Genomic DNA, 57,671 nt, shown 5'->3' on the forward strand with positions numbered 1-57,671 from the left:
CGCCCACGGCACCAGACCCGGGACGATCTGATCATGGCTCGGCGGCGGATAGGTGATGGTGCCCGTCATGGATGTCGTCCGGACGGTGATGCTGCCGTTCTCGCCCAGGTCCCGGTGCAGAAAGTAGAACTTGTCACTGACGACTGAGCCGTCCGGCCAGGTCGGATCGGTCGGGCACGGGCCGTCGCAGGACGCGTGGTTGCCTGTCGCGTGGAGCAGGCCGAGGGCGAGGATGACCAGGGCCGCGGCCGCCATCGCGATCAGCCGGCCCGGACGTCGGAATCCGGTCCACTCCTGGTAGAGTATTTCGTTGGTCGTGAACATGGTCCGGTTCTACGGAGTCGCCCATAACGCGGTCCGAACTGCCGCTGTCATGCCGCTGTTAGGTGCGGCCGGGCATCCTGAGTCCGGCAGACCCGGGGCATCCTGAGTCCGGCAGATCTGGACAGGGGGAGGAAGCATGGGCACGTTGCGGAGAGGGACCGTCGGACGGCGATTCACGATCTTGTATGCCGCGGGTTTCCTGGTGTCCGGAATCGCGCTGCTCGCCCTGACCTACCTGCTGTCCGGTGGCCAGGTGACCGGCGTCGCTCCCGAACAGCCCCGGCCCGGCCGGCCCGGCCGGTCCGGCCTCACGTCCGCCGGGCAGCACATCCTCGATCTGCAGAAGCAACTCTCGGACGTGCACGCGCAGCAGTCCCGCCAACTGCTGGTCGGCTCGCTGATCGCGCTGGTGGTGATGGCGGCCGTCTCGCTCCTGCTCGGCCGGGCCCTCGCGGGCCGCGTCCTGCGCCCGCTGCGGCTGATCACCGCCGCGACGCGACGGTTCTCCGCGGAGAACCTGCATCAGCGGCTTGCCGTGGCCGGTCCCGCCGACGAGGTCAAGGAGCTCGCCGACACGATCGACGGCCTCCTGGCACGTCTTGAGGCCTCGTTCACCGCGCAGCGCCGGTTCGTCGCCAACGCCTCGCACGAACTGCGTACGCCGCTCGCGACGATACGAGCGTCGCTGGACGTGGCCGTCGCCAAACCGGAGCCCGCGGCGCAGACCGTCGCACTCGCGGACCGGTTGCGGACTGAACTCGACCGGGTGGACCACCTGTTGGACGGCTTCCTCGTCCTTGCCCGTGCGCAGCACGGTGTCCCCGTCGACCGGGTGCCCGTGTCGCTCGGCGAACTGGCGGGGCGGGCACTGACCGCCCGAGCCGCCGGCATCGCCGCGAGAACCCTCACCGTCGACGACGCCGTGAGGCCGAACGCCTGGACACGGGGCAGCCCGGCGCTGCTGTCCCGGATGGTGGAGAACGTGGTCGACAACGCGATCGTGCACAACCAGGAGGGCGGCTGGATCCGGATCTCCACCGATCACGTCGACGCCGAAGCACGGCTCGCGATCGAGACCGGCGGGCGCGTCCTCGACCAGGACCAGGTGGACCGGCTCACACGGCCGTTCGAGCGGCTCGGCGCCGACCGGACCGGGTCGGAGGAGAGCTCCGGCCTCGGGCTGTCGATCGTCGCCGCGATCGTCGCCGCGCACGGTGGCCGCCTCGACCTCCGAGCCCGGCCGGAGGGCGGCCTGCGGGTCGTGGCGTCGCTGCCGTCGTCGGCCGGTCCGGACGGGGTGACACGGTGAGGGTTCTGGTCGTCGAGGACGCGCGGTCGCTCGCCGAGGTCGTCGCCGAGGGATTGCGGGATCAGGGGATGGCCGTCGACATCGCGCACGACGGTCTGGCCGCCGCCGCCAAGCTCGACCGCAATACGTACGACGTGGTGGTCCTCGACCGCGACCTGCCCGGCATCCACGGTGACACGCTCTGCCAGATGATCACCGGGCGGGACGATCGCGCGATGGTGCTGATTCTGACCGCGGCCGGGTCTCCCGGTGACCGGGTCAGCGGGCTCACACTCGGCGCCGACGACTACCTCGCGAAGCCGTTCCACTTCCCGGAGTTGATCCTGCGCATCCGTTTCCTGGCCCGCCGCAGGACGGCCGCCCATGCCCGTACGCTGCACGCCGCCGGCCTCGAACTCGACCCGGTACGCCGGACCGCCCTTCGCGACGGCCGTCCGCTGGAGCTGTCCGTCAAGGAATTCGCCGTCCTGGAGGCGCTCCTGCGTGCCAGTCCGGGCTTCCTGAGTGCCGAAGACCTCCTTGAACAGGTGTGGGACGAGAACGCCGACCCGTTCACCAACACGGTGACCGTCACCGTCGGGCGATTGCGCCGCAAGCTGGGCGGCCCGCCGGTCATCACGACGACGCCCGGGGTGGGTTACCGCATCGCGGAGGCACCGACCGGCTGACAGGGCTCCTGTGAAGACCGCCGATGCCACCTATCAGGCCACGTACCCCGAGGGAGCCGGCCTCGCGACCACTCCCACCGCCCCGGGCGGCAACGCTCAAGCTCGTTCCCCGCTGAACCGCGAACGTCCGCCCGACGTCGGCTCATTGGCAGAGCGGATTGACACTGCCCAGGTCAAGGACCTGGGGATGGGCGGCCTGTTGTCCTTGGGGAGCCTGTGTCGTATCTGGCAGCAGTGGCCACCGTGGCAGCACCGTCCGTGGCCGGTTTCGCCAGTTCACCCGGTTCTGCGATGTGGGTAGTGTCGTAGCCCAAGCGGTGCACCGACGGTTTCCGAGTCGGCCGGGCATTGGATCGGGTACCGCCTGACAAGGAGGATCGGCAATGTCATGGATCACCAGACGCCTTCGGGCGCTCAGCGGCGAGATGCGTGCACGTCGAAACCAGTACGGTGACAGGTACGGGCGCAAGGATTGATCCTCTCCCCGTACGGGACGGGGTGCGTAGCCGGATCGCCGCATCCCGTCCCCTGTCCGATGGGCATAAGAATTCGTGTTCCTGGATAGGCAGAGCCTATGGCGTCACCTACGGCGCTGGGAAAACCTGGCGGCCGATGCCGATGGCCCGTTCAGGCTCCGCTTTGGGACGCTGTTCGTCGCCGACGCGGATGCTGCCCGGGAAATTCTCGTCGACTCGGCTGACTCTTACGTACCGCAGTCCGGATTCTTCCGCATCGGACCCGAGCCTCTTCCTCGGGCGCTAAGGGCGGCAGCGTCGCGTGAACTGCTCAGAGCCTTGAGCCATCACGATCTCCATTCGTCATTTGACATTGACTCCGCCATCCATGAGTTGAGTGACAGTCGCAGCCGCCTGCCGCACCAACGGTGGGGAGTCGGACTGGTCCGCCGGTACTTCGCCCCGGTTATCGCGCACCAGCGTCATACCGAACTCAACTCCCTTGTCAACGCGTACATAAAATCGAGCGTCATCGCCGACGACATTGTCGGTCGTATGGCGAGGAGTTCGCATCGTTCAGTAAGCCGCATCCGGGACGGGGTCACCGAACAGCTGAGACGGCTTCCTGCGCGGGAAACCGAAACCGAAATCGACGCAGAGGACCTCGTCGATGTGGTATTGAGTCTGCGGGGCGAGTTGACCCCGGCGGATCGCGCGCAACTGCTACAGCGGCTCATACTCTCCATGATCGGCTTCACCGGAGTTACCCTCGAATGGGTAGTGCTACTCGGCATTCAGCACGGATACAACACGCCGGCAGTACGGCCGGACCAGGTCCGCTCTCTGGTCAGGGAGACATTGCGCCTCTACCCGACCGCATGGCGCCTGGCCAGGGAAGCGGCAATTGACCACGAAATTGGCGGCGTGCCGGTCAACAAGGGCGAACATGTCATGATCGGCACACACGCGATCCACCGGTCGGGAACCGTTTGGGACAAGCCGCTGGATTTCGATCCGTCACGCTGGGAAAAACTCGCCGACGACCAGCGGCGAGCCTACCTTCCCTTCGGGAAAGGTGAGGAGATGTGCCCGGCAAATGGGTTTGCCCTCAAAGCGCTTGAGTATCTCGGCCACCTCATCCTCCACAGCTACCAGGGCAACGTGCGGGTCCGGAAATGGAAGCCCCACGCCCGCACGCTCCTGGCACCGCCAGCCGGCTGGACCCGCCTCACCCGGAGCTCGTAACATGATCACGGTGCGCCGCCCTGTGACCGCCGGCCACGCGCCGCCGGTAGGCGCGTAGCGAGACACCCAGCTCCTGGTTGCGGCTCCTGCCCAGGAGCCGCAACCGCGGCCGATCAAGTGCCCCTCAGAGGTGCAAGCGTGGCTTCCACGGTGATGCGCACCCGGCGGCTGGTCCGTCGACAACTCCAGGATGGGCACGGGCGAGTGCCATGTCCGGGCACGCGACGTCTTCGCGGTCGCCGACGGTGAGGGCGGCCCGGCATGGCGGAGAATGTTTACTTCTGTTGTTCCTCTTGTTCTTCTTTGGTGATGGCCCTACCTTCCAGCTACGACCTCGGATGAATGGCCCGGACACCCCTCCAAAGGAACGACATGAGACCTACGCGACCGGGCTTCGCCCGTACTCGGTTCGGCAGGCACAATGCCATCCGCGCAGCTACTGCCCTCACCGTGGGGGTGTTGGTCGCTCTGATGGGAACGGCCACCGCGCAGCCCGCCTCGCGGCCGCAGGCTTCCACAGTCATCGGAGGTCTTCACGGTGCGGCCGTCGTGGACGACACCGGCCGCACGGTCATCGATGTCACGGACTTCGGTGCGGACCCCTCGGGCAAGGCCGACTCCGCGGCGGCCGTCACCGCCGCGATCGCCCACGCGAAGACCGTGGGCGGGCCCACCACGATCCACTTCCCGTCCGGCCGCTACCACATCTGGCCCGAACGGACGCCGAAGCGGGAGCTGTACGTCAGCAACACGGTCGGCAGCGACCAGGCGTTCAAGACGAAGGACATCGGCATCCTCGTCGAGGACATGCGGGACGTCGTCGTCGACGGCGGCGGATCGGTGATCGTCAACCATGGCTTCCAGACCGTCTTCGCGGCGATCCGCTCAAGCGATGTGCGCTTCACCAACTTCTCGCAGACGTGGGTCGCCCCCAAAACGGTCGACATCACGGTCGCCGACACCGGTGTCGCCCACGGGCAGGCGTACCGGATCATCGACATCCCCAAGACATACGACTACGCCGTGGAAGGCACCTCGGTGCGCTGGAACGGCGAGCGCAGCCCGGCCACCGGACAGCCGTACTGGACGGGCACGGACTCCTTCAACTACTCCCAGGTCCACGACCCCGCGACCAACAGGACATGGCGCGCGTCCAACCCGGTCTTCCAGAACGTCGCGAAGATCACCGAACTCGGCGGCGACAGGCTGCGGTTCACCTACAGCGACAGCACCGCCCCCACCGACCGCGGATACATCTATCAGATGCGCGAGGACACCAGGGACACGCCGGGCGCCCTGTTCTGGGAGTCGTCGCGTATCACGGCCGATCACCTCCGGCTCGGCTATCTGCACGGCTTCGGCATCGTGGGCCAGCTCAGCGAGGACATCAGCATCGACTCGGTCACCTTCAAGGCCGATCGCGGCAGCGGCCGCGTCACCTCGGGTTTCGCCGACCACATCCAGATGTCCGGCATCAAGGGCACGGTGCGCATCACCAACAGCCTTTTCGACAACCCGCAGGACGACCCGATCAACATCCACGGCACCTACCTCCAGGTGACCGCCGCCGAGCGGAAGACGGTGCAACTGCGCTACATGCACGACCAGACGTCCGGGTTTCCCCAGTTCCATCCGGGCGACACCATCGAACTCGTCGACAAGCGCACCATGCTCGCCGCCCCCGGCGCGACGGCGAAGGTGGTGTCGGTGACCGGACCGACCGGCAGCGGCGTCCCGGCCGGCGCGGACCCGGCCACCTACCTGCGCAACATGACCGTGGTCCTCGACCGGGCGCTTCCCGCCGCCGTACTCGCCGCCCCGGCCGAGTACGTGGCCGAGAACATCACCTACACACCCACCGTCGAGATCACCGGCAACACGTTCCAGGCCGTGCCCACGCGCGGAATCCTCGTGACGACGCGCAGGCCCGTACTGATCGAGAACAACCGTTTCGACGGCATGAGCATGGCCAGCATCTACATCTCGTCCGATGCCCGCGCCTGGTACGAGTCGGGCCCGGTGCAGAACGTCACCATCCGCGGCAATGTCTTCGACCGCCCCGCGAGCCCGGTCATTTTCTTCGACCCCACCAACCAGGACTTCGTCGCGGGGCAGCCGGTGCACCGCAATGTGCTCATCGAGGACAACGACTTCAACCTCACCGGCGGAACCATTCTCTCCGGCCGCGGCGTCGGCGATCTGACCTTCCGCGACAACCGCGTCGAGCGCTACGCCCACCTGCGGCTGACCGGACCCTCGGAAGCCCTGCGCGTGGGCGACACGACCACCGTGACCACGGACGCGCCGCCCGCGAGCCACACGTCCCCGCTGTTCACCTTCGACGGCGCGGATGACATCGCCCTCGCGAACAACACCTACGCAAGCGGCTTCAACAAGCGGGTCAACACGGCCAATATGGCCGCCTCCGAGGTCACGGTCACCGGCGACGGCCTGGCCCTCAACGCCGACAGCATCTCGTCCGCGCCGGTTGCCGTCAGTTACTCCAGCTCCCACTCGAAGGTTGCCACGGTCGACAGCGAGGGCGTGGTCAAGGCGGTGAGCGCCGGTACTGCGTCGATCACGGCCCGCGCCACCATCGGCGGCGTCCGGGTGACCTCCAACCCGGTGAAGGTCTTCGTCACCACGGCCGCGAAGCCGCCGACCGGCCGGACATGGGTCGGCGAGCAGGCGGCGGGCGACGGCAGACAGCTGTCGATCGGTGCCACGTCCTACACCGAGGGGCTCGGCGTCCACATCGCCTCCGATACGGCCGACGGGCTACGGCTCGGGGGATGAGCAGGGGTGACCATCGGCTCGGCCGGCATCGCCGCCCAAGCGGGCTCGACCGGTACCAGCCCTGCGACGCCGACTGCGCCGACCGCTCAGGCCGTGCGGGTCATGTCGCCGCGCCTGACTGCCGATTCACCGGACGGGGAGGCCGAGTACGGTGCCGCGGTGCTTCACGGCACGGGTCGAGGTCCGCAGGGCGGTGCCGACCGCTGGGGGCTCGCCGGTGCCGAGGTTGCGGTCGTACTCGGGGAACGAGCCACCGGAGATCTGGAGACGCAGTCGTTGGCCTGCTCCCAGCCGGGTGGCGCGGACGGCGTGGGTACCCGTCCCGAGCCGCCGCCGCGTTCTCCGACCCCGAGCCCGGCATCCGTCACTTGTTGCCACCCTGACCCGAACCCGCCGTGGGTGAGCCTTGACGCATCAGTAGCTTGGTCTACTCAAGTGCATAAAAAGGCCCAATATGGGTGGGAAGGAGACAAACGGCGATCAACGCGCGATGCTGCTGAGCCTGGCCCGGCCGGCCGAGTCAGGAGTCCCGTATGAGGAGCCCTCTGTGGCAGCGTCGCCATCAACCGCAAACCCGTCCCCTGACGCGTACCGCTTCGACGACCTGACCGCCCTCTACATCAACTGCACACTCAAACCGTCTCCGCAGCAGAGCAACACCCAGGGGCTGATCGACAAGAGCCGCGCGATCATGGACGCACACGGGGTTGCCACGCACGTGCTCCGGGCCGTGGACCATGACATCGCGACGGGCGTCTACCCGGACATGACCGAACACGGCTTCGCCACCGATGCCTGGCCGGCGCTGTACGAGCGGGTGAAGGCCGCCGACGTCCTGGTGCTGGCAGGGCCGATCTGGCTGGGCGACAACAGCTCGGTGACCAAGCGGGTGATCGAACGCCTCTACGCCTGCTCCAGTCTGCTCAACGACAAGGGCCAGTACGCCTATTACGGACGCGTCGGCGGCTGCTTGATCACCGGCAACGAGGACGGCGCCAAGCACTGCGCGATGAACGTCCTCTACAGCCTCCAGCACCTCGGCTACACCATCCCTCCGCAGGCCGACGCGGGCTGGGTCGGCGCGGCAGGACCGGGGCCGTCGTACCTGGACCAGGGCTCGGGCGGCCCGGAAAACGACTTCACCAACCGCAACACCGCCTTCATGACCTGGAACCTGATGCACGTGGCGGCCCTGCTCAAACGTGCCCATGGCATCCCCGCCCATGGCAACCAGCGCTCCGAATGGGACGCGGGCTGCCGGCTCGACTACCCCAACCCCGACTACCGCTGAGGTCGGTGAGGATCTCTGACAACAGTTCTGCCCGGCAAGACCTGGTGGACGTTACGGAGGGCCGAAGAACCAACCCGGTCTCTCGAAAATCGGTGCTTCACGAGGGCGTCCGGTCCTCTCGGCGGATCTCCTCGGCGAAGCGGGCGTCCTCCGCCTCGACCTTCGGCGCTTCGTCGATCACCCGCCGCAGACTTGCGAGGAGAACTTCGATCCACCGCCGTGGGATACGTCGGGGTACCCACCGGCTCCGCTAGATGGATTGCGTCCGGCGGGCATAGCGCCACGCACGCTCCTGTTCATCGGCCCATCGTCGGGGGTCCAACTCCAGGTTCGGCCTGTCCCATTGACCGCACTCCGCCGCGGCTTCGTACGTGCTCTGCAGAAAGGCGGCCAGAGTCCGGTCGGGGTCGTTGGAGCACCGCACAGCCTCGTACGGCAACAAGAACTCGTGAGCCTCGTTGCTGTAATAGGCTTCCCGAGGATTCACCGGGAAATTGGAATAGCCTGCCGGCTCCGGGTAGGCGTAGGAGTAAAACGCTCCTTCTTCACCGCCGCCGGGCCAGAATCCGCAACTGCTCAGCTCGCGAGAATACCCTTCGACCATCACCCAGTCTCCGCAGTTGGGGGCACCTCCGGGGTGACGCGGCGCCGTCCGACCTGAAAACCTCGTACAGGCGAGGTCCATCACGCCCCAGTAGAAGTGCACGGGACTGACTTTTCCACCGAAGTATGACCGGAATTCCGTGAATCCCCGATGGGCTTGCAGGAGCTGTTGCCAGAACAGGTTGACTGCGCTCGGATCGTATGTGCAGTGTTCGAAGTCGTCCGTGAAGTCAATGGCCACCTCGACTTCATTTGGATGGTTCTGAATGGCGTGGGTGAGACCGAGATCGTGGAGGTGACCCATGATCCGGTCGTGGAACTCCGCCACAGGCATGGACCGGAGTTTTACTTCCCGCCGCCCACCACCACTTTCTCGCAGCACCAGTTTATGGTCGACAAAATCGAACTCGATGTCGAGCATGCCGGTTCGGTGCGGAATTCCCGATGTGGAGAGACCGCGTGCCGTGGGATACAGGGTAACCGCCCACCAGTGATTAATGAGCGGCGTGTTGGCCAGTCTTATCTTTCCGACTATCTGCGTCCACATGTGGAGGGTGTCTCGCGATTCGGTCCAGTCGTTCACGCGAAGTCGCGGCCACTCCAGCCTTCCGGGGCCGGTCGGTGCCATCCTTTTATCCTTTCACGCGTCCCAACGAGCGGATCACGGCGAGCTGTTCCCATCGCCTGCGTCATCTTCGCGTCGAGTGCCGAATGGTCCATCGAAATGGACCGTTGCCCGGAGTTGAGGCGCGCCGCGTCGGCCACCGCGACTGCTTTCACGCTCGCTCGAACACCAATACCTCCATGGAACGCCGGGAAGCTGAGGGCTGCAACCTGCGTCGTCCATCGACGACGCATCGCGCGGTGAGGTCAGGACCAGCGAGTAAACCACGCAAACGAGAAAAACCCGCGTGGCCTATCTCCAGCCGCTCACCTGTCAGGGGCCTGGCGTGCCGCTGGGCGTGGTGCGCGCAGGGGCTGACGGCGCAGCCAGGTGCGCGAGCAGTTGAAGCCTTTCGTGGGACGGAGAGCCGGGCTCGGCATGGTAGGTGACCAGCATCTGGCCGGGTGCGCCGGGAAGCGCGAGTTTCTCGTAGCGCAGATCGAGAGCGCCGACCTGGGGGTGGAGCATGAGAGAGACGCCGCTGGTCTTGTGACGCACGTCTATGCCGGCCCACAGGGTGCGGAAGCGTTCGCTGTGGAGGCTGAGCTCGCCGATCAGCTCGACAAGCCGGGGATCGTTGAGGTCGCCTCCGATGACCGAACGCAGGTAGGCGACCACTTTCGCGGTCATCGCGTCCCAGTCGCGGTAGAACGTGCGCATCTCCGGTTCCAGGAAGGCCGCGCGAAGACTGTTGACACCCGACGCGAAGAACGGGGACAAGGCGACGGCCATCGGGTTGGCGGCCAGGGTGACCATGTACCGCCCCTGGACCAGCGCGGGCGTGGTGTTCCAGTTGTTGATCAGGCTCTGCACGCTCGCACTGACCCGCTCCGGCCGGGAGGGCCTTCGACGGGCGGTCCGCGCCGGGCGGGCCAACTCGTGCAGGTAGGTCGCGGCGTCGGCTTCGAGCCGCAGGGCGCCGGCGATGCTGTCGAGGACCTGGTCGGACGGGTGCTGGTCACGGCCCTGCTCCAGACGCAGGTAGTACTCCACACTGATGCCGGCGAGCAGTGCGACCTCCTCCCGGCGAAGACCGGGCACCCGTCGGCGGTCGCCGCCGGGCAGGCCGACGTCGTCGGGGCGCACCCGCTCGCGGCGGGCCCGCAAGTAGTCACCCAGGTTGCTTGCTGCTGCCATGGCTCCAACACTAGCCAGGACGCGTCGGCCGACCTCGGGGCTGTCCCGTAATCCCCGGTGGGTGCGGGATAAGCGGGACAGCCCTTAACCTGTCCCTGCTGGTACCGGTGTCAGCAGGGGCTTCCGGATGGTGAGAGGCCGCCGCATCGTCGAGACCATGACTGACACCTTGAAGACACCTTTCGGATTCACCTCGACCGCCGCCGAGGTTGTGGCCGGCGTCGACCTGTCCGGCAGCCGCGCCCTTGTCACCGGCGCATCCTCCGGTCTCGGCGTGGAGACTGCTCGCGCGCTGGCCGATGCCGGAGCCGCTGTGGTGCTCGGCGTGCGCGATGTCGCCGCGGGCAAGCAGGCCGCCGCCCGGATCTCGGAGTCGACGGGCAACCAGGACGTCACCGTCGCGCCGCTCGACCTTGCCGACCTCCGCTCGATCCGTGAGTTCGTCGAGGTCTGGAACGGACCGCTGCACATGCTCGTCAACAACGCCGGAATCATGGCCGTACCCGACCTGGAACTGACGCCGGAAGGGCGCGAGCTCCAGTTCGCCACCAACTTCCTCGGCCACTTCGCCCTGACCACGGGCCTGCACGCTTCCCTCGCGGCAGCCAACGGCGCGCGGATCGTGTCGCTTAGCTCCAACGCCCACCTGTTCTCGCCAGTGATCTTCGACGACCTGGACTTCCTGATCCGCCCCTACGACCGCTGGTCGGCCTATGGACAGTCCAAGACCGCCGACGTACTGCTCGCGGTGGAGGCGACCCGCCGATGGTCCCAGGACGGCATCTTCGCCAATGCCCTCAACCCCGGCGCGATCGCCACTGGCCTGCAGAAGCACACCGGTGGCCTGCGGACCCCCGCCGAGAAGCGGAAGACCCTCGCACAGGGCGCCGCGACCTCCGTACTGCTCGCGGCATCGCCGCTGGTGGAAGGCGTCGGCGGGCGCTATTTCGAGGACTGCGACGAGGCTCAGGTGCTGCGGGGGAAGCCGGTGATGTTCGGAGGCGGAGTCGCTCCATGGGCGCTGGACGCCGGCAACGCGGAGCGGCTGTGGGACACCGCCACCGAACTCCTCGGATGATCGCCGACCGGGCACTGAGCCCCTGACAAGACGCGGGTTCCGCCCGGACCGTCCCACCGGAACGTGCGTGTGTCCGGGGTGATGCGGGAGGTGGCGGCGTGGTCGACGCGGCGGTGCGCTCCGGGTTGTCCCGGAGACCCGCGGTCGGCGTGAGCGATCCCGACGGTTTGACTCCTACGTAGCGTCATGGTTTTCGATGGCGACACGCACCGCACCCGATCTTGAGGAGTGCCCCGCATGTCCACACCGCTGTCCGAGCGCTACGCCATCGCCGAGGGTCTGCTGCCCGATGTCTGGGGGGCGTTGGTCACAGGAGGCCGGGTGATCCCGAGGTGGATCGACGGCGGCCCCGATTTCTGGTGCTCCCTCGCCACGGACTCGGGCTCGCAGTACATCCGGGTCGACGGCCTGACCGGCGAGGTCTCCCCGGCCTTTGACCACGCCGTGGTCGCCGCCGGCATGTCCGAGGCCCTCGGCACCCCGCTGGAGGCCGGTGCGCTCCCGGTCTCCGGCCTGGCCTTCCGGGCGGGCGGCGTCCGGATCGCCGTCGGCCCGCTTGAGCTCAGCTACGACCGAGCGACCGCGACCTGCACCACGACCGGCGGTTCGGGACCGGCGATGGACGAGTCGCCCTCACCGGACGGGAAGCTCGTCGCGTTCGTGCGGGACCACAACCTGTGGCTGCGCGAGCGAGCCACTGGGGACGAACGCCCGCTCACCACCGACGGTGAGCCCGACCACTCCTACGCGACCCCGCCCGACGTCACCACGTTCCGGCATGTGCTCGGGCCGCTCGGCATCCACTCCCCGCCGCTGCTGATCTGGTCCGCGGACTCGACCCGGATCGCTACCCACCTGATCGACCAGCGCGAGGTCGAGCAGATGCATCTGATCCAGTCACGGCCCCCCGGCGGCGGCCGGCCCGTGCTGCACTCCTCCCGCTACGCCATGGTCGGCGACGCTCACGTCCCGACCGCCCGGATGCTGTCGGTCGACGTCGCCACCGGCGCCGTCACCTTGGCCGACTGCGGCCCGCTGGTGGCCAGTTACCTCTCCGAGTTCCAACTCGGCTACGCCTGGTGGGGACCGGGGGAGCGGGAGCTGTTCTGGATCGCCGCCGATCGCGGGAACCACACCCTCACCCTGCGGGCGATGGACCCGAGCACGGGCCGCACCCGCACCGTCCACCAAGAGGAGGGCGACCAGCCCGTCACGCCGCACCCCGTCTTCGGGGCGCCGCCCAACATCCGCGTGCTACCGAGCGGGGACGTCGTCTGGTGGTCCGACCGCACCGGGTGGGGCCACCTCTACCTCGTCGGCGCCGACGGCACGACCCGTGCGCTGACGTCGGGGGAGTGGCTCGTGGTCGACCTCGTCTCCGCCGATCCGGAGTACGCCTACTTCACCGCGACGGCCCGCGACGCCGACGCCGACCCGTACGCCCGCGCCTTCTGCCGCGTCGACCTCGCCACCACCCGCGTCGACACTCTCCTGGAGGATGGCCGCGACCACGAGATCACGGCCTCCCCCGACAGCCGGTGCTTCGTCGATGTCGTCTCCTGGATCGACGAGCCCGCCACCAGCCTGCTGCTGGACCGCGACGGCGGCCTCACCGCGATATTGAGCACGGCCGACGCCACCGGCCTGGTCGAGGCGGGATTCGAGCCGCCCGAACGGTTCGTGGTGAAGGCCGCGGACGGTGTGACCGATCTGTGGGGACTGCTCTACCGGCCCCACCACCTCGACCCGGATCGGAAGTACCCGGTCCTCGACGAGACCTACCCCGGACCGCAGGTGAGCGTGGTCAGCGTCCGCTACCCCCGCTCATCCGGCCCCGCACACGATCACGCCGTGTCCATGGCCGCCCTGGGATTCGCCGTGGTCGTTCTCGACGCCCGCGGCACCCCCCGTCGGAGCAAGGCGTTCCAGACAGCGACCCGCGGTCCGGGCGACACGGCCGGCCTCGACGACCACGTTGCCGCGATCACCCAGCTCGGGCGGAGCCACCCCTGGCTTGATCTGGACCGGGTCGGCATCTACGGGCACTCGGGCGGCGGATACGAGTCCACCAGGGCCCTGCTGCTGCACCCGGAGTTCTTCAAGGTGGCTGTTTCGAGCGCGGGAGGCCACGACGCCCGCGTGTACCACGCGGCATGGGGGGAGACCTACGTCGGCGACGCCGGCGACGAGATCTACGTCCCGCACGCCAACGAGACCCACGCCCGGAACCTCGTCGGCAAGTTGCTGCTCATCCACGGTGAGCTCGACGACAACGTCACCCCCTACGTCACGCTGCGCCTCGTCGACGCTCTCATCGACGCGGACAAGGACTTCGACCTGCTGATCGTCCCCAACGCGGACCACACGCTGCTGTCACGGCAGCGGTACTGGTGGCGACGCCGATGGGACTACTTCGTCCGGCACCTCATGGGCGAGACTCCACCGGACTACGCGATCACCCCGAAGGCCGCCGACGCCGCGACGCCGGCCGACATGGCGTAGCCGGGGTGGCGGCGATTCCTCCCGGGCAGATCGACTCCTCGTGGGGAGATGCTCCGTCGGCGCGGCGGCGGCCTGCGTCCGGGTCACACGTCGTAGGACCCGCCGTCGATGTGCAGGGTCGTGCCGTTGATGTAGCCGGCCGCAGGGCTGGCCAGGAAGACGACCAGGTTGGCGTACTCGTCGGGCCTGGCGATACGGCCGACGTCGTTGGGGGCGAGCGCGACCGCCTTCGGTTCGATCTCCGCCCAGGTCTCTCCCCAGCCCTGGGCCCTGCCCACCCCGACCACGAATTCCTGTGCGGCGGGGGTGAGGATGCCTCCCGCCGCGACAGCGTTGGAGGTGACACCGGAGTGCTTCAGCTCGCGGGCGAGCGAGGTGGCGAGGTTGTTTCGGGCGGCGTTGGCGGCGGCGTAGTGGGGCTGGCTCGCAGAGGGCCGGTGGCCGGTGACGCTGCTGATCTGGATCACCCGTCCCCAGCCGCGTGCGCGCATACCCGGCAGGAGGCGCTGGACCATACGCACGCTGGAGATGACGTTCGTGTTGTACATCTCGGCCCAGGCGTCGGGCGGGGTCTCGTCCCACCGCGCCGTCGGATCGTAGACGCCGACGTTGTTGACGAGGATGTCGACGGGCCCGTCCTCGACCGCCGCGGCCCGGACTTCCCCGGCGCCGGCGTCCGTGGCGAGGTCGCCGATGGCGATGCCGGCGATACCGCCGTCTTCACGGATGGACTTCGCCACCGCCGCGGTCCTTGTCCGGTCCCGTCCGTGCACCACGACAGCGGCACCTTCGGCAGCCAGGCGCCGGGCGATCACCTCACCGAGGCCACTGCTCGATCCGGTGACCAGAGCCCGCTTACCAACGAGTTGAAGATCCATTGTTCTGATTCCTTGTTCGCTTCGGAGTGCGGCGGACCGGGTCTTCCGCCGCACACCGGCGACCGTAGGACGATGAAAATGGACTAGCAAGTCCAGAAATTCGGCCGATGCCGGGCGCGGCAGAGATCCGAAAACCCCTGGCAGCTCTCCTGCCGGCCCCAGGGCCGCCCCGTCATCCACAACACCCACGTACTGAACTGGTCACACCGGCGCGGACACCACCGACCCGGCGACCCGCCGTGTTGTCCTGTCAAGTCCCTCGTTGTCTTCCGCAGCGTTCAGTCGCCCGTAACCGGAAGACGCCCGCGGCCACACCTCATCTGGCGAATCTTGCGGCAACACCGGGGGAATCCCCCACCTTCGCTGCCGTAAGGAACGATTCTCCATGCCCCGCCACCTTCGCTTCCCCGTGATCGCCGCGGCCGCCCTGCTGCCGTTCGTCCTCAGTGCCTGCGGTACCAGCGCCGCCGACAACGGTGCGTCCACCGCCTCGGGGCGGGACCCCGGCAACCTCGTCATCGCCGCCATCCCGTCGGAGAACTCCACGACGCTGGCCGAGCAGTACCAGCCCATCGTCAAGCTGCTGGAGGCCGAGACCGGCAAGAAGGTCCAGCCGCAGAAGGCCACCAGCTACGCCGCCGTGATCGAGGCCCAGCGTGCCCACAAGGCCGACATCGCCTTCTACGGCCCGCTCTCCTACGTCGTCGCCAAGGACAGCGGGGTGGGCCTGGACCTGGTCGGGACACAGGTCGCCACGAAGGGCGGCAGCGCGGCCTGCAAGTCGTACGGCATCTGCGAATCCTGTCCACCACCTGTTTGGAGGCCGCCCTGGTCGCCGAGGGCGCCATCGACGCCTTCGCCGACGCCTGCTCCGACACCCACCGGCTGGTCGACCTGGCGGCCGCGGCCGTCATGGTGCCGCGCGCCGGGGGGGTGGTGCTGGACGTGAGGGGCCGCCCCGTCGTCTTCGACACCGATCTGACCCGGCGCTGGTCCGGAGTGATCGCGGCCACCCCCGACCTCGGTGCGGAACTGGTCGAGGTCCTGGCCGGTGCGGCCGACGGTGCGGCCGGCGGTTCGCCGTTCAGGACGAACGGCTGAGGCGGTATGACTCCAGGTACGTGATCGGCTCAGAGCATGGATCGATGCGGCGGCTCTCGGGCCGCGCCGTAGAGCCGGGCCCTCCAGCGGCACGGTCCGGTCCTCGACGGGTGGAACGCGGAGGCCGGGACCGTCCCGGCCTCCGCACGACGGCGCTACGGACTCACTGCTCCAGCACGGCCATGGCCGCGTTGTGGCCGGGGATACCGCTCACACCGCCGCCGCGCACCGCGCCCGCGCCGCAGAGCAGTACGTTCCTGTGCGAGGTCTCGACTCCCCAGCGGCCGGTGCCCCTCTCCTCGTCGGCGAACGGGAACGCCAGCGACCGGTGGAAGATGTTTCCCCGTGGCAACCGCAGTTCCTCCTCCAGATCGAGGGGTGTCTTCGCCTCGACGCACGGCCTGCCGTCCTCGTCCAGTGCCAGACAGTCGGCGATCGGCTCGTCCAGTACCGCGTCGAGTTCGGCGAGAGCTCTCTTGAGCAGGGCCTCCCGCTTCGCGGCGTTGTCCTGGGCGAACAGCCGCGCCGGTGTGTGGACTCCGAACATCGTCAGCGTCTGGTAGCCGCGGGCGACCAGCTCCGGGGAGAGGATGGTGGGGTCGGTGAGCGAGTGGCAGTAGATCTCCGAGGGAGGTGACGACGGCAGCGCGCCTCCGGCGGCCTCCCGGTAGGACCTGGCCAGTTGTCCGTATCCCTCGGCGATGTGGAACGTACCGGAGAATGCCTCGCGCGGGTCGACGGAGGTGTCACGCAGCCGCGGCAGGCGGCGCAGCAGCATGTTGACCTTGAGCTGGGCGCCCTCGGCCCGCTCGGCCGGCGCCGCGCCGCCGACGAGGTGGGCGAGGGCCTCGGGGGAGGCGTTCACCAGGACTTTGCGAGCCGCGACGGTGGCCTCTCCCGCACGAGTGCGGTAGGTGACGACGGAATGGGGATCGTCCGGGTCGATGCGGAGCACTTCATGGCCGGTGACGATCTCGGTCCCGGCCTTGCGGGCGGCACGGGCCAGCGCGTCGGTGAAGGCGCCCATGCCGCCGACCGGAACGTCCCAGTCACCCGTGCCCCCGCCGATCACGTGGTACAGGAAGCAGATGTTCTGGGCCAGCGACGCGTCGTGCGCATCGCTGAAGGTGCCGATGATGCCGTCGGTGAGAACGATGCCGCGCACCAGGTCGTCCCTGAACCGCTCCTCGATCGCGACGCCCAGCGGCTGCTCGAAGAGCATGTGCCAGGCGTCGTCGTCGCCGATCCGTGCGCGGAGTGCCTCGCGGGTGGGCAGCGGTTCGGTGAGCGTCGGGAAGACGCTCCGGGCGACGCGCCCGGTCGTGGCGTAGAACTCCTGCCATGCCTCGTACTCGGCATCGGATCCCGTGAGAGCGCGGAAGGACGCGCGGGTGCGCTCCTCGCCGCCACCGACGAACAGTCCGGTGGCACGGCCGCCGCGCACCGTGGGCGTGTAGGAGGCCACCGTGCGCTTCTTCACGGCGAAGCTCAGGCCGAGGTCGTCGACGACCTTCGACGGCAGCAGAGAGACGAGGTACGAATAGCGGGACAGGCGCGCGTCCACGCCCGCGAAGGCCCGGGTCGAGACGGCGGCGCCGCCCGTGACGTCGAGACGTTCGAGGACGAGCACGGAGCGCCCTGCCCGAGCGAGATAGGCGGCGGCGACCAGCCCGTTGTGACCACCACCGACAATGACGACGTCGTAGACGTCCCTGGTGAGTTCCGCTTGTGCAGCCATGACTCTTGGTAACACGCCGCGCGCCGACCGGGCCGCCCGGCCCCGGCGCCCAGTTCATGACATCGGCCGCGGGGCCGACTCGCGACGGCGGCCCGCGACGGCGGCGGATCGGCGTCACGGTCGCTCGTCAGCGTCACGGTCCCTCAGCAACACGCCCTCAGGGGGTTACGGGCGGTCCTTCAGGGTGGCCATGACGCGGCCCATGAGCCCGGGAACGTCAGCTCCCTGATCCCCGTCCATCAGCCACCGGCCCAGCCGCACGGACGATTCGAGCGCCATGCGGACGCGGGGCCCGCGCCGCATCGCGAAGTCGCGGAACAGTTCGTCGTCCCAGTCCGCGCGTCGAGTCAGCAGTTCCGCGAGGACCGAGGCGTCCTCCAGGGCCATGGCAGCGCCCTGGGCGAGCGTGGGCGGGCAGCAGTGGGCGGCGTCGCCGATCAGCACACAACGTCCCCGGTGCCAGGGCCCGTCGAGCAGCAGCCGGTCGAAAGATGTGTAGGTGACGAGTCCTGAGCCGGAGAGCGACTCCCGGATCTCGTCCCACGCACCGCCGTAGCCGGTCGCCGCACGCCGCATCTCCTCCGCGTACGAGAGACGGTCGAGGCCGGACCGGTCACGCCTGGGCACGGTCAGATAGGCGTACATGGTGTCCTTGCCGGTCGGGCAGTAGCCCGCGACGTAGCACGGCCCTCCGTACTCGATCCTGTGGCGCTCAACACCCCGAGGGCGGGGTACGACAGCGCGCCAGCTTCCCATTCCGGTCGGCTCGGGCCGCTGCGGGACGCCGATCATCGCGCGGGTCGCGGAGCGCGGTCCGTCGGCGCCGACCACCAGGTCGTAGAGGCCGCTGCCGCCGTCCGTGAAGGACACGTCGACACCGTCGGGCCGCTGCCGCAGATCCGCCACCGTGCAGCCGAGCCGGACAGTGGCGCCGGAGCCGCGGACCGCGTCGACGAGAATCCGCTGAAGCTGTGCGCGCTCCATGGCGACTCCGGCGGCCAGGCCGTCGTCGCCTCCGGAAGATGCCACCTCCTGGACGTTCGGCAGGGTCGCGCCGGGGGTGATCACGTCGACCGCGTCGCAGACGAAGCCCCGCTCGCGCACGTGCCCGCCCACCCCCGCCTCGTGCAGCACGCGCAGCGCGTTGTACTGCAGGAAGATGCCTGATCCGTGGACGTTCCAGTCGTCCTTCACCTCGACCAGGTCGACGGCGATTCCTCCTGCGCGCAGCAGTACGGCGAGGCTGTTGCCCGCCGTACCGCCGCCGACGACCAGAACGGCGCGGCGATTTCCCATGCCCAGTAGCCCCTCAAGAGAGATTTTCGATTTTTAATCGATGGCTCGGTATTTTGTTTGATGGCGCACTACCACCTTGGGGTGATCAATTCCTCGGTGAAGATTGCGCCCCGCCGACCACCGCGCCACGCATAGTACGCTCGGGCCGTGACACGGCATAATTCCGTATATATCAGGCCATATATTGAATCCGATTTTTCCGGTGTTCACGCCGCCTTCAACAGCCTCGGGCACGATCCCAGCACCCTGGAATTGTGGCGTCGTTACTTCCCGGCGGGGTGGAGCGAAGAAGGTGTCAGGGACGAGTTGTCCGCGCTGTCCGTTTCCAGGGACCCCGTCAACCTGGTCGCCATCCACGAGGAAAGGGTCGTGGGCCTGATCGCCGGGCATGACCTGAAGACCCAGGCGCGGCTTCAGCTCCCGCACTTGGCCGCACTGTTCGAGCAGCGGCCGGGGACGGACGGTGCTTTCTACCAGCGAGACATTGTCCTGCGTCCCGATTTTCAGATCAGAAACACAGCGCTGGCTCTGAGCGACGCGCTTTTGCGGCACGCGAAAGAACGCGGCTACACCAGCATTGTGACGCGGACGCCACCCCTCAACAGCACGGGAATTCACTTCTTCCTGAAACAGGGGTACGAGGAGATTTTCCGGGACCGCAGACCCGATCGCGTCTATTTCCTCAAATCACTCACCGTGTGACCAGTTTCCGGAAAGGGAACGATGAACGACTTCTTCCCGCCCACCGCTGACGCCATCGCGGTGGTCGGTGCGGCATGCCGCCTTCCTGGTGGCACGCACGACCTGGACGCTTTCTGGCAGGTCCTGATCGAAGCCCGCGACGTCGTGACACCGGCACCCGCCGGGCGGTTCGACCAGAGCCGTTTCCTCGCGGACGTCACAGGACGACCGGGCAAGACCTACAGCTTCGCCGGCGGCTATCTCGATGACATCGCGGCCTGGGACGCGGACTACTTCGGTGTCTCGCCCCGTGAGGCGAGCCGGATGGACCCGCAGCAGCGCCTGCTGCTGGAGATGGCGGTGGAGGTGATCGATGACGCCGGTATGGATCCGGCGGACCTGGACGGGTCGGACACGGGCGTCTACATCGGCCTGTACTCCATCGGATACGGAATCCTCCAGATGCACGGCTCGGAGACCATCGACGTACACAACCAGACGGGCACCACAGGAACCGCCGTCGCCAACCGCCTCTCGTACTACTTCAATCTCCACGGCCCCAGCATGGCCGTGGACACGGCGTGCTCGTCCTCGCTGATCGCCTTGCACCAGGCATGCGAGACCCTCCGCTCGGGGCAGAGCAGGCTCGCCCTCGCGGGCGGTATCAACGCACTGATCAACCCGCAGGAATTCGTTGTGGCCGCCAAGGCGCGGACACTGTCGCGACGCGGTCGCTGCCAGGCGTTCTCCGCACAGGCCGACGGCTTCGCGCGTGCCGAGGGCGGCGGTCTGGTACTGCTCAAGCGCCTGTCGGACGCCCTGGTGGACGGCGACCGGGTGCACGGGGTCATCCTCGCCAGCGGCACCAACTGCGACGGACGTACGGCGGGACTGGCCCACCCCAATTCCGTGGCGCAGGAAGCACTGTTGCGGCAGCTGTACGAGCGCGCCGGTGTACGTCCGGAAGAGGTCGCGTACGTCGAGGCGCACGGAACCGGCACCCAGGCAGGTGACCTGGCCGAGTGCACGGCGATCGGCCGCGCCCTCGGCGTCCACCGGCCGAGCGGACGCGCACTGCCCATCGGGTCCGTGAAGACGAACGTCGGCCATCTGGAGTCCGCCGCCGGCATCACCGGGCTGCTGAAGGCCCTGCTCGTCCTGCGCCATGGGGTGGTCCCGCCCTCCCTGCACGCCGACACTCTCAATCCGGCGATCGACTTCGAGGGCCTGCGGATCGATCCGGTACGCCGGCCGCGGCCGGTCACTTCGGCCACGGCCACGGGCCGGACCGTCGTGGGCGTGAACTCGTTCGGCATCGGCGGGGCCAACGCGCACATCGTGCTCGCCGCCCCCGCCAGGCAGCCCGCACCGGCCCGCACGTATCCGGGCCCCGGCGCGCTGCTTCCCGTGGTGGTCTCCGGCCGCACTCCGGAGGCCGCCCGCCGAAGCGCGGAGCGGATGGCCGCCCGCCTCGAAGGGCTGACCGGGCAGGGCGACCACAACGCGGCCGGGGGAGAGCCGGACGCGTTCTACGACCTCGCCCACACCGCGTGCCGCCGGCGCGGGCACCGCGAGCACCGCGTCGCCACCTTCGCCCGCTCCGCGAGCGAAGCGGCCCGGCGGCTGCGGGCTGTCGCCGGTGGAGCCGCCGACGCGGTCGCCGCGTCCGCCGCCTCGGTCAGTGGCGGAAAAACCGCCTTCGTCTTCTCGGGCAATGGCTCCCAATGGGCGGGTATGGGCGCCGGACTCCTCGCGGACGACGCGGTGTTCCGCGCGGCCGTGGAGGAGATCGACGCCCTGCTGCTCCCGAAGCTGGGCTGGTCGGTGGCACAGGAGATGCGTGCTCCGTCCAGTGGCCGGGGCATGGAGCGCACCGAGGTCGCGCAGCCGCTCCTCTTCGCCGTCCAGGCCGGTCTGGTCAGGATGCTGGAGCGACGGGGGATCCGTCCCGCGGCCGTCATCGGCCACAGCGTCGGTGAGGTGGCCGCCGCCTGCACGGCGGGCGCGTACGACCTGCCGACGGCCGCGCACGTCGTCGCCGAGCGGAGTCTGCTTCAGGGCACCACCGCGGGGACCGGGCGGATGGCGGCCGTCGGGCTGTCTCCCGAGTCGGCGGAGAAGGAAGTGAACGCGTTCCGCGGGCTCTTGGAGATCGCCGGGGTGAACAGCGCGTCGGATGTGACGCTCTCCGGTGATCCGGCCGCGCTGGCGGAACTCGGCGAGCGGCTTCGCCCACGCGGCGTGTTCTTCCGGATGCTGGACCTCGATTACGGATTCCACAGCCGTGCGATGAATCCGATCGAGCACCCCCTGCTGGACGCCCTGGCCTCGGTGAAGTCCTTGCCGACCGCCGTCCCGATGGTGTCGACGGTCACCGGGCGCGCTGTGCGAGCGGGGGAGCTCGACGCCTCCTACTGGTGGCGCAATGTCCGTGAACCGGTCCTGTTCGCGCCGGCGGTCCGGCAGCTCGCGGCCGAGGGCTGTGAGGTCTTCGTCGAGATCGGCCCCCGCCCCGTGCTCGCGGGATATGTGCGCCGGCTGGTCGGCACGGGCAATACGCTGGCGGCGGTGGTCCCGACGCTGTCTCCCCCCGAGAAGTCACATACGGAGAGCGAACCGGCGGCCGTGGACGCGGCGGCGGCGCAGATCGTCGCGGCCGGCGCCGAGATCGACTGGCACACGCTCTTTCCCGTTCCCGGCAGGGTCGTGGATCTCCCGGCCTACGCGTGGCAGCGCGAACGGCACTGGAACGGCGAACCGGAGTGGTGGTCCCCGAAGCCGGGCAGCGGCCGGATCGAGCATCCCCTGCTCGGCGAACGCGTTCCGGTGCTCGAACCCACCTGGCACGCGCGGGTCGAGCCGGTGCGCCTGCCGTGGCTGCCGGACCACCGGGTGGACGGCGCCGTGGTGATGCCGGCCGCGGCGTACGTCGAGATGGCCCTGGCCGCGGGTCGGCTGGCTCTCGGCGCTCCGGTCGAGATGACCGCCCTGGACGGGTTGCGTGCCCTGGTGCTGCCGTGGGAAGACCCCCGGATGGCGGTGACCGTCCAGGTGTCCGTCTCCGAGGAGGACGGCCATGTGCGGGTCGCCGGACGCGCGGATGCCGGGAGCGAGTGGCAGGTCCACGCCCGGTGCCAGGTGCGCGAACTGCTGCGGGACGCTCCGGCGGACAGGGACCTGGCGGCCGTACGCGAGCGTCTGCGCGACGCGCGCGTCGGTGCCGAAGAACACTACGCGCGGCTCAGCGCGACCGGTGTGTACCACGGCCCGGACTTCCAGGCGGTGCGCGAGATCCACCTGGGCGAGGCGGAGGCACTGGCGCGGTACGCGGCGCCGGTGGCCATGGACGGGTTCGAGGTGCATCCGGTGCTCCTCGACGGCGCGTTGCAGGTGGGGTCCGCCGTGGTCCCGGCCGAGGACGGCGCCATGTATCTGCCCTCGGGCATCGACGCGGTCCGTGTCTGGCGACGGGCTCCCGCGAGCGGCCTGGTGCACGCGCGCCTGCGGTCCTCGACCCGCGACGAGGCCGTCTTCGACGTCGCGGTCATGGACGAGCGCGGAGCGGTGGCTCTGGAAGTCCACGGGTGCCGGGTGCGACGTGTCGCGACCGCCGTCGGTGAACCCGCCCGCTACACGACTGTCATGCGCGCGGCACCACGACCGTCGGCACACGTGGCAGCCAGTACGCTGCCCGATCCGGCCGAGCTGGTGGAGAGCGCGAGGCGGCACGCGCGGACTTCCCCCGCGGACGCGAGGGGCCCGGTGGCGGCGCCGCTCGACGCGTACGAGCGGCGGGCGAGGACGTTCACCGCGCACTGCACCGCCCGAGCCCTGAACGGCATCGTCGCGGACGGCGAACCGTTCGGCGTCGCGGATGTGATCGCCGCCGGAGTACTCCCCAGGTACCGGCGCCTCGTGACCCTGCTGGCTTCCACCGCCGAGGCCGAGGGCCTGCTGGAGCGGGCGGGCGGGACGGGGAGCGAGCCCCTGTGGCGTTTCGCCGCCGAGGCGGTACCCGAGGCCGTCTTCAGCACGCTCGGCGAGGAGTTCCCGCAGGAGGCGCCGACGCTGGCCCTCTTCGGGCGCTGCGGCCTCCACCTCGGCCCGGTCCTGTGCGGGCAGGCGGACGCCCTCGACCTGATCATGGCCGAGGCCGACCCCTACCTCGTCGAGAAGTACTACTCCACCGACTCGCGCTTGCGGGCGGCCAACCTGAAGCTCGCCGACACCCTCGCCGTCATCGTCCGGCAATGGCCGGCCGACCGGCCCTTGCGCGTACTGGAGCTGGGTGGCGGCACCGGTTCCGCCACGGCCGAACTGCTGCCCTGTCTGCCACCGGAGCGGACCCAGTACGTCTTCACCGATCTCTCTCCGACCCTCATGCACAGGGCACAGAAGCGCCTGGGCGCGTACGGCTTCGTCGAGTACCGTGCCCTCGACCTCGAACGCGATCCATGCGAACAGCGCTTCGCGACAGGCGAGTTCGACCTGGTCGTGGCGTCCAATGTGCTCCACGCCACCTCGGACCTGAGCCGCACGCTCGGCCACGTCGGCAGTCTTCTGGCCGAAGGAGGGCACCTGCTCGCCCTGGAGTCCAACGAGACCGACGAATTGATCCTGTGCTTCGGCCTCCTGGACGGGTTCTGGGCCTTCGAGGACACCGCGCTGCGCGACAACTCCCCCCTGCTCCCCGCCGAGAAGTGGCTGAGTCTCCTGCGGACGTGCGGTTTCGAGGAGCCGGCCGTTTTCGGTGACGGCAACGAGCCGGCGCGCACGTCGGTCCTGGTCGCTCGCCTGGCGGCGGGTGAGGCGACGCGGCGGACACCGGCTGCGCCGCCGGTCGCGGAGCACCGGGCGGAGCGCTGGCTGGTCGCCGCCGAAGAGGCCAGTACCGATCTGGCCCGCGACGTGTGCGCGGGTCTGACAGACGGAGGAGGCGTCGCGCACCTCACCGAGCTGAGCGACCACGCGGGCGACTGGGCGAGCCTGCTGAGCGACTCCCCGGAATCCGCCCACGTCGTACTGCTGCTCGACGACAGGGACCCGGGGCCCAAGGAGCCGGGGCAGAACGTCCTTCGGCGGAGCGTGGCCGCCACCGCCGTGCTGCGGGCGGTGGCCACCGCCGTCGAGGGCCTTGCCGGGGTGGCCGGGCCCGCCCTCTGGATCGTGACGCCTCCCAGCGGTGCCCTGCCGGCCCCGGAGACCCCCGGGGCGCCGGCCGGGGCGGTGCCCTGGGGCGTCGCCCGGGTCCTCGCCGAGGAGCACCCCCGTGTGCGGTTGCGGAAGGTCTCGCTGAGCCGGAGCGGGGACACCACGAGCGACGCCGCGCGGCTCGTCGCCGAACTGACCGGCGCCGGCGAGGAGGACGAGATCGCCCTGAGCGAGGGCGGGCGTTACGTTCCGCGAGTCGTCCCCCTGCGGCCGAGCCCGGAGCCTCCGGCCCCCGGCACACCGTACGGACTGAGGCTGCACCGTCAGGGTCCCGCCCACCGGCTGGCCTGGGCGGAGCGGCAACCGGCCGTCCCCGGACCCGATGAGGTCGTCGTGGCGGTACGGGCAGCCTGCCTGGATCCCCGGGACATGCTCCAGGCCGACGGTACGGTGCCGCCGTTCTCGCCCGGTGAACCGGACCACCCCACCGGCCTGGACTGCGCGGGTGTGGTCACCGCCGTCGGACCGGGAGTGACGTCCGTGGCACCGGGCGACCGGGTCTTCGCCCTCGCACCGGGCGCCTGCGCCTCGGAAGTCGTCGCCAAGGCCGCACTGGTGGCGCGTATGCCGGAGACGATGAGTTTCCCGGCCGCGGCCACCCTTCCCTCGGCCTTCCTCGGCGTTCACCACGCACTGTCCCAAGCGGCCTGTCCGGAGGCGGGCGACACCCTGCTCGTCCACGACGCCACGAGCGGTGTCGGTCTGGCGGCCGTCCAGTACGCCCGGCGCGCCGGTATCCGCACGATCCTCCTCGCACGGACCCCCGCCCAGCGGGACGTACTGCGCCTGATGGGTGCCGAACATGTGCTGAACACCGACGATCCCCTGCTCGTCGACCAGGTGAGGGAAGTGACCGGCGACCGAGGAGCGGATGTCGTCCTGTGCCCGCCCGGCGGTGGAGACCGTACCCGGTTCACCGCCGAACTCCTGGCCCCGGACGGCTGGTTGATCGACCTGGGCGCGCGTGAACCGCTCGCCGGGCACCGCCGGGTGCCCGCGCAGCGCTCCCACTCCTACGTCACGGCCGACCTTCTCCGGTTGATCGCCCGGCGTCCCGGAACCGCGGCCCGTCTGTTCACCGAGATCGCCGGTCACATCGCCGACGAGGCGTACCGGCCGTTGCTCCACGTCACCGAGCCCGCCACGGCCGCGCGGGAGGCCCACCGGGCCGTGACCGACGTACGTGGCCTGGGCAGGTCCGTGCTGACCTTCGACCGGACACCGCCGGTCGATCACCGCCCTCGGGCGATCTCCTTCGCGGCGGAGGGGACGTACCTGATCACCGGCGGACTCAGCGGCCTCGGGGCAGCGACCGCCCGCTGGATGGCACAGCGAGGTGCGCGGAATCTCGCCCTGGTGAGCCGGCGCGGCAGGAAGTCTCCCGAGGCTCCGGCCCTTCTCGACGACCTGCGCGACCAGGGCGCGCGAGCCTCCGTGTACGCGGCCGACGTCAGCGACCGTGCTGCCATGGCCGACATCATCACCACGCTCGACAGCGACGGGCGGCCGGTCCGTGGGATCGTCCACGCCGCGATGCACATCGACGACGCCCCACTCGTGGAACTGGCGGACGACCGCGTCCGCGCCGTCCTCGCCCCCAAAATGCTCGGCGCGCACATCCTGGACGAGCTGACCCAGGACCGGGAGCTGGATCTGTTCGTCGTCTACTCCTCACTGGCGGCCCTCGCCGCGAACCCCCAGCAGGCCGCCTACACCGGCGCGAACCTGTACCTCGAAGCTCTCGTCCGCCGGCGCCGGGCATCCGGCCGCCCGGGGCTCGCCGTGGGCTGGGGGCCGATCAGCGGTACCGGTTATGTGGCCCGTGAAGACCTGGGGGACTCCATGACACGCCGGGGGCTGCGCCATCTCGACGCCGAACAGGCCTGCGGCGTACTGGAAGACCTGTTGTCGCGCGGCACCGACGTCGCGGCCGTGGCCGACATCGACTGGAAGCGCCTCGCGGAACTCAGCACGGGCAATGACGAGCGGCCCCTCTTCCGCGACGTGATGCCCGACGCCCGGAACGCGGAACGGCACGACGCCGACTCCGCCGATCTCCAACTCCTCGCCACCGGTACGCGGGAAGAAGCCACGCGCGCGCTGGAGAACCTGCTCACCGGTACTGTCGCGCGCATTCTTCAGAGCGACCCGGAGGCACTCGACCGCACCCGCCGGCTCGACCACCTCGGAGTCGACTCACTGATGGCCACCGAACTCATGGTCGCGATCCGCCGTGACCTGTCCTGTGACGTGGCCCTCGTGGAAGTCACCTCCAGTCCCGGGGTGTCCGCCCTGGCGGCCCGGCTGCTGCCCCGTCTGCGTCCGGACGCCGAGGCGCCGCTGACCTGACGTCCGGTCAGCACCGACACCACCACGCAAAGCTGGGGACGACAACCGTGTGTTGTCGTCCCCACGCGTCTTCCCGGGCCGCTGAGCCTCTTCCATGAGGCCCGATCGAACATGAGGCCCGATCGAATTTAAGTTAATTAGTAATAATTATTGACAGGGTGTGGATGTGGCATCACAGTCTTCGTCGTGGCGCCGCTCCTCACGAGGGGAGTGCCGCGCTCGTCATCCCCAACTCTTGGGAGTATCAAGTGACTTCGCATCGTGCAGGGATAGTGCGTGCCCGTCGGGCCGTCGCCGTGCTCGGGGCCGCCGCGCTGATCCCGCTGGCCGTACCCGCGGCGCAGGCCGCCGAACGCGGGGCCGCGGAAGCCCCGCCGTTCTACGACAGTGGGCTCGCCCCGACGCCGTACATGGGCTGGAACACCTATTACGCCCTCGGCGCTCCGACGGAGGGTCAGGTCAAGGGGGTCGCCGACTATCTGGTCAGCAGCGGCCTCAGGGACAGTGGCTACGACATAGTGTGGCTCGACGGCGGCTGGCAGGCGGATGAACCGCGGGACAGCGCGGGCCGGCTGGCCGCGCATCCAGGCCGTTTCCCCTCCGGCATCCCCGCGCTGGTCACGTACCTGCACCAGCGGGGACTGAAGGCCGGGATCTACACGGACGCGGGTACCTACGACGGTGGCAAGACCTGTGGCCTCGGCAGCCGCGGCCACTACCAGGAGGATGCCGACCAGTTCGCCGGCTGGAAGGTCGATGCCATCAAGGTCGACTTCCTCTGCGGGATCACCGAGAAGATCGATCCTGGGCCGGCGTTCAAGGAGTTCAGCGACGCCGTCGCCAAGTCCGGCCGCCGTATGCTGCTCAATCTGTGCAACCCGCTCACCGACGACTGGGGGCTCCCGCACACCCCGGCGCAGGACGCGCACAACGCCTACGTGTACGGACCGACGACCGGTGACTCCTGGCGCACCGGTACCGACATCGCGTGGGGCAATCCGACGCCCGGCCAGTGGTCCAACGTCCTGCGCAACATGGACGCCAACGCCTGGCACCCCGAGGCGCAGGGGCCCGGCCGCTACAACGACCCCGACTACCTCATACCGATGCGCAAGCTGACGGACGGTTCGTACGAGCTGACCGAGGAGGAGTCCACCACCCAGTTCGTCATGTGGGCCGAGATGAGCTCCCCGCTGGTCATCGGCTCCGACCCGCGTACGCTGCCGCCGTCGATGATCGACACCCTGCGTAACCCGGAGATCCTCGCCGTCAATCAGGACCCCCTCGCCATCCAGGGGGTGCGCGTCGCCACGGACGACACCGGAGACGTCTACAGCAAGGTCCTCCGGGGCTCGGGCAAGCGCGCGGTCGTGCTCCTCAACCGCTCCGACCGGCCCGCCGAGCGCACCGTACGGTTCGCCGACGCCGGGCTCGCGGGCGAGGTCGCCGTGCGGGATCTGCGGGCCAGGGAGGACCGCGGTACGCACTCCGGTACCTACTCCGTGAACGTGCCCGCGCACGGCACGGCGTTCCTCTCGCTGAGCGGCACGGACGACGCGCCCGGTGCCTCGCTCGGGGTGCGGGCCGACGCCGCCCCCGCCCTCGTGCGCGACGGTGACCGGCTGACCGCGTTCACGCGGGGCGGTGACGGTTCGCTCCGGCAGCAGACCGGCCGGGACAGCCACTGGTCCTCGGCGACCACGCGTCTCGGCGGTCCCACGGACGGCCGGATCGTCGGACAGCCCGCCGCCTACTCCACCTCGCCCGGACGTATCGACGTCTTCGTACGCGGTACGGACGGCGCCGCGTACCGGCTGAGTCATCGCGACGGGCGTTGGGGCCGGTGGCAGAAGCTCGGCGGGCGGCTCGCCGACGCCCCGGGCATCGCCTACGAGGGCCCGGACGACTGGACACTCTTCGCGCGGGGCGAGGACGGACGGATCCACACGCGCGGTGCCGCGTCCGGCTGGACCTCCTTCGAGGGGCCGGAAGGGGTGGCCCTGTACGGGCGGCCCGCCGCTGTCACGGATTCCGCGGGACGCACGCATCTCGCCGTGCGAACCGCCGACGACTCGATCCGGACCCGGGTGCGCGATGGGGCGGGCACCTGGTCCGCCTGGTCCTCGCTGGGCGGGACCGTGAGCGGAAGCCCCACGCTCGTCGCCACCCGGGACGGCGTGCGGCTGTACGCGCGTGCCGGGGACTACACCCTCTGGCGGCGAACCTACGACGCGAGCGGCGCCGGTAGCTGGGGCGACTGGTCGAAGCGTGAGGCGTTCGCCAGCGGAGCTTTCGACGGCGAACTCGGCGCCCTCGCCGGGCCTGACGGCAGTGTGCTGACCGTGTTCCGCGGAGTGGGCGGCCTCGTCCGCCAGGGCCGCGACTGACGGACCGGGCGGCCTCAACCTGCGTGCCCACAGCCCGAGAAAAATAAATTAGTAATTAATCTTGACGCGGGCCTGGTGCCACGTCAGTCTGTAGCAGCCGAAGGAGAGCCCGGCCGTCAGGGGGCCGGGCCTCATTCCGTGGGCGCTTAGGGAGACCCATGAACACCACAGCACACAGCCGCCGTACCTTCCTCGCGGGCGCCGGCGCCGTCGGCGCCGCCGCACTGATGAGCGGCTGCGTCACCTCCTCGTCATCGAGCGGGAAGAACACATCGGGCGGCGGCGCTGTCACCCTGCAGTCCAACCTCTCCGCACCGCAGGCCAAGTCCGCGATGCAGGATGTCATCGACGCCTTCAACAAGCGCGGCGGCGCCAAGGGGTCACTCAACACCGTCGCCTCGGAGACGTTCCGTACGCAGCTGCCGACCTATCTCACCTCGGCCAACCCGCCGGACCTCTACACCTGGTACCCCGGATCGGTCGCCGAGTCGTACGCCGGGAAGAACCTGCTCCTCGATGTCAGCGACATCTGGCAGAAGCCCGAACTGGCCGGATACTCCGACGCGTTGCAGAAGCTGTGCACCGACTCCGCCGGCAAGAAGGTCTTCGTCCCCACCACCTACTACTGGTGGGCCGTCTTCTACCGGAAGTCGAACTTCGCCAAGTGGGGCGTCACGGAGCCCAAGACCTGGGACGAGTTCCTGGGCCTGTGCGACAAGCTCAAGAGCAAGGGCGTCGCACCGATAGGGCTCGGGGCCGGAGGCAACACCCCCTGGGTGGCCTCCTCCTGGTTCGACTACCTCAACATCCGGATCAACGGGGCCGCCTACCACCGTGAACTGCTCGCCGGCAAGCACCGCTTCGACGACCCCGAGGTCCGCAAGGTCTTCGACCGCTGGGGCGAGGCCCTGCCGTACTTCGACCCGAACGGGACCGCGCTGCCCTTCCAGGACGCCACCACGGCGCTCCTCCAGGGCCGCACCGGCATGATGCTGATAGGCACCTTCTTCGCCGACTCCACGCCCAAGGACCAGCTCGACGACATCGACTTCTTCCGCTTCCCGGTGATCGACCCCAAGATCCCGCTCGCCGAGGAGGCGCCCACCGACGGCTACTTCGCCAGCGCCCGCACCGGCCGCGCCGACGAGACCAAGGAACTCCTGCGCTACCTCGCCACCGCGGAGGCCCAGGAGATCTATCTCAAGGGCTCGTCCGGCACCTCGCTGCCCACCCACCCCGATGCCAAGGACAGCGGAACGCCGCTGGTGGTCAAGGGCCGCAAGCTGATCGAGGACTCCGCGGAGATCACTCAGTTCTTCAACCGCGACTCCAGCGACGCCCTCGCCCCCACCGCCGACACCGCGCTGACCCGCTTCCTGGCCAAGCCCAAGGAGATCGGCTCCATCCTCACGACGTGGCAACGCGACGCGCAGAAGATCTGGAGTCAGTGACATGGCGGCCCTCACCGCACCCCGAAAGACGGCCCGCGGCCGGGCCCCGGCCCGCAAGCGGGCGACGAGGGTCCCACCCGTTGTACTCGCCTTCGTGCTCGTGCCGCTGCTCGCCGAGGCGTTCTGGGTGTTCTGGCCGGCGATCCAGGGGTTCTATCTCTCCTTCACCCAGTGGGACGGCGTCAGCGCCCCGGAGTTCATCGGTCTCGCCAACTTCCGCGAGATGTTCGGCGACGCTGTCTTCCGCACGGCCGCCTTGGACACCGTCATCTGGCTGGTGCTCTTCGGCGGGCTCTCCGCGGCCCTCGGCCTCGGAACGGCGCTCCTGCTCCAGCAGGAGCGCCGGGGCGTCGGTTTCTACCGCGCCGCGCTGTTCCTTCCCGTGGTGTTCTCACTGGTCGCGACGGCCCTGGTGTGGCAGGCGATGTACCAGCCCGACGGGCTGATCAACAAGACGCTCGAAGGGATCGGGCTCGGCAGCCTCACCCATGCCTGGCTCGCCGACCAGGACACCGCCCTGTACGCCGTGATCGTGCCCGCTCTGTGGCGCCAGATCGGCTATGTGATGGTGCTCTACCTCGCCGGGCTCAAGGGCATCGACCCGGTGCTCTACGAGGCGGCGAAGGTGGACGGCGCCACCCGCCTGCAGCAGTTCCGGCACATCACACTGCCGCAGCTGAGCAGTGTCAACGCGGTGGTCCTCTCGGTCATCGTCATCGACTCGCTGCGCTCCTTCGACGTGGTGTGGGCGCTCACCCGCGGTGGCCCCTACCACTCCTCCGAACTGCTCAGCACCTACATGTACTCCACCGCCTTCCAGTCGCTGCGACTGGGTTACGGCTCCGCTCTCGCGGTCGTGATCTTCGTTCTGGCCTTCGGCGTCATCGCGTCCTACCTCGTCCGCGCCTTCCGGGAGGCTGACTCATGAGCGTCACCCACGCCTCCGCACCGCCCACCGACCGACACCACACCACCCCGGCGCGGCCGGGCCGGGGCGGGCGGCGGGATCGCCGCGGGATCTGGCGGACCGCGGGATTCCACCTCAGCGCCGGACTGCTCTCCGCCCTGTGGCTGCTGCCCATCGTGCTCGTCCTGGTCACCAGCACCCGGTCCTTCGACGATGTGGCCGCCAACGGCGTCGGCAGCCTGCCGCACTCCTTCACCCTCGACGGCTTCCGTCAGGCATGGGTCGACGGCGGCCAGCAGCGCGCACTGATCAACAGCCTGCTCGTCACCGTGCCGACGGTGCTCCTGTCGCTGCTCCTCGCCTCGATGGCCGCGTTCGCCCTCAGCCGCTACGACCTGCCGCTGCGCCGTACCCTCCTGCTCCTGATGCTCGGCGGGAACCTGCTGCCCCCGCAGATCCTCCTGGTCCCGGTCTCCAAACTCAGCGAACTGCTGGGCCTGTACGACTCGCTGTACGCCCTCATCGGCGTCCAGGTCGGCTTCGGCGTCGGCTTCTACGTCTTCGTCCTGCACGGCTTCATGCGGTCCATCCCGCCGGAGATCCAGCAGGCCGCGGTCATCGACGGCGCCGGGCCGTGGCAGATCTATACCAGGATCATCATGCCCCTGGCCAAACCCGCCATGGCCGCACTGAGCGCCCTGTCGTTCACCTGGATCTTCAACGACCTGCTGTGGGCCATCACCGTCCTGCGCACGGACAGCCAGATGCCGATCACCGCCTCACTGATCGGACTTCAGGGGCAGTACGTGTCCATGTGGAACGTCATCGCGGCGGGCTCCGTCATCGCCGCGGCCCCGACCGTCGTCGTATTCCTCAAGTTCCAGCGCCACTTCGTCGCCGGGCTCAATCTGGGAGCAGTGAAGTGAAACCGCACGACCGGTGGCTGCTGCGCACCGAGAACACCACCTACGCGGTACGGATCGCCGGCCAGGGACGCTGGGCCGAACTCGACGTCTGGGGTCCCCACGGCGCCGAAACCGGCCCCTCGCCCTTCGAACACCCCCACCGCACCCACTTCCTCACCCGCGCGGACGCCGCCCCGGCCGAGTACATCCCTTACGGTCTGCGGCCCTTCACCGGAGCCGACCTGGTGGCCCGGCGTCCGGGCGGGGAACGCGGCATGTGGTGGACGTTCGACACCGCCACGCACGACGGCGACCGTGCGCTGCGCCTCGACTTCGTCGACGAGGAACTGGGGCTGCGCACGGCGCTCTGCTACGAGACCGTGCCCGGCACCGATGTGATCCTGCGGTGGACGGAGCTGACCTGCACCGGTGACGAGGAACTGCGGCTTGAGCGCGTCGACTCGGCCGCCGTGAACATTCCCGTCGCGGGCGGCGCGCGGCTCACGTACCTCACCGGCCAGTGGTCCCAGGAGTTCCAGCGCACCCAGCTGGAACTCACCCGCGGCCGCTTCGAGATGGCCTCCACCCAGGCCGTGCCCGGCCATGCGTACGCACCCTGGCTCGCCGTCCAGGACGCCGCCGAGCCGGACGAGGGAAACACGCCCACATACGGCATCGCCCTGGAGTGGTCCGGGAACTGGCACATGGCCGCGGACGCCGAGCCCGGCGGCGCCGTCCGTGTCCGCGCGGGCCGTGTGCCCCACGAGGGCGCCGTCGGCCTTGTCCCCGGTGCCACACTCGCCACTCCCCGGCTCGCCTGCGCCTTCAGCCCGGAAGGGCTCGACGGACTGGCCCGTGTCTGGCACACCTACGAACGTCGGCTCGCCGGTGAGCGCGTCGACCGGCCGCGCAAGGTCCTCTACAACTCCTGGGAAGCGACCGGCTTCGATGTCGATGCCGCGGACCAGCTGGAACTGGCCGCGATCGCCGCCGAGATGGGAACCGAACTGTTCGTCGTCGACGACGGCTGGTTCGTCGGACGCCACGACGAGACCGGCGGACTCGGCGACTGGCACCCGGATCCGGCGAACTTCCCCGACGGCTTCGACGACTTCATCGACCGGGTCCGCGCCACCGGCATGGACTTCGGCCTCTGGGTCGAGCCCGAGGCGATCAGCCCCCGCTCCGCGCTGTACGCCGAGCACCCGGAGTGGGTCTACCGCATCGACGGACGGCCCGCCACGCTGGTGCGCGAGCAGCTTCTGCTCGACCTGGGCCGTGAGGACGTCCAGGACTTCGTCATCGCCACCTTCGACCGGCTGCTCGGCGAACACGCCATCAGCTACCTCAAGTGGGACATGAACCGCCCGCCCACCGAACGTGGCCGGCCCGGCGCCGTCCCCGTCGAAGAGCAGGACCTGGACGCCGCACACGTCGCCGGATATCTGCGCGTACTGGACCACCTGCGCGCCCACCACCCGCGGGTCACCGTCGAAGGGTGCGCCGGTGGTGGCGGCCGGATCGAGCACGCCACCCTCGCCCGTACCGACGTGGTGTGGCCGAGCGACAACACCGCGCCACTGGACCGCCTCGCCATCCAGTACGGCTATCTGCACGCGCACGCCCCGCACACGATGAGCTCCTGGGTCACCGACTCACCGGGAGTCTTCGACCCGCGGCCCCGGTCACTGGCCTTCCGTTTCGTCACCGCCATGGCCGGTGTCCTCGGAATCGGCGCCGACATCCGGACCTGGCCGGGGGAGCGGCGCGCCGAAGCGGCCCGGTGGGTGGCCCGGTACAAGGAGATCCGCGACGTCGTCCACCACGGCGAGGTCCGGCTGCTGAACACGCCGTCCGACGCCAGCTGCGGCGTCCAATACGACGAGCCGGGTGGCGCCCGCACCGTCGTCACCGCGTGGAACACCGGTCACCTGGACGGCGCGCCCCTGGTCCCCGGGCGCCCCGCCCGACTGCGGCTGCGCGGCCTCGACCGGACCGCCCACTACACCGACCAGGACACGGGCACCCTCTACAGCGGAGCACATCTGATGCATTCCGGCCTGCCGTTCGCGTGGACCGCGCAGTACGACGCCGAACTGGTGGTCCTGGTCAGGAAGTAGTCGTCACCGGCGCCGGCACACCGTCATTAGAGTCGCCGAATACTGTTCACGAACCGCGAGGAGTCGACCCGCCCCATGAACGGACCCACCCGCTTCGCCGACCAGGTGGCCGTGGTCACCGGAGCCGCCTCGGGCATCGGCGCGGCCACCGCCGAACGGCTCGCCGCAGAAGGGGCCACCGTGATCCTCGCGGATGTCGCGGCAGCACCCGGCGAACGCGTCGCCGAGGGCATCCGTGAACAGGGCGGCCACGCGCTGTTCGTCCACGCGGACGTCGCGGACGAGGGCGACTGGGAGCGGATCATGTCCGCGGCGCACACCTTCGGGCCGGTCTCCGTACTCGTCAGCAACGCCTTCACCGTGGACGTCGCCCCCGCACACGAGATGACCGTCACGTCCTGGGAGCGCCAACTCGCGGTCAATCTCACCGGCGGGTTCCTCGGATTCCGGGCCGCGCTGCCCGACCTGCGCGCCCACCACGGCGCCGTCGTCCTGACCTCCTCCGTCCACGCGCACAAGGGCATCCCCGGCCACCCCGCGTACGCCGCGTCCAAGGGGGCGCTGCTCTCGCTGTGCGGACAACTCGCCGTGGAGTACGGGCCCGAGGTCCGGGTCAACGCGGTGCTGCCCGGCCCCATCCTCACCGGGGCCTGGGACCGGGTCCCGGAGGAGGACCGGAGGAAAAGTGTCGCCGAGACCGCCGCACAGCGCTTCGGCACCCCTGGGGAGGTCGCCGCGGCCATCGCTTTCCTGGCAGCAGGGGAAGCCTCCTACATCACCGGTTCGAGCCTGCTCGTCGACGGCGGCTGGTCCGTCGTCAAAGCCTCGGCCTGACCGCCGCCGTCCTTCATCCCACCAGCAGAAAGGCACACCAACATGACGCCATACGCGCGCCGCGGAGTGCACGGCCAGACCGTGGAGACTCTCGCGCGCCGGGTGCTCAGCGGCGAGATTCCCGAAGGGGCGACACTCGATCTCGTGTCACTGCAGGGCGAGCTGGACGTCAGTCTGACCGCGCTGCGGGAGTCCCTGAAGGTCCTCGCGGCCAAGGGGATGGTCGACGCACGCCAGAAGCGTGGCACCTTCGTCCGCCCACGCTCCGACTGGAACCTCCTCGACGCGGACGTACTGCGCTGGCAGTTCGCCGGCAGTACGGGCACCGGTACCGACCTGGCCCTGCTGCGCAATCTGGGTGAGGTCCGCGGCATCATCGAGCCGGCCGCCGTCAGGCTGGCCGCCGAGCGCCGCACCGGCGCCGACCTCGACGCGCTGGAGGCGGCCCTGACGGCGATGGGCGAGGAGGAGGGGGGCGCGGCGCACGCGGTCGAGGCGGACCTCGCCTTCCACCGCGCGCTCCTCGCGGCCACCCACAACGAACTTCTCGAACGCATGGAGATGGTCATCGAGTCCGGTCTCGCCCACCGCGACGAGATCGTCCACAGCAGCCTCCATGGCGAGGACCCGGTCCCCAGCCACCGAGCCGTCCTGGACGCCGTGCGCGACCAGGACCCGGAAACCGCCGAACGCGCCATGCGAGCCCTGCTCGCCCAGGCGGTCCGCGACCTCGACCGTGTCCACGGAAGCGAGAGCGACACCGGGCCGGCGACCACCGGCGACACGCACAACGGGAGCTCGGCCCAGTGAAGATCACGCGCATCGAGACCTTCATGGTCCCGCCCCGCTGGCTGTTCTGCCGGATCGAGACCGATGAAGGTGTCGTCGGCTGGGGTGAACCCGTGGTCGAGGGCCGGGCCGAGGTGGTTCGCGCCGCGGTCGACGTCCTGGCCGAATATCTGATCGGCCAGGACCCCCTGCGAATCCAGGACCACTGGCAGGTACTCAGCAAGGGCGGCTTCTACCGCGGCGGCCCCATACTCTCCAGCGCCGTCGCCGGAATCGACCAGGCCCTGTGGGACATCGCGGGCAAGGTGTACGGGGCGCCCGTGTACGCCCTGCTCGGCGGGGCGCTGCGGGACGAGGTACGCGTCTACGCCTGGGTGGGAGGCGACGAACCCGCCCGGCTCACCGACGAGATCACCGCGCAGGTCGAGGCGGGCTTCACCGCCGTGAAGATGAACGCGGCGGCCCGTACGTCACCGATTCCCACCCTCGCGGAGACGGCCGCCGTCGTCGAGCGCGTGGCCGCGGCCCGTGAGGTCCTGGGCCCCGACCGCGATGTGGCCGTCGACATGCACGGCCGGTTCGGACCGGCCGCGGCCCGACGAGTCCTCCGGGCCATCGAGCCACTGCACCCGCTGTTCGTCGAGGAGCCCCTGCTGCCCGAGCAGGGCCATCTGCTCTCCACGCTCGTGGGTGCCACGTCCGTACCCGTCGCCACCGGTGAAAGGCTCTACGGCAGGGCGGAGTTCCTGCCCGCCCTCCAAGCGGGCATCGCCGTCGCCCAGCCGGACCTGTCGCACGCCGGCGGCATCTCCGAGGTCCACCGCATCGCGTCGCTCGCCGACACGTATGGCGCACAGCTCGCCCCGCACTGCCCCCTCGGTCCGATCGCCCTTGCCGCGAGCCTCCAGATCGCTTTCTGCACCCCGAATTTCCTCATCCAGGAGCAGAGCCGGGGCATTCACTACAACAAGGACGCCGATCTGCTCTCGTACGTCGTCGACACCGACCCGTTCCGCTTCGTCGACGGACAGGCGTCACGTACCGCGCTCCCGGGACTCGGCATCACCGTCGACGAGGAGGCCGTACGCGCCGCCGACCGCACCGGGCATGCCTGGCGCAACCCGGTGTGGCGCCACCCCGACGGATCGTTCGCCGAATGGTGAACGCACTGTCCCCGATCCGGATCACCACCGACCCGGCCCACGGCGGACGCTGGACCTCGCTGTGGGCGGCCGGCCGTGAATGGCTCTGGCACCGCGAGGAACCGCGTCGCCCGCGCGTCGTACCCGGCGATGCCTTCGCCGACGCGGGCGGCCTGGAGGAGTGCGTTCCCACGGTCCGGGGCATCCCCGACCACGGGTGCGCCTGGTCCAGGGAATGGCGGCGGGACGGTGGCATCGAGTCCGTCGACTGCCCGGACTTCCGGCTCAGTCGTCGAATCCGCCACCAGGAGCGGCGCGCGGTGGTCGACTACCGGCTGACCGCCCGGCCCGGCTACCGCTTCCTCTGGGCGGGGCACGCCCTGCTGGATCTCTCCGAGCACGCGCACGTCGGGATGCCCGACGGGGCACGGACCCGGGTCTACCCGGACGGCGGAGCCCGCTGGACCCCGTGCGCGTGGCCGCGGTGGCCGGCGCGGTCGACCGCGCCGTCGACCGCGCTCGACCGGCTGGGACCCGACGACGGCACGGCCGTGGGCGTGATCGTCGACACCCCTCAGGTGAACGTCCGCGAGGGCGACGCCGTACTGCGCCTGGCCGTTGAGGCCGAGGGCCAGCCGGTGTCCGTCGCCTTGTGGCGCAACCTCCGGGGCTTCCCCGAGGACGAGCCCTACCGGTCCATCGGGGTCGAACCGATGTTGGGACGCGTCTTCGATCTCGCCGCGGCCGGGGACGGCGACGCGGCGTGCGTGCCGGCCGGCGGGGAGGTCCGGTGGCGGCTCACCGTGAGCGCGGCAACAGAACGAACGACCGTGACAGCACCTCAGACTGGGAAGGAACCCCGCACGTGGATCTGCTGACCGCGCTGCGTACCCACCGGATCGTCGCCATTGTGCGCGGCGACGACGCGGACGCCGCACTCAGGACCGTCCTCGCTCTCGCGGAGGAGAACATCCCGCTCATCGAGGTCTCGCTCAGCGGCAAGGACGCGCTCGGCGTCATCCGCCGGGCACGCGCGACTCTCGGTCCCGCCGCTCCGCTCGGCGCGGGTACCGTCCTGACCGCGCGGGACGCGCAGGCGGTGCACGAGGCGGGGGCCGACTTCGTCGTCACCCCGGCCGTCTGCGAGGGGATCACCGAGGCGAAGCGACTCGAACTGCCCGTTCTGGCCGGGGTGATGACCCCCACGGACATCGTCGCCGCACAGCGCCTCGGTGCCGACGCCTTCAAGATCTTCCCGGCGGCGCAGGCGGGCGGCCCCGCTTATCTGCGAGCCCTGCGCGGCCCCTTCCCGGCCGCGCCGTTCGTACCTGTCGGGGGAGTGGACACCGAAGCGGCCCACGAATACCTCGCACACGGCGCGACCGCGGTGGGAGTGGGTTCGCCGCTCATCGGCGACGCCGCCGACGGCGGCAGTGTCGACGCCTTGCGCACCAGGGCCCGCGCCTTCCTCGACGCCGTCCACCGCCCGAAGAGGGCCGCATGAACGAAATCCTCCACGACGCCCCCACATGGCGGCCAGCCCGCGCCCCGGTGACCTGCGTCGGCGAGACGATGGCCGCTTTCGTGCCGGATCCCGTCGCCCCGCTGGATCGCGCCGACCTGCTCCGGGTCCATACCGCCGGCGCCGAGTCGAATGTGGCGATGTACCTGGCCGACCACGGGGTCCCGGCGCGCTGGGTGTCCGCCCTCGGCGACGACCCGTTCGGCCGCCGGATCCGCGACGAAGTGGCCGCGTGCGGTGTCGACATCAGCGGCGTACGCACGGATCCGCACCGCCCGACCGGCATCCTCGTGAAGAACCCGGGCCCGGACGGAACCGGGGTCCACTACTACCGGCGCGGCTCGGCCGCCTCCGCCCTGGACCCCGGCCTCCTCGACGACGAGGCCGTGCGTACCGCCGGGCTCGTCCACCTGAGCGGTATCACTCCCGCGCTCTCACCGGACTGCCTGGCTCTCGTCACCGCGCTGCTGCGCCCGGCGCCCGGGGCGCGCCCCTGCCCCGTCAGCTTCGACGTCAACCACCGGCCGGCCCTGTGGAGCGACGGTACGGCCGCCGCCGTGCTCCACGACTTCGCGAACCGGGCGGACATCACGTTCGTCGGACTCGACGAGGCCCAGGCCCTCTGGGGGAGCGGGCTGGCCGAGCCCACGGACGTACGGTCCCTGTTGTCCGGACCCCGCATCCTTGTGGTCAAGGACGGCGGGTACGCCGCGACGGCCTTCGAGGGCGCCCGTGTCCACACCGTGCCCGCGCCGAAGGTCGAGATCGTCGAGCCGGTCGGGGCCGGCGACGCGTTCGCGGCCGGGTTCCTCGCGGGACTGCTGCGCGGCGAGGACACGGTACGGGCCCTGCGGCTCGGACACCTCACGGCGGGCGCCGCACTTGGCGTGACGGGAGATCACGGCCCGCTGCCGGACCGTGGCCGTATCGCCGCTCTCCTCGACATGCCCACCGACATGTGGGCGTGAGAACTCAGCGGCCCGCGGCAGGCGGACGCGCCCGACGCACGGGAAGCGGCCGGGGAACACCCGGCCCGGAGTTCGAGGTGCTGCCCGGCGGGCTCGTCGCCGAGACCGTGCGCATCGGGTCCTACGCTCAGCCGCCCCTGGGCCACAACGCGGTCCTCGCCGCCATCCATGAGCGAGGACCGCGGCCGCGAGCGCCGGTACGTGAGGTGTATTTTGTCGGCCCGGCAGAGGCGCCACAACACGAACTGATGACCCGGCTGATCATTCCCGTCCAGGAGAGCACGGCATGACCACGGTAAGAGACATCGATGCCCGCGGTACGCGGCACTGCGAGACGACAGCACTGGGGGTGTTACTGCGGCACCAAGGACTCGATCTGTCCGAGCCCATGCTCTTCGGCCTCGGCTCCGGTTTGTCCTTCATCTACTGGGACAGCAAGAACATGGGCTTCCCCTTCCTCGGGGGACGGGTCAAACCGTTCGACCTGACCAGAAACCTGGCCGCCAGACTCAAGCTGGAGCTCCTGGTCCAGGAGACCGCCTCGCCCCGCAGGGCATGGGAGAACGTGGTGGCTCCCATCGACGCCGGACACCCCGTCGGACTGCAGCTCGACAGCTACTACCTGGACTACTTCGGGTCGAAGGCGCACTTCGGCGGTCATGTCGTCGCCATGTACGGCTACGACGACCACGACGCCTATCTGGTGGACACCGACCAGCAAGGCGGAGCGGTATCCACCCGTCTGACCAGCCTCGCCCGAGCAAGAGCCGCACGCGGCCCGATGACCGCCAGACACCGGTCCTTCACCCTCACCGTTCCGAGGGACCTGCCCTCCCCCCAGGGGCAGATCATTCCCGCCATCACCGCCTGCGCGGACGCCTTCCTCAACCCGCCCATCGCCAACCTCGGCCACCGAGGCATCGAAAAGGCCGACAAGCTGGTACGCACATGGCTCCAGCGCACCGACGACCCGCGGCGGGACCTGCCGCAAGCCGCCCTCCTGATGGAGGAGGCAGGCACCGGCGGCGCCCTGTTCCGCAACCTCTATCGCGACTTCCTCGCCCAATGCACCCAACTGCTCGACAGCGGACACCTCCGCACCGGCCACAGTCTGTACACAGAGGCGGCCACCCTGTGGACCGAAGCCGCGGCACTGATCAAAGAAGCCGGTGAATCAGGCGATACGCGGTTCCTCACACAGGCAGGCACCGTCTTCAGAGATCTTTCACGCATAGAGCGCGAGGCCATGCGGGCGCTGAGCTGCCTGTCGTGACCGAGAACCGGGCTCGCGTGGACGCCGGAGAGGAACCGGCTCCACTGGTCGCTGATTTCCAGGCGCTCGTGGCTCGCCGGACCGTCCCCGAATGGCGGGAGGTCCTGGACGCGGTCCAGGACCTCAAGCACGTCGGCGCCGGTCCGGTCGGCTACTGGGGGGTGTCGTTGGGTTGCGGACTGGGCGTTCCGTTCATTGCCGCCGAACCCCGGGTCCGCGCCGCGGTGTTGGGCTTGGGCAGTGTGCTGGAATCGGCCGAGGCCGCCGCGCGGATCACCGTCCCGGTGGAGTTCCTGGTGCAGTGGGACGATGAGCGGGTGCCGCGGCCCCAGAGCTTGGCGCTGTTCGACGCGTTGGCCTCGGCCGAGAAGACGCTGCACGCCAACCCCGGCAAGCACGGGGAGGTCCCGGCGTTCGAGCTGGACAGCACGATACGGTTCTTCGCCCGGCACCTCGGCTGATACCGCCGCCCACGACGAGGACCGGCTCGCCGCCCTGGTGACCCACATCGCCGTCATCAACGCCCTCAACCGCACAATCTCGTTACCGCACAACCTCGTTGCCCAGGTGGAGACTTCCCGACGGGACCCGCGCCGGAGCGGGCCCCGCCGGAGAGCCTGACTCAGTTGCCCACGCCGAGGCCGGACATATGGGCGGACGGGTATCGGTCGCCGCGCGCCGCGCCCGGCGGCACCGCCTTCTCGATCTCGGCGAGGTCGTCCGCGGTGAGGTTCAGCTCCATCGCGGGCAGCGCCTCGGCCAGCCGCTCGCGGGTGCGAGCGCCGACCAGCGGCACGATGTCCTCGCCCTGTGCGGCCACCCAGGCGATGGCCAGCTGGGCGACGGTGCACCCCTTCGCCTCGGCGACCCGGCGCAGAGCCTCCACGAGGGCGAGGTTGTGTTCCACGTTCCCGCCGGCGAACCGCGGGCCGGAAGCGCGGCTGTCGTCGGGGCCGGCGATGCGGCCCGCGGCCCAGTGCCCGGAGATGAGGCCTCGGCTGAGGACGCCGTACGCGGTCAGGCCGATGCCGAGCTCCCGCAGCGTGGGCAGAACGTCCGCCTCCACCGCGCGGGAGATCAGCGAGTACTCGATCTGCAGGTCGGCGACCGGGTGCACGGCGTGCGCCCGGCGGATCGTCGCGGCGTCGACCTCCGAGAGGCCGAGGTGCCGCACGTACCCGGCGTCGATCATCTCCTTGATCGCACCCACCGTCTCCTCGATCGGTACCGCCGGGTCCAGCCGGGCGGGACGATAGATGTCGATGTGGTCGGTGCCCAGCCGGGTCAGCGAATAGGCCAGGAAGTTCTTCACCGCCTCGGGACGGCCGTCATGCCCGCCGAACCCGGGGCCCGGCCCCCGCAGCATGCCGAACTTGACGCTCAGCTCGTAACTGTCCCGATCCCGGCCGCGAAGCGCCTCGGCGAGCAGCAACTCGTTGTGGCCCATGGCGTAGAAGTCGCCGGTGTCGATCAACGTGACGCCGGTCTCCAGCGCGGCGTGCACGGTGGCGATACTCTCCGCGCGGTCGGCCGCGCCGTAACCGCCCGACATACCCATCGCACCCAGACCCAGCGCGGAAACGGCCGGGCCGGTGCTGCCCAGGGTTCGTATCTTCATCACGTTCTCCTTCGTCGTCGATCTGTCGCCCACCTTGCGCTCGCGCCGCGACGTACGGGAGCGGAGCGTTCATCATGGGAGAACCGCTCCCTGGATCGGCTCGCCCGCCGCGAGGGACCATGGGGCCATGCAACGTGACCAGCTCGCCGACTTCCTGCGCCGCCGCCGCAAGACGATCCGCCCGGCCGAGGTCGGCATCGCCGACGGCCCCCGCCGTCGCACCACCGGCCTGCGCCGGGAAGAGGTGGCGATGCTCGCCGGCATGTCGGTGGACTACGTCGTACGCCTTGAGCAGGGCCGTAGCAGTCAGCCCTCTCCCCAGCTGCTCGGTGCGCTGGCTCGTGCGTTGCGCCTCTCCGACGACGAGCGCGACCACCTCTTCCACCTGGCCGGCCACCGGCCGCCGCTTGCCGACGGGGTGGCCCGCCTGGCCCGCGCCGGCCTGATCCGCATGCTCGACCTGCTCGGCGACACCCCGGCCCTGGTGCTGTCCGACCTGGGCGAGGTCCTCGCCCAGAACCGGGCGGCGATCCTGCTCGGGGGCGATCACACCCGCTTCTCCGGTGACCGGCGCTACCTCGTACACCGCTGGTTCACCGAACCCGCCAGCCGCGCCGCCAGCCCACCCGAGGAGCATGAGCACCAGAGCCGCCAGCTCGTGGCCGACCTGCGCGCGGCCGCCGGCCGCCGGTCCGGCGACCCCACGGTCGCCGGACTCGTCGACCGGCTGCAGGCCGCGAGCGCCGACTTCCGCCGGCTGTGGGCCGAGCACGAGGTAGCGGTGCGGCGCGCCGACCGCAAGACCTTGCTGCACCCGCGGGTGGGCCGCCTGCTGATGAACTGCGAGACGCTCCTCACTCCCGACCAGGGGCAGCTGCTGCTGGTGCTCAGCCCGGCGGACGCCGAGGCCCGCGAGCGGCTGGAGCTGCTGCGGGTACTCGGCATCGAGGAATTTCCCTCGGGGGCGACCGGCATGCCCCTGCGGTGACACGGGGAGCGACCGGCATGCCCCTACCGTGAAACGGCGGATCACGGGGCACTGGTTCGGTAACCGACGGTGACATGTTCGGTTCGGCCGCCACCGGCCCTGGGGCCTGTTCCACAGACCGGCTCAACGGGCCACGGCCCGCGTGGGGGATTCCCTGCCCCGGGACGGCGAGAAAAGCGGCTGAGTGGCGGCACTCTTCCGGCTGGCGTCGAATGGAGGGAGAGACCATTCCCCCGTCACGAGGGCTCGGTCCCCGTTGGGTGTGCCCGATTCCAGGAGTCCACGTGTCTGTCGTGCCGCTTACCGACATCCTGTCCGACGCTTTCAAAGAGCGTTATGGCGTGCCGGCCATCAATGTGTTCAACGATCTCACCATGGAAGCGGTTCTCGCGGCCGCGGTGGAGAATTCCTCACCACTGATCGTGCAGACGTCCGTAAAGACGGTCAAATCGATCGGCAGCGATGTGCTCTTCGCGATGTGGACGTCGATGACGGCCGGTATCGAGGTGCCTGTCACGCTTCATCTGGACCACTGTCCGGAGCGCGAGGTCATTACCGAATGCCTGCGGCGGGGCTGGAATTCCGTCCTGTTCGACGCCTCGAACCTGCCGGTGGCGGAGAACATGCGGCAGACGGTCGAGGTCGTCGCCGAGGCCCGCGGACACGGCGCTCACGTGGAGGGCGAGATCGAGTCCATCACGGGCGTCGAGGACGACGTCGGCACCGACAGCGTGGCTGCCCAGCAGGATCTGGAGGTGGCTCTGGAGTTCCTCAGAACGACGCGCGTCGATGTCTTCGCGCCCGCCATCGGAAACGCCCACGGAACGTACAAGCGCACACCGGTACTCGATTCCGAGCGGGTCTCCGACATTGTGGCGGCATACCCTCTGCCGATCGCGCTCCACGGCGGCAGTGGTCTCTCCGACGAGCAATTCCACGATCTCATCTCCCGGGGCTGCGCGAAGGTCAATATCTCGACCGCCCTCAAGGAAAAGTTCATGAAGTCGAGCCTCGCCTTCCTCGAATCGGCGTCGGAGAAGCAGAAATGGGACCCGCCCTCATTGTTCCGGTCCGTCCGTCAGGACGTCATCGGGATGACCGGCTCGCTCATGACGCTCTTCGGCAGCGCCGGCCGGGCCGGGTGACACACCGTGCCCGCCCTCGTCTTCGACTGCGACGGCGTCCTCGCAGACACCGAGCGTTACGGACACCTGCCCGCGTTCAACCAGACCTTTCAGGAATTCGGCCTGCCCGTGCGGTGGAGTGACAGCGAGTACGCCCAGAAGGTGAAGGTCGGCGGGGGCAAGGAGCGCATGAAGACGCTTCTGACTCCCGACTTCATCGCCGCGACCGGGCTGCCCAGCGACCACGACGCACTCGACGAGCAGGTCGCCCGGTGGCATCGGCGCAAGACCGAGATCTACACCGGGATCATCGACAGCGGCACCGTTCCGCCCCGGCCCGGCGTACGGCGGATCGCCGCCGAGGCCGACGCCGCCGGATGGACGCTGGCCGTCGCCTCCACCTCCGCGGAGCCGTCCGTGCGCAGTGTGCTGGAACTCGCCGCGGGGCCGGAACTCGCCCGGCGCTTCAGCGTGTTCGCGGGAGACATCGTGCCGCACAAGAAACCGGCGCCGGACATCTACGTGTACGCGGTGGACGGGCTCGGGCTCGACCCGGCGGGCACCATCGTCATCGAGGACAGCCGCAACGGGCTGCTCGCGACACAGGGCGCGGGCCTCGGCTGCGCCGTCACGACCAGCGCCTATACCGGGCTGGAGGATTTCACCGGTGCGTGGCTGGTGGTGTCGTCACTGGGCGATCCCGCGCCGGAGGAGACCACCACGAAGGTGCTGAGCGACCCCTTCGGTTCGGACCCCCGCCCCTTTGTCAGGCTCGCCGATCTCGAATTCTTGCTCGCCGCCGGCGCGAAGTGACGGTCAGGACAGTCAGGAGAGCCATGTCATCGACAACAGGCAGTGATCTTGAGTTCGTCGTCGGAACCATCGCCCGGACAGCGGTGGACAACGAGCGCGAGTTCGGCGAACTCGACGCCGTCGTGGGTGACGGGGACTTCGGATACTCGCTCGCGCGCGGCTTCGAGATCGTTCTCGCCGACTGGGACTCGCTGGACCGAAGCTCCCCGTCCGCGTTTCTGAAGAAGGTGGCTCTGGTGATCTCCAAACGGGTCGGTGGGACCTCCGGACCGCTCTGGGGCACCGCGTTCCTCCGTGCGGCCGGAGCCGTCAACGACCGTTCCGAGCTGACCGGTGAGGACACGGTCGCCATGCTGCGCGCCGCCGCCGAGGGCATCAAGGTGCGAGGCCAGTCCGATCTCGGTGACAAAACGCTGCTGGACGCGCTGATCCCGATGACCGACGCGCTGGAGAACGAGATGAAGTCCGGCGGGGGCCCGGCGGTCGGCGCCGCCGGTCTTGCCAGGGTCGCGGCCACGGCGGCGCGTTCCGCCGCCGAAGCGACCACATCGATGCTGGCCAGGCGTGGCCGGCCGAGCTACACCGGGGAGCGCAGCATCGGTTCCCCGGACGCGGGAGCCATGGCGATCGCCGTCATGGCGGAGCGCGTCGCCGACGAATGGGCCGTACGTAACTGAACCACCGCGACCCGGGACCGGGCCCGTCCGTGTCGCCACGTCGAGATCCAGGAGCGATCGCATGAAGAAGTTCGTCAACGACCCGAAGAACTACGTACCCGAGATGCTGCGGGGACTGGCCCTGGCCAACCCCGACACCCTGCGCTACGTCCCCGAATACAACCTGATCATGCGCGCGGACGCGCCACGGCCGGACAAGGTCTCCCTCGTCCAGGGATCGGGCTCCGGACACGAGCCCTCACATGTCATGACCGTCGGCAAGGGAATGCTCGACGCCGCCTGCCCCGGTGACGTCTTCTCCGCACCGCCCACCGACTACGTCTACGAGACGGTCAAACTGGTCTCGTCCCCCAAGGGCGTCCTGTTGCTGGTCAACAACTACACGGGCGACCGCATGGCCTTCGAGATGGCCGAAGAGCTCTCGCAGGCCGACGGCGTCACCGTCCGTACGCTGTTCATCGACGACGACGTGTCGGTGCAGGACTCGACCTACACGGTCGGTCGACGCGGGGTCGCCGGCAACTTCTTCGTGATGAAGGCCGCCGGCGCGGCGGCCGAACGTGGCGCCGATCTCGACGAGGTGTACCGGATCGGCGAGAAGGTCAACTCCGTCACGCGCACCATGGGCATGGCGCTCACCGCGTGCACACCACCGGCCAAGGGGTCCCCGCTGTTCGACCTGCCCGACGACGAGATCGAGATGGGCGTGGGGATCCACGGAGAGCCGGGCCGGCGACGGGAGAAGATGAAGCCCGCGGACGCGATCGTGCAGGAGCTCGTCACCGCTGTCGTCGACGACCTGCCCTATGTCTCGGGCGACGCCGTCGCCCTCATGGTCAACGGCCTGGGCGGCACCCCGATCGGCGAGCTCTACCTGGTGTACGGGCTGGCCCACAAGCAGCTGGCCGAACGGGGCATCGAGATCCGCCGCAGCTACGTGGGCGAATACTGCACCTCGCTCGACATGGCCGGAGCGTCCATCACCCTGGTCCGCTTGGACGACGAGATCTCCGACCTGCTCGCGGCCCCCGCCGAGATCCCGATCCGCGTCTTCTGACCGAGCACGTCGTGTGGCGCCCACACGGGTCCGGCACCCTGCCCTCGCCCCTGGCCCCTTGTCGCCTCCGCCTTCGCCTTCGCCTGGCGAGCGATACGCGAAGCGTGACTGCTTCGTTCACTGTGGACCGCGACGCAACTGGCGGCCTGTCCGGGCTCAACGCACCACGACGAACGTGCGGGAGCCGCCGTGCATCACGACGATCTGGTGAACGCACGGGCGCCGCAGGGTGGCGTCCAGCGCGCCGCATGGACGCGCCGCACCCGCGTCGCCCTGGTCGTGGCCCCCGCCCCGCCTCTTCGTTGTGTTCAGTCGCTCCCTCGCGGCGCGTGTGCGAGGGAGACCGCCGCGCGGGCGCCGGTGGGCGTCAGCCGCGCGTCGTGCCGGCCGCCGACGCCCCCTCGGCGTGGTGCGTCGCCTCAGGGCGGGTGACGACGACGTTAAGAGCGCGCATGGGCACGTAACCTTCTGGTTCCGTCCGGCCCCCGGGCTAGGCACGCCGAGTCCGCCACGAGACCACCACGCCCGCGGGTGGTGCGCGGTTGTTGGGTAGTGGCTCCGATTCGGGGTGTGCGGGATGGACGAGGTGAACCGCGGCGAGCGGGAGCGGACCCGAAGCGGGCAGAAAACGGAACGCGGGAGCGGCGAAACGGGCACGGCGTGCTCATGGATGCTCGTTCCCGGGAAACGGTGTGCGGTGCATCGAATGCGCCGGTGTCGGATGTCGCAGATGCGAACGACGCGGAGCAATGCCAGGTGGTGGGGTGTCGGCGGTGAGCGGCGGCATATGTGCGGGCGTATTGGCTGTGCTGGGCAACGGGTTCTACGCGCCGGTAGAGAAGTGTTATTTCGCTTCCCATAACCACAAGCAAAGAGGCTGGTGCGGGCAACGCCCATTCCGATAGTCTGGACCAGGCACGGGACCCCGAGGTATCGCATTCATTGCGGCCTTGCGTGATCCGCCCGTGCACTCAATTGGGCTTCCCGTGGTGTCGTTTCCCTTTGCCCTCTGTATTGAGCCGGATACCCAGAGGCTCACGATGCGGGTTCCGGTATTTTCAGGCGTGCCACTTCGTTTGCCGCGTGGAGATCAGATCGGGCTGTTGATTGAATCCAATTCGCGTTGGACGTTCTGTCGCACTCGGATTGTGTGTCGCGAACCTCCACCCCGGCCTGCGTTTCGTCGAGGTGAACAGCGGATTTATGGAAATACTTTTCCATGCCCTCCGTGATCTATCCAGGGCTGCCCCCCACCTGCGTGACCTCGTCGGTCACCTCACCGCCATAGCCGGCCACTTCGGCGGCGGTGATGGGTGGCATGACAGTCGTCCGGCCGGGGGTCGAGGCCGACACCCCCGAGCCCGTGGCTCACCCCCTGACCAGCAGTCGAGCGCTGTCTCTCCTGGATGTGCGGATTCTTTGGGCCGTCGCCGCCGTATTTCCGCCATCCAGCTCGCGGCCAGGCTCCATTTTGGCCAGCAGGGCATCGAGTTCCGGCCGGGTTTAGTCGCCGCTGTGCAAGCGCCGCTGTCCATCCGGGCCGCTCTCGTGCCCCGGACCTGCGTTCTCCGGTGTTCTCGGCGTGGGCGCATGGTCTCCCGGGGTTCGGGGGGGATTTCATCTGGTGGAACCTATGCTTCACCAGCCGGACGGCATTTCGGGCGTTCCGTGTGACCTCCGACGCGTCCGGCCGGTGAGCCGATTTTGCCGCCGTATACAATCGGCGTCCTCGAGGCGGATGTATATAAGGTCCGGCACCTGGACAAGAGCTGACTCGGTCATTCCCTGGAGGCGCTGGGGGCCGGGTAAATTCCTGAAGTTCGCGCGGTAAATTCCAAGAGTCCATGAGCCTCGACTTGCGCCTGCGCGCCCCCGATGGGAATTACCTGTCCCGGGCACGTACCGTCAACGCAGCCAGTCATGGACTGGTTGACAATTCGCGAAGTGCTGGCTTGAATTGCGGCCGTTATGGCGGCGGCGTCGCCGAGAAAAGCGTTTCGATTCTGGTGGACGACTGACGAGAGCAGAGGCTGCCATGTGCGAATCAGAACGAGTGGACACCGGCACTGTCGCCGTCATCGGGGCCGCGCCCGCGGCACCGGTGCGGGCGGAGCGCGATCCGGGTGTACTGGCCGAGCTGACCGGAGTGCCACTGCCCGCGGACCGTACGGTCGAACTGGAGTCGGCGTGGGCGGCCTGCGAGGACGCGGGCATCGGAGCGGACGACCCGGCACGCGTCGGTGTCTACCTGGCCGCCGAGGGCGCGGGCGCGGACGACGCGAGCGAGACGGCGCGTGTGCTCGGCTTCCTCGGCCCGCGCCGGACCGGGCACGACCCCGTCGCCGAGGCGGTCGCCGCCGTGCGGTCCGGTGAGTGTGACCTCGCGCTGGTCGGTGCGGGCGGGGCCTTCGCCGTACTCACGCGCGGGGACAGCGCGCGGACCGCGACCTTCGCCTACCGGCTCGGAACCGACCACGAGTGGCCCGACGGCGTTCCCGCGCTGGTCGAGGCCGCGCTGCGCTCGGGCCGCCCCGGGCCCGGCCGGGCAGCGCCGGACGGGCCCGCCGTCCCGATCACCCTGTCGGCGCACAGCGAGGACGCGTTACGGGCGCGGGCCGCCGATCTGCACGCGCTGCTCGACACCGAGCCGACCCTGCCTCTCGTCGACCTCGCCTTATCCCTCGCGTTATCCCGCTTACCCCGCCCCGCGACCCGGCCCGCGCTCGCACAGCGCGCCGTGTTCGTCGGCGGGGACCGCGCGGCCCTCGCTGACGAACTGCTCGCCGTCAGCGAGGGCCGACCTGTTCCGGGGCTCGCGACCGGAGGTCCAGCGCGGGCCGCGGCGGACGGTATCGCCTTCGTGTTCCCTGGGCACGGGCCGCAGTGGCTGGGCATGGCCGACGATCTGCTGGACGCGTCGCCGGTGTTCGCCGAGCACCTGCACACCTGCGCCGAAGCCCTCACGCCGTTCGTGGACTGGCCCGTGATGGACGTACTGCGCGGCACGGCGGACACGCCGTCGCTGGAACGGCCGGACGTGGGGCAGCCGGCGCTCTGGGCGATGATGGTGTCCCTGTCCGCGCTGTGGCGGTCCTGGGGCGTGTCGCCCGGCGCTGTGATCGGCTCCAGCGTCGGCGAGATCCCGGCCGCGACCGTCGCGGGCGCGCTGTCCATCGAGGACGGTGCGCGGGCCGTGGCCCTGTTCAGCCGGGCGCAGGTGCATCTGCTCGAACGCGGTGTGATGCTGTCCGTGCTGGCGCCCGCCGACGACGTGCGTGAGCGGCTCACCCGCTACGAGGGGCTCGACCTGGCCGCTGTGCACGCCCCCGGCTCGGTCCTGGTCTCCGGGACCGAGGACGAGGCCACCGAACTGCTGGCCGAGCTGGCCGCCGACGGCATCAGAGCCAGGAGCATCGCGATCCGTCTCGCGGCGCACGGCCGCCAGGTCGACTCGGTGCTCGACTTGTTACGCGCCGACCTCGCCCCGATCACGCCCCGCCCGACGGAAGTGCCGATCTACACGGCCACCACGGGCACGAGGGTCGACCCGCTCGCGCTCACCGCGGACCACTGGTGCCGCAATATGCGTGGCACCGCGAACTTCCAGAGCGCCACGCGGGCCGCGCTGGCCGCGGGTCACCGTCTGCTGCTGGAGCCGAGCCCGCATCCCGTCCTCACCAGGGCCGTGCAGGAGACCGCCGAGGACGCCGCCGTGGAGGCCGCCGTCGTCGGCACACTGCGCCGGGGGCGGGGCGGCGCCGACCAGATGGTCGCCGCGCTGGCCGAACTGCACGCGCACGGCGTGCTCCCCGACTGGGAGGCGGTGTTCGCCGGCCGGGACGCACGCGCGGTGCCGCTGCCCGCCTACCCGCTGCACGCGGCGCCCGCGGCCGGCCCCGCCCCGTCGCTGGCCGACCGGCTCGCGGACGCCCCCGACCGCCTGGAACTCCTGCTCGACCTGGTGCGCGGGCAGGTCGCCGCCGTCGTCGGCGGGGACGTCGAGTCCACCGCCCACGTGGACGCGCCGCTGCTGGAGCTGGGCGTCGACTCGGCGGGCGCGGTGGCACTGCGCAACCTGCTGAACGCGGCCACCGGCTTGAAATTGCCGGTGTCGGCGGTGTTCGACAACCCGACGTGCCGAGGTCTCGCCGAGCTCATCAGCCGGGTTCTGCTCGGCGCGCCGGCCGAGGACGACGAGCCGGTGGCTTCCGCCACGGGCGGGGACGACGAGCCGATCGCCGTCGTGGCGATGAGCTGCCGCCTGCCCGGCGGCGTGCGCAGCCCCGAGGAACTGTGGGAGCTGCTGTCCACGGGCGGCGACGGCGTCACCGCGTTCCCCACCGACCGGGGCTGGGACCTGGACGGGCGCTACGACGAGGACGCCGAGCGGGCCGGCGGCTACTACCAGCGCGAGGCCGGTTTCCTGCACGACGTCCACCAGTTCGACTCGGAGTTCTTCGGCATCTCGCCGCGCGAGGCGCTGGCGATGGACCCGCAGCAGCGGCTGCTGCTGGAGATCGCCTGGGAGGCGATGGAGCGGGCGGGCATCGACCCGACGGGGCTGCGGGGCAGCCGGACGGGCGTGTTCATGGGCGCGATGGCGATGGACTACGGACCGAGGCTGCACGAGGCGCCCGCGGACCTGGAGGGCTATCTGCTCACCGGCAACACCGCGAGTGTCGCGTCCGGCAGGCTCTCCTACACGTTCGGGTTCGGGGGACCCGCCATCTCCGTCGACACGGCGTGCTCGTCGTCGCTGGTCGCCCTGCACCTGGCCGTGCAGTCGCTGCGGCGCGGCGAGTGCCCCCTCGCGCTGGCGGGCGGCGTCACGGTCATGCCGTCGCAGGGCATGTTCGTGGAGTTCAGCAGACAGCGCGCGCTGGCCCCCGACGGGCGGTGCAAGGCGTTCTCGGCGAGCGCGGACGGGTTCGGCCTCGCCGAGGGCGCCACGATGGTGCTGCTGGAGCGGCTGTCCGACGCGCGCCGCAACGGGCATCCCGTGCTCGCGCTGATCAAGGGCACCGCGGTCAACCAGGACGGCGCGTCCAACGGCCTCACCGCCCCCAGCGGCCCCGCGCAGCGCAGGGTGATCCGGCAGGCGCTCGCCGACGCGGGCGTACCGGCCGCCGAGGTCGACGCCGTCGAGGCGCACGGCACCGGCACGCGGCTCGGCGACCCGATCGAGGCGGACGCGCTGCTCGCCACCTACGGCCGGGAGCACCCGGCCGACCGGCCGCTCCTGCTCGGCTCGGTGAAGTCGAACATCGGCCACACGCAGGCGGCGTCCGGCGTCGCGGGTCTGATCAAGATGGTGCTCGCGCTGCGGCACGGCGTGCTGCCCAGGAGCCTGCACATCACCGAGCCCACCCCGCACGTGGACTGGTCGTCGGGCGCGGTGTCGCTGGTCACCGAGACCATGCCGTGGCCGCGGGCCGCGCGCCCCCGGCGGGCCGGTGTGTCCTCGTTCGGCATCAGCGGCACCAACGCCCACGCCGTGCTGGAGCAGGCGCCCGACGAGACCCCGGCCACCCTGCCGTCGATGTCGCAGCCGGTTCCGCTGGTGTTCTCCGCGCGCACGGAAGACGCCCTGCGCGCCCACGCCGCCCAGCTCGCCGCCGTCCTGGCCGGGCAGGCGCCCGTCGACGTGGCGGACGCCCTGCTGTCCCGGTCGGTGTTCGACCACCGGGCCGTGGTGGTGGCGGGCGGCGCCGACACGTTGACGGAGGTGGCCCGAGGGGCCGAGTCCGCGCGCACGGCGGTCGGCGTCGCGCGGCCCGTGGGCAAGGTGGCGTTCGTCTTCCCCGGCCAGGGCTCGCAGTGGCTGGGCATGGGCGCCGCGCTGGCCGAGTCGTCGCCGGTGTTCCGCGACGCGCTCGACGCCTGCGCCGACGCGCTCGCCCCGCACGTGGACTGGTCGCTGTGGGACGTCCTGGCCGACGGCGCCGAGCTGGACCGGGACGATGTCGTACAGCCCGCGCTGTTCGCCGTGATGGTGTCGCTCGCCGCGCTGTGGCGCTCCTACGGCGTCGAGCCGGACGCGGTGGTGGGGCACAGCCAGGGCGAGATCGCCGCCGCCCATGTCGCGGGCGCGCTGTCGCTGGCCGACGCCGCCAAGATCGTCGCGCTGCGCAGCAAGGCGCTGCTGGCGCTGGCGGGCCGGAGCGGCCTGGTGTCGCTGGCGGAGACGCTCGACGACGTGCGCGAGCGGATCGCGCGGTGGGACGGGCGGATCACGATCGCCGCGGTCAACGGCCCCCGTTCGGTGGTCGTGGCGGGCGACACCGACGCGCTGGACGAGCTGATCGAGTCCTGTGCCGAGGGCGTGCGGGCCCGGCGGGTCCCCATCGACTACGCGTCCCACTCGCCGCACGTCGAGCCCATCCGGGAGGCGCTGTCGACCGTGTGGGCCGGGGTGGAGCCGATGCCCGCGCGGGTACCGATGCTGTCCACCGTCACCGGGGAGTGGCTGACCGGGACGGAGGCGGGCGCGGACTACTGGTACCAGAACCTGCGGAACACCGTGCTGTTCGAGGACGCGACGCGTGGCCTGCTCGACCGGGGCGTCGGTGTGTTCGTCGAGTGCAGCCCGCACCCCGTGCTCACCTTCGGGGTGCGCGAGACGCTGGAGGCGACCGGCGGCGAAGCCGTCGTCATCGGTACGCTGCGCCGCGACGACGGCGACCTTGACCGGTTCCTGCTCTCCGCCGCCGAGGCGTACGTGGAGGGCCTGCCCTTCGACTGGCGCGCCGCGGTGTCCGCCGGACGGCCCGTGGACCTGCCGACCTACCCGTTCCAGCGCAAGCGCTACTGGCTCGACGGGACGGCCCGCCCGACGGCGGGCGGCGACCCCGCGCTGGAGGAGTTCTGGTCCGCGGTGGAGCGGGGCGACCTCGCCGCGACGCTGGACGTGCCCGCCGACGCGCCGCTGACCGACGTCCTGCCCAGCCTGGCCGACTGGCGGCGCCGCAGGCAGGAGCGGTCCGCCGTCGACTCGTGGCGCTACCGGGTCACCTGGCGCCCGCTCGCCGCCGCCACGCCGGCCCTGACCGGCACCTGGCTCGTGGTCGCCTCGCCGTCCGAGGCGGAGCACCCGTGGCGCGCGGCGGCCGTCGACGCGCTGCGCGCCCACGGCGCCGACGTCCTGGAGGTCGACGGCTCGGTGGAGTCGCTGCGCGCCGCGGGCGTCGTGCCCGGTGGCGTGCTGTCCCTGCTGGCGCTGGACGAACGGTCCGACCCCGCGTCGCCGATCGTGCCGAACGGACTGTCCGGTACGCCGGCGCTGGTGCGGGCGCTCGGCGACGCCGGGATCGGCGCGCCGCTGTGGCTGGCCACGACGGGCGCGGTGTCCGTCGGGCGGTCCGACCCGCTGACCAACCCGGCGCAGAGCCAGGTGTGGGGCCTCGGGCTGGCCGTCGGTCTGGAGCACCCGGACCGCTGGGGCGGCATCGTCGACCTCCCCGTGACCCCCGACGTCAGAACCGCGACGCGGCTCGCCGCCGTCCTGGCCGGGCAGGAGGACGAGGACCAGCTGGCGATCCGGGCCTCCGGCGTGTCGGTGCGGCGGATGACCCCGGCCCCTACACCGGCGGAGGCGCCCGCCTGGCGCGCCGGTGGCACCGTACTGATCACCGGTGGCACCGGCGCCATCGGCGGCCACGTCGCCCGCTGGCTGGCGGGCAACGGCGCCGAGCACATCGTGCTGACCAGCCGCAGTGGCGCGGACGCGCCCGGCGCGCGCGAGCTGGAGGCCGAGCTGGCCGCGCTCGGCGTCCGTACCACCGTCGCCGCCTGCGACGCCGCCGACCGCGCCGCACTGGCCAACCTGTTCGCCCGGCTCGACGCCGACGGCACACCCGTCCGCTCGGTCTTCCACGCGGCGGGCACCGTCCCGTCCCTGCCCGTGGCCGACACGGACACCTCGGACCTCGCGTACGCCCTGGCGGCGAAGGCTGTCGGCGCGGCCCACCTCGACGAGCTGTGCGCCGGGCGCGAGCTGGACGCGTTCGTGCTGTTCTCCTCCGGGTCCGCGGTGTGGGGCAGCGGCGAGCTGGGGGCGTACGGCGCCGCCAACGCCTTCCTCGACAGCCTCGCGCAGCGCCGCCACGCCGACGGCCTGCCCGCCACCTCGGTCTCCTGGGGCATGTGGGCGGGCGGGGGGATGGGGACGGGCGACCTGGACGACCAACTGCGCCGCAGGGGCATGCGCCCCATGCGACCGGAACTCGCGGTCGGCGCGCTCGTCACCGCCCTCGCGACGGGCGAGCCGACCCTGACGGTCGCGGACATCGACTGGGCCCGCTTCGCGCCCGGCTTCACGGCGGCCCGCTCGCGCCCGCTGATCAGCGAGATCCCCGAGGTCGTCGCGCTGGCCGCGCAGGACGCGGTGGAACAGCCGGCCTCCGGCGGGGCACTGGCCGAGCGGCTGGCCGGGCTCACCGAGGCCGACCAGCACCGGCTCCTGCTCGACCTGGTCCGCGGCCACGCGGCTGCCGTGCTCGGCCACGACAGCCCCGACGCCGTCACGCCGAACCGGGCGTTCCGCGAGCTGGGCTTCGACTCCCTCACCACCATCGAGGTCCGCAAGCGCCTCAACACCGCCACCGGCGTGCGGCTGCCCACGACCGTCATGTTCGACCACCCGACACCGGACGCGCTCGCCCGTCACCTGCACTCCGTGGTGCTCGGCGAACGGCAGACCGCCGCGTCGGGCCGGACCGCGACCCGTGACGCCGACGAGCCGATCGCGGTGGTGGCGATGAGCTGCCGCCTGCCCGGCGGCGTACGCGGACCCGAGGACCTGTGGTCGTTCATCCTGGCCGGGCACGACGCCGTCGGGCCGTTCCCGGACGACCGGGGCTGGGACACCGACCGGCTGTACACGGCCGACGCGGAGGCCCAGGGCCGCAGCCGCACCCTGGAGGGCGCCTTCGTCGACGACGCGGGCGGGTTCGACGCGGGCTTCTTCGGCATCTCGCCGCGCGAGGCGCTGGCGATGGACCCCCAGCAGCGGCAGGTGCTCGAACTCGCCTGGGAGGCCTTCGAGCGGGCGGGCATCGCCCCGTCCTCGGTGCGCGACAGTCTCACCGGCGTGTTCATCGGCGCCTCGCCGCAGGGCTACGCGGGCACCCTGGAGCAGGCGACGCCCGAGATGGACGGCTACCGGACGACCGGTGACGCGCTGAGCGTCGTGTCGGGCCGGGTCGCCTACGCGCTGGGCCTGCGCGGACCCGCCGTCACCGTGGACACCGCGTGCTCGTCCTCGCTGGTCGCGCTGAACCTCGCGGTGCAGGCGCTGCGGCTGGGGGAGTGCTCGATGGCCCTGGCGGGCGGCACGGCGATCATGGTGACGCCGACGCCCTTCGCCGAGTTCAGCCTGCAGGGCGGGCTGGCCCCCGACGGCCGGTGCAAGCCCTTCGCCGACGCCGCTGACGGCGTCGGCTGGGGCGAGGGAACGGGCCTGGTCCTGCTGGAACGGCTCTCCGACGCACGGGCCAACGGCCATGAGGTGCTCGCCGTCGTCCGGGGTTCCGCGGTGAACCAGGACGGCGCGTCGAACGGCTTGACGGCGCCGAACGGGCCCGCGCAGCAGCGGGTCATCCGCGCGGCCCTCGCGAACGCGGGCCTGTCCGCCTCGGACGTGGACGCCGTCGAGGGCCACGGCACGGGCACCCGGCTCGGCGACCCCATCGAAGCACAGGCGCTGCTGGCCACCTACGGCCAGGACCGCCCCGACGGCCAGCCGCTGCTGCTGGGGGCGCTGAAGTCCAACA

At 70.2% G+C, this 57,671-nt stretch carries 37 protein-coding genes and 2 pseudogenes (2 of these 39 only partly in view); 32 read left to right on the forward strand and 7 right to left on the reverse strand.

Annotated features, from left to right (window positions below; all coding sequences use genetic code 11):
- Positions 1 to 324 carry the beginning of a hypothetical protein gene (locus ACIRQP_RS24715; RefSeq protein ID WP_403893298.1) on the reverse strand. The gene continues 1,203 nt to the left of window position 1, outside the view, so only the first 324 of its 1,527 coding nucleotides appear in the window; the start codon lies at positions 322 to 324; its stop codon lies off the left edge, out of view.
- A gap of 202 nt (positions 325 to 526) precedes the next feature.
- Between ACIRQP_RS24715 and ACIRQP_RS24720 the strand changes: the two genes are divergently transcribed.
- From ACIRQP_RS24720 to ACIRQP_RS24740, 5 genes are all read left to right on the forward strand, one after another.
- Positions 527 to 1,633, forward strand: a complete 1,107-nt coding sequence (locus tag ACIRQP_RS24720; protein ID WP_403893299.1) for a sensor histidine kinase — start codon at positions 527 to 529, stop codon at positions 1,631 to 1,633.
- The gene (locus ACIRQP_RS24725; protein WP_403893300.1) at positions 1,630 to 2,301 is read left to right on the forward strand and encodes a response regulator transcription factor; all 672 of its coding nucleotides are present in this window, start codon (positions 1,630 to 1,632) and stop codon (positions 2,299 to 2,301) included. Before ACIRQP_RS24720 ends, ACIRQP_RS24725 begins: the two co-directional genes overlap by 4 nt.
- 551 nt (positions 2,302 to 2,852) lie before the next feature.
- Positions 2,853 to 4,001 (forward strand): cytochrome P450, encoded by a 1,149-nt coding sequence (locus ACIRQP_RS24730; protein ID WP_403893301.1) that lies wholly within the window; start codon positions 2,853 to 2,855, stop codon positions 3,999 to 4,001.
- Positions 4,002 to 4,373: 372 nt separating this feature from the next.
- Positions 4,374 to 6,797 (forward strand): right-handed parallel beta-helix repeat-containing protein, encoded by a 2,424-nt coding sequence (locus ACIRQP_RS24735; protein WP_403893302.1) that lies wholly within the window; start codon positions 4,374 to 4,376, stop codon positions 6,795 to 6,797.
- A gap of 547 nt (positions 6,798 to 7,344) precedes the next feature.
- The gene (locus ACIRQP_RS24740) at positions 7,345 to 8,088 is read left to right on the forward strand and encodes a flavodoxin family protein (protein WP_403893303.1); all 744 of its coding nucleotides are present in this window, start codon (positions 7,345 to 7,347) and stop codon (positions 8,086 to 8,088) included.
- Between the two features lie 250 nt (positions 8,089 to 8,338).
- Here the strand turns inward: ACIRQP_RS24740 and ACIRQP_RS24745 are convergent, their stop codons facing one another.
- Both ACIRQP_RS24745 and ACIRQP_RS24750 read right to left on the reverse strand, forming a co-directional pair.
- Entirely contained in the window at positions 8,339 to 9,319 is a 981-nt protein-coding gene (locus ACIRQP_RS24745) for a DUF5996 family protein (protein WP_403893304.1), read from the reverse strand.
- A 309-nt stretch (positions 9,320 to 9,628) separates the two neighbouring features.
- The gene (locus tag ACIRQP_RS24750) at positions 9,629 to 10,492 is read right to left on the reverse strand and encodes a helix-turn-helix domain-containing protein (protein WP_403893305.1); all 864 of its coding nucleotides are present in this window, start codon (positions 10,490 to 10,492) and stop codon (positions 9,629 to 9,631) included.
- 157 nt (positions 10,493 to 10,649) lie between these two features.
- Between ACIRQP_RS24750 and ACIRQP_RS24755 the strand changes: the two genes are divergently transcribed.
- Both ACIRQP_RS24755 and ACIRQP_RS24760 read left to right on the forward strand, forming a co-directional pair.
- Entirely contained in the window at positions 10,650 to 11,570 is a 921-nt protein-coding gene (locus ACIRQP_RS24755) for an SDR family NAD(P)-dependent oxidoreductase (protein ID WP_403893306.1), read from the forward strand.
- 237 nt (positions 11,571 to 11,807) lie between these two features.
- Positions 11,808 to 14,072 carry a DPP IV N-terminal domain-containing protein gene (locus tag ACIRQP_RS24760; protein ID WP_403893307.1) on the forward strand — a complete coding sequence of 755 codons (2,265 nt, stop codon included), beginning with the start codon at positions 11,808 to 11,810 and terminating at the stop codon, positions 14,070 to 14,072.
- Between the two features lie 83 nt (positions 14,073 to 14,155).
- Here the strand turns inward: ACIRQP_RS24760 and ACIRQP_RS24765 are convergent, their stop codons facing one another.
- On the reverse strand, positions 14,156 to 14,950 hold the full coding sequence (locus ACIRQP_RS24765) for an SDR family NAD(P)-dependent oxidoreductase (RefSeq protein ID WP_403893308.1): 795 nt from the start codon (positions 14,948 to 14,950) through the stop codon (positions 14,156 to 14,158).
- 385 nt (positions 14,951 to 15,335) lie between these two features.
- Between ACIRQP_RS24765 and ACIRQP_RS24770 the strand changes: the two are divergent.
- Together ACIRQP_RS24770 and ACIRQP_RS24775 are read left to right on the forward strand one after the other, a co-directional pair.
- Positions 15,336 to 15,722: pseudogene (locus ACIRQP_RS24770) on the forward strand (PhnD/SsuA/transferrin family substrate-binding protein); the annotation flags it as partial.
- 44 nt (positions 15,723 to 15,766) lie between these two features.
- A complete protein-coding gene (locus tag ACIRQP_RS24775; RefSeq protein WP_403893309.1) occupies positions 15,767 to 16,051 on the forward strand; it encodes a hypothetical protein in 285 nt (94 codons plus the stop codon).
- A gap of 163 nt (positions 16,052 to 16,214) precedes the next feature.
- Here ACIRQP_RS24775 and ACIRQP_RS24780 read toward each other — a convergent pair whose 3' ends face one another.
- Positions 16,215 to 17,789, reverse strand: a complete 1,575-nt coding sequence (locus ACIRQP_RS24780; protein ID WP_403893310.1) for a phytoene desaturase family protein — start codon at positions 17,787 to 17,789, stop codon at positions 16,215 to 16,217.
- A gap of 165 nt (positions 17,790 to 17,954) precedes the next feature.
- Entirely contained in the window at positions 17,955 to 19,085 is a 1,131-nt protein-coding gene (locus ACIRQP_RS24785; RefSeq protein WP_403893311.1) for an FAD-dependent monooxygenase, read from the reverse strand.
- A 147-nt stretch (positions 19,086 to 19,232) separates the two neighbouring features.
- Here ACIRQP_RS24785 and ACIRQP_RS24790 point away from each other — a divergent pair, with 147 nt between their 5' ends.
- The 16 genes and pseudogenes from ACIRQP_RS24790 to ACIRQP_RS24865 all read left to right on the forward strand — a co-directional run.
- Complete coding sequence (locus tag ACIRQP_RS24790; protein ID WP_403893312.1) at positions 19,233 to 19,787, forward strand: GNAT family N-acetyltransferase; 555 nt, start codon at positions 19,233 to 19,235, stop codon at positions 19,785 to 19,787.
- A 21-nt stretch (positions 19,788 to 19,808) separates the two neighbouring features.
- Entirely contained in the window at positions 19,809 to 27,326 is a 7,518-nt protein-coding gene (locus ACIRQP_RS24795) for an SDR family NAD(P)-dependent oxidoreductase (protein WP_403893313.1), read from the forward strand.
- A gap of 248 nt (positions 27,327 to 27,574) precedes the next feature.
- Positions 27,575 to 29,713: a glycoside hydrolase family 27 protein gene (locus ACIRQP_RS24800; RefSeq protein WP_403893314.1), complete on the forward strand. Its 2,139-nt coding sequence runs from the start codon at positions 27,575 to 27,577 to the stop codon at positions 29,711 to 29,713.
- Positions 29,714 to 29,871: 158 nt separating this feature from the next.
- Positions 29,872 to 31,164, forward strand: coding sequence for an ABC transporter substrate-binding protein (locus ACIRQP_RS24805; RefSeq protein ID WP_403893315.1), 1,293 nt, complete (start codon positions 29,872 to 29,874; stop codon positions 31,162 to 31,164).
- A gap of 1 nt (position 31,165) precedes the next feature.
- Positions 31,166 to 32,092: a carbohydrate ABC transporter permease gene (locus ACIRQP_RS24810; protein WP_403893316.1), complete on the forward strand. Its 927-nt coding sequence runs from the start codon at positions 31,166 to 31,168 to the stop codon at positions 32,090 to 32,092.
- Positions 32,089 to 32,997, forward strand: a complete 909-nt coding sequence (locus tag ACIRQP_RS24815) for a carbohydrate ABC transporter permease (RefSeq protein WP_403893317.1) — start codon at positions 32,089 to 32,091, stop codon at positions 32,995 to 32,997. The genes ACIRQP_RS24810 and ACIRQP_RS24815 overlap by 4 nt, the downstream gene beginning before the upstream one ends.
- Positions 32,994 to 35,096, forward strand: coding sequence for an alpha-galactosidase (locus tag ACIRQP_RS24820; RefSeq protein ID WP_403893318.1), 2,103 nt, complete (start codon positions 32,994 to 32,996; stop codon positions 35,094 to 35,096). The genes ACIRQP_RS24815 and ACIRQP_RS24820 overlap by 4 nt, the downstream gene beginning before the upstream one ends.
- 75 nt (positions 35,097 to 35,171) lie before the next feature.
- Entirely contained in the window at positions 35,172 to 35,930 is a 759-nt protein-coding gene (locus tag ACIRQP_RS24825) for an SDR family NAD(P)-dependent oxidoreductase (RefSeq protein WP_403893319.1), read from the forward strand.
- A 42-nt stretch (positions 35,931 to 35,972) separates the two neighbouring features.
- Positions 35,973 to 36,740: a FadR/GntR family transcriptional regulator gene (locus ACIRQP_RS24830; RefSeq protein ID WP_403893320.1), complete on the forward strand. Its 768-nt coding sequence runs from the start codon at positions 35,973 to 35,975 to the stop codon at positions 36,738 to 36,740.
- On the forward strand, positions 36,737 to 37,882 hold the full coding sequence (gene dgoD, locus ACIRQP_RS24835; RefSeq protein ID WP_403893321.1) for a galactonate dehydratase: 1,146 nt from the start codon (positions 36,737 to 36,739) through the stop codon (positions 37,880 to 37,882). Before ACIRQP_RS24830 ends, dgoD begins: the two co-directional genes overlap by 4 nt.
- Positions 37,876 to 38,739: a hypothetical protein gene (locus ACIRQP_RS24840; RefSeq protein ID WP_403893322.1), complete on the forward strand. Its 864-nt coding sequence runs from the start codon at positions 37,876 to 37,878 to the stop codon at positions 38,737 to 38,739. Before dgoD ends, ACIRQP_RS24840 begins: the two co-directional genes overlap by 7 nt.
- Complete coding sequence (locus ACIRQP_RS24845) at positions 38,727 to 39,365, forward strand: bifunctional 4-hydroxy-2-oxoglutarate aldolase/2-dehydro-3-deoxy-phosphogluconate aldolase (protein ID WP_403893323.1); 639 nt, start codon at positions 38,727 to 38,729, stop codon at positions 39,363 to 39,365. Before ACIRQP_RS24840 ends, ACIRQP_RS24845 begins: the two co-directional genes overlap by 13 nt.
- Positions 39,362 to 40,351 (forward strand): sugar kinase, encoded by a 990-nt coding sequence (locus ACIRQP_RS24850; protein ID WP_403893324.1) that lies wholly within the window; start codon positions 39,362 to 39,364, stop codon positions 40,349 to 40,351. The genes ACIRQP_RS24845 and ACIRQP_RS24850 overlap by 4 nt, the downstream gene beginning before the upstream one ends.
- Complete coding sequence (locus ACIRQP_RS24855) at positions 40,348 to 40,641, forward strand: hypothetical protein (protein WP_403893325.1); 294 nt, start codon at positions 40,348 to 40,350, stop codon at positions 40,639 to 40,641. Before ACIRQP_RS24850 ends, ACIRQP_RS24855 begins: the two co-directional genes overlap by 4 nt.
- A complete protein-coding gene (locus tag ACIRQP_RS24860) occupies positions 40,638 to 41,624 on the forward strand; it encodes a BtrH N-terminal domain-containing protein (RefSeq protein WP_403893326.1) in 987 nt (328 codons plus the stop codon). Before ACIRQP_RS24855 ends, ACIRQP_RS24860 begins: the two co-directional genes overlap by 4 nt.
- A pseudogene (locus ACIRQP_RS24865) lies at positions 41,618 to 42,085 on the forward strand (alpha/beta hydrolase family protein); the annotation flags it as partial. The gene ACIRQP_RS24860 and the pseudogene ACIRQP_RS24865, both read left to right, overlap by 7 nt.
- 161 nt (positions 42,086 to 42,246) lie before the next feature.
- Here ACIRQP_RS24865 and ACIRQP_RS24870 read toward each other — a convergent pair.
- Positions 42,247 to 43,242, reverse strand: coding sequence for an aldo/keto reductase (locus ACIRQP_RS24870; protein ID WP_403893327.1), 996 nt, complete (start codon positions 43,240 to 43,242; stop codon positions 42,247 to 42,249).
- 127 nt (positions 43,243 to 43,369) lie between these two features.
- Between ACIRQP_RS24870 and ACIRQP_RS24875 the strand changes: the two genes are divergently transcribed.
- From ACIRQP_RS24875 to ACIRQP_RS24905, 7 genes are all read left to right on the forward strand, one after another.
- Entirely contained in the window at positions 43,370 to 44,230 is an 861-nt protein-coding gene (locus ACIRQP_RS24875) for a helix-turn-helix transcriptional regulator (RefSeq protein WP_403893328.1), read from the forward strand.
- 284 nt (positions 44,231 to 44,514) lie between these two features.
- Positions 44,515 to 45,375, forward strand: a complete 861-nt coding sequence (locus tag ACIRQP_RS24880) for a ketose-bisphosphate aldolase (protein WP_403893329.1) — start codon at positions 44,515 to 44,517, stop codon at positions 45,373 to 45,375.
- 6 nt (positions 45,376 to 45,381) lie between these two features.
- Positions 45,382 to 46,167, forward strand: coding sequence for an HAD-IA family hydrolase (locus tag ACIRQP_RS24885; protein WP_403893330.1), 786 nt, complete (start codon positions 45,382 to 45,384; stop codon positions 46,165 to 46,167).
- 23 nt (positions 46,168 to 46,190) lie between these two features.
- Entirely contained in the window at positions 46,191 to 46,844 is a 654-nt protein-coding gene (dhaL, locus tag ACIRQP_RS24890) for a dihydroxyacetone kinase subunit DhaL (protein WP_403893331.1), read from the forward strand.
- A 61-nt stretch (positions 46,845 to 46,905) separates the two neighbouring features.
- On the forward strand, positions 46,906 to 47,901 hold the full coding sequence (dhaK, locus tag ACIRQP_RS24895; protein WP_403893332.1) for a dihydroxyacetone kinase subunit DhaK: 996 nt from the start codon (positions 46,906 to 46,908) through the stop codon (positions 47,899 to 47,901).
- Between the two features lie 1,844 nt (positions 47,902 to 49,745).
- Complete coding sequence (locus tag ACIRQP_RS24900) at positions 49,746 to 49,919, forward strand: hypothetical protein (protein WP_403893333.1); 174 nt, start codon at positions 49,746 to 49,748, stop codon at positions 49,917 to 49,919.
- Positions 49,920 to 49,936: 17 nt separating this feature from the next.
- Positions 49,937 to 57,671, forward strand: the 5' portion of a protein-coding gene (locus ACIRQP_RS24905) for a type I polyketide synthase (RefSeq protein ID WP_403893334.1). 5,279 nt of this gene lie beyond the right edge of the window; the window shows 7,735 of its 13,014 coding nt (coding positions 1-7,735); the start codon lies at positions 49,937 to 49,939; its stop codon lies beyond the right edge, outside the window.

Source organism: Streptomyces sp. NPDC102274 (genome assembly GCF_044766385.1).
Taxonomy (GTDB): domain Bacteria; phylum Actinomycetota; class Actinomycetes; order Streptomycetales; family Streptomycetaceae; genus Streptomyces.

Bases quoted from the DNA above. Each gene is read 5' to 3' on its own strand.
- ACIRQP_RS24805 (WP_403893315.1), top strand. From the start codon at position 29,872: ATGAACACCACAGCACACAGCCGCCGTACCTTCCTCGCGGGCGCCGGC.
- ACIRQP_RS24875 (WP_403893328.1), top strand. From the start codon at position 43,370: ATGCAACGTGACCAGCTCGCCGACTTCCTGCGCCGCCGCCGCAAGACG.
- ACIRQP_RS24765 (WP_403893308.1), bottom strand. From the start codon at position 14,950: ATGGATCTTCAACTCGTTGGTAAGCGGGCTCTGGTCACCGGATCGAGC.
- dhaL (WP_403893331.1), top strand. From the start codon at position 46,191: ATGTCATCGACAACAGGCAGTGATCTTGAGTTCGTCGTCGGAACCATC.
- ACIRQP_RS24870 (WP_403893327.1), bottom strand. From the start codon at position 43,242: ATGAAGATACGAACCCTGGGCAGCACCGGCCCGGCCGTTTCCGCGCTG.
- ACIRQP_RS24750 (WP_403893305.1), bottom strand. From the start codon at position 10,492: ATGGCAGCAGCAAGCAACCTGGGTGACTACTTGCGGGCCCGCCGCGAG.
- ACIRQP_RS24850 (WP_403893324.1), top strand. From the start codon at position 39,362: ATGAACGAAATCCTCCACGACGCCCCCACATGGCGGCCAGCCCGCGCC.
- dhaK (WP_403893332.1), top strand. From the start codon at position 46,906: ATGAAGAAGTTCGTCAACGACCCGAAGAACTACGTACCCGAGATGCTG.
- ACIRQP_RS24780 (WP_403893310.1), bottom strand. From the start codon at position 17,789: ATGGCTGCACAAGCGGAACTCACCAGGGACGTCTACGACGTCGTCATT.
- ACIRQP_RS24810 (WP_403893316.1), top strand. From the start codon at position 31,166: ATGGCGGCCCTCACCGCACCCCGAAAGACGGCCCGCGGCCGGGCCCCG.
- ACIRQP_RS24785 (WP_403893311.1), bottom strand. From the start codon at position 19,085: ATGGGAAATCGCCGCGCCGTTCTGGTCGTCGGCGGCGGTACGGCGGGC.
- ACIRQP_RS24745 (WP_403893304.1), bottom strand. From the start codon at position 9,319: ATGGCACCGACCGGCCCCGGAAGGCTGGAGTGGCCGCGACTTCGCGTG.
- ACIRQP_RS24735 (WP_403893302.1), top strand. From the start codon at position 4,374: ATGAGACCTACGCGACCGGGCTTCGCCCGTACTCGGTTCGGCAGGCAC.
- ACIRQP_RS24860 (WP_403893326.1), top strand. From the start codon at position 40,638: ATGACCACGGTAAGAGACATCGATGCCCGCGGTACGCGGCACTGCGAG.
- ACIRQP_RS24825 (WP_403893319.1), top strand. From the start codon at position 35,172: ATGAACGGACCCACCCGCTTCGCCGACCAGGTGGCCGTGGTCACCGGA.
- ACIRQP_RS24755 (WP_403893306.1), top strand. From the start codon at position 10,650: ATGACTGACACCTTGAAGACACCTTTCGGATTCACCTCGACCGCCGCC.
- ACIRQP_RS24840 (WP_403893322.1), top strand. From the start codon at position 37,876: ATGGTGAACGCACTGTCCCCGATCCGGATCACCACCGACCCGGCCCAC.
- ACIRQP_RS24900 (WP_403893333.1), top strand. From the start codon at position 49,746: ATGAGCCTCGACTTGCGCCTGCGCGCCCCCGATGGGAATTACCTGTCC.
- ACIRQP_RS24815 (WP_403893317.1), top strand. From the start codon at position 32,089: ATGAGCGTCACCCACGCCTCCGCACCGCCCACCGACCGACACCACACC.
- ACIRQP_RS24760 (WP_403893307.1), top strand. From the start codon at position 11,808: ATGTCCACACCGCTGTCCGAGCGCTACGCCATCGCCGAGGGTCTGCTG.
- ACIRQP_RS24830 (WP_403893320.1), top strand. From the start codon at position 35,973: ATGACGCCATACGCGCGCCGCGGAGTGCACGGCCAGACCGTGGAGACT.
- ACIRQP_RS24795 (WP_403893313.1), top strand. From the start codon at position 19,809: ATGAACGACTTCTTCCCGCCCACCGCTGACGCCATCGCGGTGGTCGGT.